Here is a 57,671-nt window from a genome sequence, read left to right as displayed (position 1 = left end):
CTACCATGAACCCTGAATATAGAACCTTAAGATTGGTTCAAATAGATAATGGTAGTGAAGCCGATAGGATTTTCTCTATGCTTATGGGCGACGATGTGCCACCACGTAGGGAATTTATCGAGAAAAATGCCGTGTATGCTAATATTGATGCGTAATGTGTCTTTAACAAACATATCAATATATTGAAAAAGGCTACCGTATTTTGGTAGCCTTTTTTGTGTTATAGCTGTTTTGTTGTAGCTACAACAGCCCTAAACTTACTCGAGGCGTATTTATACGAGCTCCTACAGTAACAGAACGCCTTCTAGGGTATCTTTCGTAATAGTAATCATGGTAACCATAATAATAAAATGAGGCGTGATGGTAATAGTAATAACCATGATGACAATGGTGATCGCAGTGTTCATAGTGTTCAGCATAGGCGTCCCTTTTACCTTTCATATAGGCTCTATAGGCTTTTTTATCTCTTTTTTTCAAGTCTTTTTCGTAGTATTTTTGTTCTTCCCAAAAAGCTTCTTCTTCCGCCTTGCTTTCAGCTTCAAATTGCTGCTCGAATTTGGCGTCTTCGGCGGCTCTGTTTTGATAATATGTTTTCTTATCGACAGGTTTTTTATCAACGGCTTCAGGCTCCTGGGCATAAACTGATAATGATGCTCCTATAATAAGTGACCATACAAGTGCTTTAAATGTTTTCATAACTATAATTTTTAGGTTAATACTTGCTCTATTAAAGCTTTCTAATAATAAGACACCTTTATGTTTTTTTACCCTACGGTTTTTAATACAAAAAGAAAAATTGTGTAGTTTAGAGAATGGAAAAAGACCAACTATCTAGTCTTTAGTTGGTATAGAAATAGAAACCTACAGGAAAGTTTAAATAGATTTATGGAAATAAAGTTATTGGACATGACAAAAATTGATTTTTCTTTGGGCTCTTTGTGTGTTACTTTGTTGCCTTTGTGGTTATATAAACCACAGAGAGGCACTAAGAAGGCACAAAGTACACCGAGTGCCGATTATAATTCATAAACCGCCAAAGCGGATCTCTCATATCATTTCCATTTGTAAATTGGGCGTATAATTGAATTTACATGCCTTTTGTTATTTTTGTCATGTATTCAAGAAATCAAGCTTTAAATTGACCAGGGTTAATGCCTTTATTCTTTGGGCTCTTTGTGTGTTACTTTGTTGCTTTTGTGGTTATATAAACCACAGAAAGGCACTAAGAAGGCACAAAGTACACCGAGTGCCGGTTATAATTCATAAACCGCCAAAGCTGATCTCTCATATCATTTCCATTTGTATATTGGGCGGGTAATTGAATTTACATGCCTTTTGTTATTTTTGTCATGTATTCAAGAAATCAAGCTTTAAATTGACTAGGGTTTATGGCTCTATATTTTTTGAACATACGATTAAAATGACTGGTGTCTACAAAGCCAAGTTTATCGGATATTTCTTTAATGCTTAGGCTGCTTTGTTTTAGTAACTTTTCGGCCATAGCCATTTTGGTTTGCATTAAGTACTGTTGTATGGAAATACCAATGTGTTTTTTTATAAATAAACCTACATAATTAGCAGACATGTTAAACTCTTTAGCTATTGTTTTAAGCTTTACTAGCTCTTTATCCAAAGCATTTTGCCTAATATAGGTTAGAATATTATCTACTTTTTCCCTATCCGAATAATACAGATTTTCCTTTTTTTTCATACTCGATTTTAAGTTTCTAGAAAGAACAATCAATAGAGCGCCAAATAATTCTGTTAAAACATTTCTACTATAGGGCCTTTTATTATTTAACTCATTTTTTATTAATTGATACAGTCCGAATAATTGTGCCTTGTCGTCATCATTACTAATAATGCTTTCGGCTATGACATTAGAATGAAAGATTACGGTTTCTAAATTTTTTCGCCAATACGAACTCGAAGTGAAACTTGACTTTTCAATAAAAAACTGCTCTGTAAACTTTATAATTCCAAATTTAGAAGGTTTGTCAACAATAAATTCATGCTCGTCTTTTGGGGTTAAGAAAAAAAGATCCCCTTCACGGTAATCTATGATGCTATCGTTTAAAATATGCTGGCCACTACCTTCAAGAATATAGGTCAGTTCATAAAAATTGTGTTTATGTTTTGGGTATCCCCATTCGTTTATAGCCTCAAATTCAAGTAGATCAAGCGCTTTGTTTATGAAAAATCTTTGAGTCATTTAGATAATGTATTTATACAAATATAACATGTATTTATACAATATTTTAATGATGGCTCATTTAGATATTTGTAACAGAAATAAACACAATAATTATGATTGATAAAAAGCAAATTATTCAAGCATTTGAGTATAGACATGCGTGCAAGATTTTTGATGTTAACAAAAAAATAAGCGAAGAGGATATAAATTTCATTCTTCAGACGGCAAGGTTATCACCTAGTTCATTTGGATTTGAACCTTGGCATTTTCTTGTTGTTCAAAGTCCGGAACTAAGGAGTAAGCTAAAAGAAAGTGCCTGGGGAGCTACCGCTAAACTAGATACGGCTAGCCATTTTGTAATAGGGCTTACCATGAAAGCGCCCCTTATGAAATACAATAGTAGTTACATCCATGATTTTATGCTGAATAAGCAGCAATTGCCTGAAAATGTGGTTGAGCAAAAAGGGAAAATGTATGAGGCATTTCAAAAAAGTGATTTCGATCTGTTGGATGATAGAAAACTATTCGATTGGGCCGCCAAACAGTGTTACATTGCCTTAGGTAATATGATGACAAGTGCCGCTATGATTGGTATTGATTCCTGCCCGATAGAGGGATTTAATCAGGAAATAAGTAACAAAATACTCAAGGAGGACTTGGGTATTGACACTAGGTTATATGGCATTTCTTATATGGTAGCCTTTGGCTATCGCGTAAACGAACCTAGGCCAAAAACAAGAAGGCCCATTAATGAAATAATCACTTATAAATAATTAATACAATGATGAAGCATAAATTAATAATTGCAGTACTATGTGTTTTGGGCTTATCGGCTTGCCAACAAGCAAAAACACAAAAAAGACCGCCCCAAGAGAAAGTAATGGCAACAAGGATCAAAAAGAAAAGTTATTGGCCCAATGAAGCCCAATTGGTTATTTCTTTCTCCATGCAGTTTGAAACGGGAGGACAGCCTGAAGGTGCCGAAAGCCCATTTTCAGGAAATCCGTTACCTAAAGGAAATCCAGATATGCCCGCGGAAAGTTGGTTTCGTTATGGGGCGAAAGAGGGCGTCTACAGAATGTTGAATCTCTGGAAAAAGCATGACGTTCATGTCACCTCGCATGTGGTGGGAGAAGCAGCCATTAAATATCCTGAAGTAGCGAAATCTATTGCAGATGGCGGACATGAAATTGCAGCGCATGGCATTGCCTGGAGCGACCAATGGAATATGAATTATGAAGATGAGCTACAATTTATAAAAAAAGGAATTGATACGGTCGAGTTCATTACAGGGCAACGTGGTCGAGGGTATAATGCCAATTGGCTTCGAAGGGGCGTTAATACGTTAAAGGTATTGCAAGACCTTGATTTTCTTTACCATATTGATGATTTAAGTCGGGATGAGCCCTTTGTAACAATGGTACGTGGCAAAAAATTTGTGGTAATGCCCTATACCTTAAGAAATAATGATATTGTAAATATAGAAGGAAAACATTGGAGTCCAGATCAGTTTTTGTCTCAACTCAAAGCCGAATTTGACCAATTATATGCCGAAGGTGCCGCACAAAGAAGGATGATGAGTGTAAGCCTTCATGATAGAATAGGAGGGGCACCAAGCGTTGTTAATGTAGTTGACCAATTTATTGCATATGCCAAAAGTCACCAAGGCGTAGTTTTTATGCGCAAAGACGACATTGCAAAAATGGTTAAGGACGACCCCGATACACCAATCGATAATTCAGAAATGAAATATAATCAATAAGAAATGAAGATGAATACTATAAATCCGGTAGGTAAGTGGTCTTCCTTTTGGACAGAAGAATTGAAAAGCGCACTTAAAACCCATCAAAATAATACACAAGTGGGGGAGACATTGGTTTTAGAAACCAGCACGTTTAAGGTTTGGAATATCCATTTGCCAAAGGGGGCATCGTTACCCTTTCACAAACACTCTAAGCCTTATTTTTATACAGCCATAACCGCTGGGAAGTCACGCTCCTTTTATAATGATGGCAGTATAAAAGAAATTGAATATAAAGCTAATGATATTACATATTTTCATGACTTAAGTGATGGGAATTGCTTTATTCATAACTTGGAAAACATTGGAGGGACCACATTAATATTTACAACGGTAGAATTTAAAACACAAACATAAAATGACATACCCAAATCTTTATAAGCCTTACCAAATGAATGGTAAGGCATTGACAAATCGTTTTTTAATGGCCCCAATGACCCGTTCAAGGGCTACACAGCCAGGAGATATCCCCAACAAATTAATGGCAGAGTACTATGGGCAAAGAGCATCGGCAGGGATTATAATTACTGAAGCTACACAAGTTTCCTTGCAGGGAAAGGGCTATGCCAAAACGCCTGGTATTTATACGCAAGAGCAAATTGAGGGCTGGAAATTGGTAACCGATGAAGTACATAAAAAAGGAAGCAAAATCTTTTTGCAACTGTGGCATGTGGGACGCGTGAGTTCGTCAAAAGTAAATGGCTTGCAACCTATTGCGCCTTCTGCAATACCGGCAAAGGAAACCAAGGTCTATATTTTTGATGGTGCACCAAATGGTGATGCCACTTTTGTTCCTGTTGAAGAACCAAAAGAAATGACACAAGAAGATATCCATCAGGTGGTCGCGGAGTTTGCACAAGGCGCAAGAAATGCTATGGAAGCTGGATTTGATGGTGTAGAAATACATGGTGCCAATGGCTATTTAATCGATCAGTTTTTAAGAAGCAATGCCAATAAACGTACCGATGGCTATGGAGGAAGCAAGGCCAATAGGATACAGTTGCTATTAGAGATCACACAAGCGGTTATAGATGCTATAGGAAAGAATAATGTTGGTGTTCGCCTATCGCCATTCATTAGTTTTAAAGATATGGTAGATCCTGAAATATTAGACACCATTATGTTGGCTTCGCAAGCGCTTGAAAAAATGAATATTACCTACATTCATTTGTGTGAAGCCGATTGGGACGATGCCCCTAAAATACCTGATAGCTTTCGGGTTGAATTACGAAAAAGCTTTAGCAATACCATTGTTGCCACCGGAAACAAAACTCCAGAACAGGGCGAGGTTTTATTGGAACAAGGCTTGGTTGATTTAATTGGGTTTGGACGTAAATTTTTAACCAACCCCGATTATCCACAACGCGTAAAAATTAACGCGCCCGTGAATGAAATTAGTGATACACATACCTTGTTTGGTGGTGGTGATACAAGGGGTTATACCGATTACCCTTTTTTAAGTAATATAAGTTAAACCAACATAAAGAATGGTTTCTCTTTAAGGGTTTAGGAAGTAGAGTTTATTTAATTTTGGTAGGGAAAACTATAATTAAGAGAATAAAAAAAAGGCCTTTATAAGGCCTTTTTGTGTATCAAAAATCGAATCCGATTGAAAATTGCCAAACCCTATTTTTAGGGCTGCCATCATCGTAAATGTTACCTAATCCCAAATGGTAACGTACGCCTAGGCTAACACCCGAATCGGTCTTAATACCGCCACCAAAGTTTATTCCCCAATCAAAATTTTGTGGGTCGAATTCTTGGGAGGTATCGAAAACCCCAAAATTATCATCAAAGGTTTCCTTGTGCGATATGGCAAGGCCAACTTGGGGACCAACCTCGAGATATAGATTGTTGCTTAAATAAGGTTTAAGCATTAGCGGTACATTGATATAGTCTATTTTTTGGGTAAAAGCCCCTCCACCATCTTCTATTTTATATCCTTGTTGGGCGTATAAAAGTTCGACTTGCATTGAAAAGTGATTACTTAAAAAAGACTCGCCATAGAAACCAAGATGAAAGCCGTGACGTTGCCCAGTTTCACCATCTCCATTAAAACTAACGGCAGCAAGCGAGTAACCGCCTTTTAGACCAAAATGAGATGTGTTTGTATTTGAATCTTGCGCAGGGATGCTTAGGAAAGCACTTAAAAAAATAAGTGCAGTAATATAAATTGTTTTCATTTTTATGGGTGTTTGATTTGGGTAGTGTTAATTTTTATTTGCCACCATTAGCCCGTAAATCGGCAATGCATTGAGCATCCAATTCGGGTACAGCAGTTGTGTTGCCAATACGAACATAAGATTCTGTTGCCCAATACATAAGGCAGTCTTCTACATTGCAATGGTGTTCATGCTCAGCGTCTTCATGATCGGTCTGCATGGGGGATCCTAAATTTGTAAGCCCTAGAATATGACCAAACTCATGGTTGATAACAGTGGATTCCAAAAGGCTTCTGCTAGGCTCTAATGGACTATTGCTTAAGCCTTGTATGGTTTCCTCATAGATAACAAAGGAGGTGTTCCAATAGGCCGTACCAAGAATAACATTTTCACTGGTATCCTTATCGGATTTGCCATCGGTAAAATAGGCCCAAATGGCAATGGTATTATTGGTATTATAATTTTTTCTCTCCTCACGTTCTATGTCAGCAATCTCTTCAATAGAATAGGTTTCTTGTCCAAGAGAAGCAATGGCACGTTTGTTAACCGTAATTCCTGAAGGTTTATGGGCATATTTGGTTAAAAACGAAACAAAATTATCTACAGTTGTTTGTGTAGGTTCATAGCCTTCAACATAAACCAGCTCTATAGCCATACTCTTGAATGTATTGTCTGATAAAATGGCGTTGGCAGAACTTCCGGTACTTTGCCTGTTATTGAATACATTAACATTAGAACCGTCGGGGTTAACGGAATCGTCTTTTGTACATGCACTTACTATAAATAATAGGAAGGTAACGGCTATTAAAAGTCTGTTGTTCATGGGCTTACTTTTATTTAACAAACAGCTACCTGTTTAGGTAGCTGTTCAATATTAACTAACGCTATAATTACAAATCTAGTTTTAAATTTTGGATAAAACCAATGTTGTAGCTGCATTTGTGGTGCTTTGTAACGATATTGAGGTTTGTGAGTAGCTGGTAACTTCCCAAGTTTTGTTCAACAATTCAAACGTTGCGTTACCGGTAAAGGTTAACTGTAAGAACACTTCCAGTTCAGATGTTACTTTATAAGTCCCTTCAACATCCTGGGCAGTTGCATTTACTGTGTTTTTAGCCAAACAGGTTAGGTCGTTTGCAAAGTCTATGGTGTAATTGGCATAATCGTTAGCCGTATTGACTCCTGCAGTAATAAACGATTCTACTTTATAGGTGCCTTCAACAATTATGGCTTCTAGTTCATCGGCATTGTCTTCTGCTTCTTCCATGGCATCGTCATTAGCTAAACATTCACTAATTTTTGATTGTAAATCCATGTCACTGGTAATTTCGAATGTACTACTGCTGTCTCCACTAAAACTGGCTGTTATAGGATAGTTAACAGCAAATAATTCGTCGTCACCAAAGTTGTTCATATAGGTGTATAATTGCTGTTCAGATTCAATAACAACACTGCCAGTTTGTTCTAGGTTTAGGCTGTAAGTTAAAATCGTAATAGGAAAATCGATATTTAAACAATTAATGGCATCATCAGCTTGTTCTTCTGCTTCAGTACAAGCATCCATAAGAGCATCATATTCAGCTTGATTGGCGACTTGCACTTCAGTATAATTACTAAGTTTTACGCTAAGTGGAAACTGAAACGTAATAACGTCGTCATCATTAATTAGTTCTCCAAGGATATTTAAAACTAAATTGTAATCGGACTCGGTGATTAATGTTATTTGGGTGTCATTTACCGTAGCGGTAACAGGTAAGATGATTGACGAACAGGACATGCCATCCAGAAAATCGTCAAAACTACCATCGTACATCGATGAACGCTCCAGGTTATTAGCGGTTGGCGATGTTGCCGAATTGGTATTTGGGTTTTGTCCGTTTTCACTATCAATTTCATCTTGACATGATGTTAAGCTAAAAATTGATGTTAATAAGATTAAGGTTAATAATTTAAACGTTTTCATGATTTCAATTTTTTTGGGTTATAAATTTTTCTTTTTCATAGCGATTTTTTCGCTTTCTGTATTTAAGACCCCTAGCTTTTAATTTACCCTACGTTTTTTTAATTTTTTTTAGTTGTAATTTATTATGTTGTTGTAAATCAGTGGTTTAAAACTTAAAATTTTATTTCTATTTTTGTCCTTATAAATTGTTATTTTTGAATATATGGGCACTTCCAAATCGAAACTTTGCCAAGAATCTTATTTCAATTCTTTTTATTTAGAACATATTCAATCACTTAGCAATTTTGCGTTTTATAAGTGTGGTGATAAGGCTGCTTCCTTAGATTTAGTTCAAGATGCGTTTTCAAAAGTATGGGAAAATTGTTCTAAAATAGATTTTACAAAGGCAAAAACCTATTTGTTCACAACGGTCAACAATCTTTTTTTAAATAGGGTGAGGCATCAAAAAGTTGTTTTAAGCTATGCAAAAGATTCACCATATATAGATCAAACAAATTTAAGTCCCGAGTATTTATTGCAGGAAGATGAGTTTAAACAAAAATTACAACAGGTAATTTCCGGTTTAAGTGAGGAGCAGCGCGAAGTATTTCTATTGAATAGGATTGAAGACAAGAAATATAGGGAAATTGCAGAACTCCTTAATATATCCCAAAAGACAGTTGAAAAAAGAATGTCTGGAGCCTTGAAAATACTCAGAAAGAAGTTAGAAGGGGTGGATATTTAATAAAAAAAATAAAAAAAGCGTAGGGTAAAAGAATTTATGAGTGTCTAATAGTTGTAAAGCGTCCAAATTACATGAGTAAAGAAAACGACATATTAAAATGGTTTAACGGTGAAATTTCTACTGAAGAGATTAAAACCTTATATCCGGATGAAGATTTTTCCGTTCTGGAAAAAGCTGGGTTTTATGCCAAACAAATAGCCGTGCCAGAAGTGGATGCAGACACAGCCTTAGCTGATTTTAAAACCAGAACCTTTAATAAAAAGGCTCCTAAAGTTATTCCTTTAAACTATAAATCGTTTTTAAGAGTGGCCGCTGTTTTAGTGCTTATGCTAACCTCGGCTTACTTTTTGTTTTTTAATGGCACTACATCCTATAATACGGCCATAGCGCAAACAGAAACGTTTAGCTTGCCGGACAATTCGGAGGTGATATTAAATGCGCAATCCAAACTAACATTCAATAAAAAGGAGTGGAAACACAGCAGAACATTAAGGTTAGATGGGGAAGCTTTCTTTAAGGTAACCAAAGGTAAATCGTTTACGGTCAATACCAAAGTAGGGCAAGTACAGGTATTGGGGACCCAATTTAATGTTAAAGAACGTGATAAATATTTTGAAGTTCAATGTTATGAAGGTTCGGTGCAGGTAACCTATGGCTCTGAAAAAGTGATACTAAAACCAGGAAAAAGTTTTAGGGTGGTTAATGGAACAATAAAAAAACCTAACGATTTTAACGCTCAGGAACCATCGTGGCTATTGCAAGAATCCAGTTTTGATGATGTCCCGCTATGGCAAGTTATCGATGAACTTGAAATACAGTATAACATTACAATTGATGCCTCAAAAGTAGATGCCTCAAAAACATTTTCGGGTAGCTTTACGCATAAGGATAAAAATTTAGCCCTACAGTCTGTCACCATACCACTTAGGTTGAGCTATAAGATAAGTGGGAATCATGTAGCGTTTTATAACTATGGATCTAACTAAGCACTTTTTAATTGTTTACTTATGTTTTAGTGGTATTTCTTTTGGTTTTCAATCTCAAGACAAAATACCACTATTAGACCTTTTTGTGAAATTGGAAACTAAGTTTGATGTGAAGTTCTCCTATGCTACAGAAGATGTAAGGGATGTTATGGTCAACAAACCAAACGATGCGGTGACACTTCAAAGCATTATAGAGGCACTAAATGAGACGACCCATTTAAATTTTAAATTCCTTAGCGAACGTTACATAACGGTTTCCACCATAAACAAAACCATAACCGTTTGTGGTACACTTATATCAAATATAGATAAAACCCCTTTAATGGGGGCATCTGTTTTAGTCGATAAAACGTCAAAAGGAGTGATTACTGATAGTAATGGAGCATTCCAGTTATTAGAAGTTCCAATAAACCAAACCTTAACGATATCCTATCTTGGTTATGATACCTTAACATTTAAGGCATCGGATTTATGGAAGGTAGAAGAAACATGTAAGACCATAATTATTAATGAAAAAAGCGAAGCGCTTAACCAGATTTTAATAGCTAAGTTTTTAACTACCGGTTTACAAAAACGTGTAGATGGAAGTACCATTTTAAATACGGAGAAATTTGGAGCACTACCAGGGCTTACCGAGCCAGATATCTTGCAATCCATACAAGCGCTTCCGGGAGTTGAAAGTATAGATGAAAGTATAACCAATATAAATGTTAGGGGAGGTACCAGTGACGAAAATTTAATTCTTTGGGATGGTATAAAAATGTATCATTCGGGGCATTTCTTCGGACTTATCTCTGCCTATAACCCATACCTAACCAGTAAAGTTGAGGTAATTAAAAATGGAACGTCCAGTGAGTTTAGTGATGGTGTTTCAAGTACCATAAACATGCATACCAAAAATGAGTTAAGCCATAAGTTTATTGGAGGGCTTGGTGCTAATTTAATTCATGCCGATGCTTTTTTCGAAATACCAATCAGTAAAAAACTGGCATTACATATTTCTGGAAGGCGTTCGTTTACAGATATTTTGAGCACACCTACATACGATAATTATTTTGAACGTAGTTTTCAGGATAGTGAGATTACAACAAATAGCGAAAACATTAGTGATGCCGAGCAATCTTCAGACTTTTTCTTTTATGATTATACTGCAAAATTACTTTTTGATTTTAATGAGAACCATAAATTTAGAGCAACTTTTATAGAAATCAATAATAACCTGGATTACGTAGAAAGCTTTCAAAATAGTGAAGGGGGCACAGAATCTAAAACCAGTAATTTAGGACAGGAAAATTTAGGTTTTGGTGCTAATTGGAATGCGACTTGGAACCACAAGTTTACAACACATTTAGAGGCGTTCTATTCAAAATATAATGTAGATGCAACCAACTATAGAATTGAAACAGACCAAAGGCTTACGCAAGCTAATGAAGTACTGGAAACAGCCGTTAAATTTAAAGCCAATTATAGCATAAATAATAACTTGAACCTCTTAAGTGGATATCAGTTTAGTGAAACGGGCATACTGTACCAAACAACGGTTAGTGCACCATCTTACGATAGGACCAAAAAGGATGTTTTATTAAACCATGCGCTTTTTAGTGAAATGGAATACAGAAAGGGTAACACGTATTTACGCTTGGGCTTACGGGGGAATTACTTTCAAAAGTTTAATAAGTTTATTGTAGAACCGCGTCTAAATTTTAGGCAAAAATTATCACAGCAGTTTGCAGTAAAGGTACAAGGTGAATTTAAAAATCAGTCGGTAAACCAAAAAATAGATTTCCAAGATGATTTTTTAGGTGTTGAAAATAGACGATGGATTATTGCAGACGAAAAGCAAATTAAGATATCCAAAAGCAAACAGGCTTCTGCGGGATTTGAGTTTAACCATAAAAATTGGTTGATAGATGTTGAAGGCTTCTATAAAGTGGTTGAAGGGATTACGGCTTCCAATCAAGGGTTTTATAATAACTTCCAATATAATAATGCGCAAGGGAGTTATATGGTTAATGGCATCGAGTTTTTAATGAACAAAACAGCCAATAATTACAGTGCTTGGGTGAGCTATACTTATAGTGTTAATGATTATGAGTTTAAGGCTATTACCCCATCGGTGTTTCCCAATAATGTAGATATTAGACATTCGATTTCCCTGGCGTTCAATTATAATATTTTAAAAGATTTAGAATTGTCTATTGGCGGTATTTGGCGTTCAGGACAACCTTATACCAAACCTGTTGCGGGTAATGAAACGGTGCAGGATGGCAATAACACTAGGGTGAACTATGATACGCCCAATAAGGAAAATGTAGAAGACTTTATGCGAATGGATGCATCGATTAAATATGATTTTAACCTTTCGGAATCTGTTTTAGGAATATTAAGGGTAGGGGTTTTAAACCTTTTGGATAGAAAGAACAGTATTAACAGATACTATGAAGTAAACCCTGAAGATTCCAATTCGGCCGTTCAAATCAATAATGTGTCACTCGGGTTTACTCCAAATGTAAGTTTAAGAGTGAATCTTTAAAAGAATCATAAAAAACAAAATATCGTTGAAACGCAAATTATTTCGATTAAAAGATGATTTGTTCAATTTTTTCCTATATTTGTAAACCCAAATTTATTTTAGATATGAAGAAGATAACCTTACTTATGTTACTAAGTTTAGTAACTACAATGACACAAGCCCAAGATATTGATGGGATGTTTGCTGCTGGTGTTGAAAATGCCGAACGTTTTGCAAATGATTATTTAAGGCCCGGTACCAATGGTTTAATGCACAGTATGAATGCCAACTGGTTTAACACAGCCGATGCCAAACCTTTGGGAGGTTTTGAAATATCAATTGTAGCCAATGCTTCTGTTGCTAAGAATGAACATAAATCGTTTTTAATGGATATATCTCAATACAATAGTCCTGACTATGATTTTACTGTTGCATTTAAAGATGATGAAAGCTTGCAAACTAAAATGGTAGCTACAGCACTTGGAGAGAATGATTCAAGAGTTGAACTTATAGTTAGGTCTAAAGCAGCTCCTGGTATTAATCCTGAAACAATAACATTACCTTCAGGTATTGGAAATGCGACAGCAGATTTATTACCTACTGCTTTTATACAAGGAGCCTTAGGATTAAGTAAGGGTATTGAACTTAAAGCTCGATTTGTACCTAAGATTAAAACTGATGAAGTCGATATTAGCATGTATGGCGCTGGTATGCAAATAGAGTTTACCAAATGGTTGCCTGCTGATAAAATATTGCCAGTAGCTGTTTCTGGTTTAGTCGCTTATACCCATTTAGACGGATCATATGATATGACCGAGTCTTCATGGATAGATGGTGATAACCAACGAATAGAGAATAGTACAAATACGTGGTTGTTGCAATTAATAGCGTCAACTAAATTACCAGTGATTAACTTTTATGGCGGTTTGGGCTATATTAAGGGAAAATCCGAATCGGATGTATTAGGGACTTATATAGTTACAGGGGGGCCTCTTATATCAAAGACATATAAAGATCCATTTTCAGTATCCAGTGAAGTGTCCAGTGTACGAGGGACTTTAGGGGCTAAATTAAAGTTAGGCTTCTTTAGGCTTAATGCCGAATATCACCTATCTGAGTTTAATGCCTTCTCGGTAGGTATTCATTTTGGTTTTAGATAAAAAACAAAACATTGAAATAGAATAAAAAGCGCAAGAATTAATCTTGTGCTTTTTTATTATCAATTTAAAGGTTAAAATCCTGCCTTTGCCGGCAGGCAGGCCTGCAATTTCATTGCAGTTACTTTAGTTTCTATAAACTTTTTGCATGCTGACTGTCATTTCGAATCTTTCGACTGCCGCTCAAGACAGGCTAAAGTGAGAAATCTCATCATACATCAAAATTATGAGATTCCTCTTCGTGCCTCACTTCGACAGCGCTCAGTGTGACACATTCGGAATGACAACACCAACTCCAAAAGAATTTCATTTTTTGTTTAAAACTATGGATTTTTAATCCATAGTGGTTTATTTACGCCTATTTTATTCATACATTTGTTACTCAGTATTTTTTTAATTAAACAAACAAAAATCATGTTTTTAGTTAGTAATAATTAAGAATTTTGACCAAGTATTAAAACAACAAAATATAAATTAAAAATAAAATTATGAAAGTTACCGTAGTTGGAGCAGGAGCTGTAGGAGCTAGTTGTGCAGAGTATATTGCAATTAAGAATTTTGCATCCGAAGTGGTGCTGTTGGATATTAAAGAAGGCTATGCCGAAGGTAAGGCCATGGACCTTATGCAATGTGCTTCATTAAATGGGTTTGATACCAAGATTACAGGGGTTACAAACGATTACAGTAAAACGGCAAACAGTGATATTTGTGTGATTACCTCAGGTATTCCCCGTAAACCTGGAATGACCCGTGAAGAGTTAATTGGTATTAATGCCGGTATTGTTAAAACGGTTGCTTCCAACTTAATTGAACACTCTCCAAATACCATCATGATTGTGGTTAGCAACCCAATGGATACCATGACCTATTTGGTACATAAATCTACCAATTTGCCAAAAAACAGAATTATAGGTATGGGAGGTGCTTTAGATTCGGCACGATTTAAATACAGATTGGCTGAAGCTTTAGAAGCTCCTATTAGTGACATAGATGGTATGGTAATAGGTGGTCATAGCGATGTGGGAATGGTGCCATTAACCAGTCATGCTACCAGAAATAGTGTAAAAGTTTCAGAGTTTTTAAGCGAAGAGCGTTTAAACCAAGTTAAGGAAGATACCAAAGTAGGCGGGGCAACTCTTACCAAATTATTGGGTACTTCGGCATGGTATGCGCCAGGAGCAGCCGTTAGTGGTTTGGTTCAGGCCATTGCTTGCGACCAAAAGAAGATGTTTCCTTGTTCCACATTTTTGGAAGGCGAATACGGTCTAAACGATATTTGTATTGGTGTGCCAGTTATTTTAGGCAAAAATGGAATAGAATCTATTGTAGATGTACCATTAAGTGATGCAGAAAAAGCACATATGCAAACCAGTGCCGAAGGGGTTAGAAAAACCAACGGTTTATTGGAAGTTTAGTAAACCAATAAAGAGTATAAGTAAAAAAGGCAACCAAATTGGTTGCCTTTTTACACACAAGTATAGCGCTTATTCTTGCTCAGGAAAAAAGATTTTTTCCAAGGCTTCTTTTTCCTTTTTTACTTTTTCTTTTTCCTCTTTTATTTTTTCATCAAGTTCGTTAAGTTTTTCATGGGCCTTTTTTATGATTTCCGCTTTTTTTTCTGCTTCTTCGGCATCAATAGTTTTGTTTTTCTTTGCTTCTTCTAGATCTGCTTCCGCTTTTTTTATTTTGTCACGACCTTTTATCACGACCGTTTCGCTAGCTGTAATATTGCTCTCCATTTCCTTTAATTTGTTCTTGGCTTCTTCCGAACGCAATTTACCAAAATCCCTACCACTTAAATCACCTTTGTTCTTGCCATAGGCATTCCCTTTATTGGCTTTGTCTTTATGCTCGTCTTCAAGATGTTTTTTACTGTTTTTTAAGGTGTTCGCTTTTTCGATTTCAATTTCACGAGTATCTTTTTTCTTGATTTGTTCAGTATCTGAATCATTAGTATTAAACTTACTATTTAGCTCTTTGCGTTTTCCTTGGGCTTGGGCATGGTGAAATGCTACAAGCATAAAAACTATTAATACAGAAAAAACTAATCTTAAATATTTCATTTTTATTAGTTTAAATGTTATCCAATTCTTGTAATTGCGCTTCAACATCATTAGTCAAGTTTTCTAAGTTTTCAATGCTACTTTTAATGCTAGCTTCAATAGAGTCTATTTTTAAAATAGCCTGTTCAATGTCTTTATTATCTTCTTTTTTCTTGTCGTTGCAGGCTATTATTACAAAAACGATAGAAAATAGAACAAATAGCTTTTTCATAAGTTTAAAATTTAGAAGTTTATGTTTGGACACGGTTTTATGTTTAAAGTCACAATTATATGATAGCAAAACAGGTTGGAATTAAGTTGGTTTTGGTGAAAATCTCTTGAGTGTGTATAATTGTTTAAAGACTATAGTAATAACCCCTTTATTTTTTTATATTTGGCGGATGAAATCGAGGTGGTACATAGGTGCATTTGTTTTTTTTCTCACCCTAATAGCTGTTGTTAACCAGCAACAATCCATTGTACCCAATCAAGAATTGGTTTTAGAATTTACAAATTCTGAAATCTCACAAGCCGATGCACAAGGTACTGTAGCTGTTGTAACAACCCAATTACAGCGTTTAGGGGCAGAAAATATCCAGGTAAAGGAAGAGGCAGACGGAAGGCTAAGGATCACTTACTATAGTGCTACAGATGTTATCCAGGTAAGGGAAGCTCTTGCTAAAGACAATGCTTTGGTTATCAATAACCCAATTGGAGATCAAGAGCAGTCTGGTTCAGAAATTCCCTTAGACGATAAAACCATTAGCTGTAACCTCGATGTTTATGAGATTCAAAATGATAATGGTGCGCTATCTGGTTTTGGTGGTAAATCTATTCTCCCACTAAACCACAAAAGCGATCGCTCTTATTTTCCAGATGTTCATTTCTACAGCAATTATATCGATAACGATATAACAAATACTATTGAGGTCGCATACAAGGTACATCATACTATGGCCTTGGCGATAGAAGAATCCGTTCATGTTATCCCAGAAGTTAGGGCAGGGCCTATCTGCTAAGAAACCCTAAGGTTGTTTGAAAGTTTAATCAATTTTGTCTCAGTGACGGGGTGTCAGTCTGAGCGCACTTACCGAGGTACTCGAAGTGCAGTCGAAGCCTAGAAGAGAAACTTTAAATGACTTATACCGATTAAATAAGAGAAGCATAGATTTGTGTTTAATCGACTTTCATCAACAAAAAATCAAGAATTTAATTCATAATAAAAACAGTAAACAATTTATTTACCTGTTTTTGAAAATAGTGATCATAAAATAATTAAAACATGCAAAATAAAGGATTAGTAAAACTATTTGCGTTGTTGTTTGGGTTGGTAAGTATATACCAATTATCATTTACCTTCAAGGCAAATCAAATAGAAGGGGAAGCCCAGGAACTGGCTATTAGCAAAGTTGCTGATACCGAAGAGAATTACCGAGCAAAGCGTAGCCAAGAAGAGGCCAGTTATTTAGAGTCGATTGCTACCGATACGGTGTTTGACATCTTTATTGCTAAATTCACTTATAACGAAGTGAAGCAAAAGGCCATGAATCTTGGCTTGGATTTAAAAGGGGGTATTAACGTAATTCTTCAAGTGTCGGTAAAAGATATCTTAAAAGGATTGGCAAACAATACCAAAGATCCTGTATTTAATAAAGCTTTGGAAGATGCTACCGAACTTCAAAAGAATAGCCAGAATACTTATTTAGAGGATTTCTATACCGCTTTCGATGCCATAAAGGGCGATACCAAATTAGCCTCGCCAGATATCTTTTACACCAAAGCTTTAGATGGTGAGATTGAAGGTAATATGAGTGATGATGAAGTTAAAAAGATTATAAGTACCAAAATAGACGAGTCTATTGTTTCTGCTTTTGAAGTATTGCGTAAGCGTATTGATGAATTTGGGGTAACCTCTCCTAATATTCAACGTTTAGGAACATCAGGACGTATTTTAGTAGAACTACCAGGAGTTAAGGATGTAGAGCGTGCGACAAGTTTGTTGCAAAGTACGGCTCAATTGGAATTTTGGGATGCTTATAAAGGTGAGCAATTCTTTGGATTTTTGGCACAAGCCAATGAGACTTTGAAGGATTTGGTAGAGGTAGATACGCCACAAGTGGCAGAAGCAGAGCCTCAAGATGAAGAAGAAGCGCAAGATGCGGCTATCGATGATCTTTTAGGGGAAGCAGAAACCGATTCTACAGCAGTGACTACAGTTAACCCATTATTGGATTTAATTAGAGGGCCTGGGTACCAAGGTGGGCCAGTAATTGCAAGATTTGAACTTAAAGATAAGGAACAGATTTTAGAGTACTTAAATAAGCCACAGGTTAGAGCCTTATTGCCAGTAGAACAACGTTATGCTAAGTTTGTTTTTGGTAAACCAGAAAAAGATAGTGAGTTAGCCGATTTATATGCCCTTGTAGGCAATAGAGATAACATACCTCAATTAAGTGGAGCAGTAGTAACCGATGCCCGCGTAAATTTTGGACCTACAGGAAAGCCAGAGGTTTCCATGCAAATGAACTCTAAAGGAGCTAAAATTTGGGAGCAAATGACAGGCAAGGCCTTTTCACAAGGTAGTCAAATCGCTATTGTTTTAGACGATATTGTATATTCTGCCCCAGGTGTAACTTCAGGGCCAATTGCAGGAGGTAACTCGTCTATTTCTGGTAATTTCACTTTAAATGAAGCAGAAGATTTAGCTAATGTATTACGTGCAGGTAAATTACCAGCATCAGCAGATATTATATCAAGTGAAGTTGTAGGGCCGTCTTTAGGTCAAGAAGCTATCGATAGCGGTACCATGTCGTTCATGATTGCCTTGGTATTGGTATTGGTATGGATGATCCTATACTATGGTAAAGGTGGTGGTTTTGCAGATATCGCCATGCTATTGAATATACTATTGATTTTTGGTATTCTATCGGGCTTAGGAGCAGTATTGACATTACCTGGTATTGCTGGTATTGTATTGACTATTGGTATGTCGGTTGATGCCAACGTACTTATTTTTGAACGTATCCGTGAAGAAATCACCAAAGGAAAAGGACAAAAAGAAGCGGTGCAAGATGGATTTAGCAATGCCTTATCATCTATTTTAGATGCGAATATTACAACAGGTCTAACGGCTTTAATATTATTTATCTTTGGAACAGGGCCTATTAAAGGGTTTGCGACTACCTTATTGATAGGTATTTTTACATCATTGTTTACAGCCATTTTCATTACGAGATTATTGGTAGACTGGTATGTAAACAAAGGAGGTAAACTGGATTTCTCAACCGCCATTACTAAAGGGCTGTTTAGAAATATCAGTATTGAGTTCTTACAAAAGCGTAAAGTGGCTTTTATTATTTCAGGAGTCTTTATCGCGTTAAGTTTAGGGTCCTTGGTTACTGTTGGTTTAAACCAAGGCGTTGATTTTGTTGGTGGTAGAACCTATCAAGTACGTTTCGAGCATGATGTAAACGCGACTGAAATATCTGCAACACTAGCCGATGCTTTTGGTAGTGCCGATGCCAAGACCTTTGGTAGTGCAAACCAGTTAAAAATTACAACTAAGTATAAGATTGATGAAGCGAGCTCTGAAGTTGATGAGGAAATAAGACAAAAATTATACAATACCTTACAGCCTCATTTGTCAGGTCAGACTTATGAAGAGTTCATCGATTTAAACGATGTAAATAAGCAAGTAGGTTTATTAGAGTCCTTTAAAGTAAGTCCAACCATAGCCGACGATATTAAGCAGGCTTCTTTCTGGGCTATTTTAGGATCACTTATAGTGGTATTCCTTTATATTTTAATGCGTTTTAAGCGTTGGCAATACTCATTGGGAGCGGTTGCAGCCGTATTCCACGATGTATTGATTGTATTGGGGATATTCTCGTTAACTTACAAGTTTATGCCGTTTAGTATGGAAATAGACCAAGCTTTTATTGCAGCTATCCTAACGGTAATAGGATACTCACTTAATGATACCGTGGTAGTATTCGATAGAATTAGGGAGTTCTTTAATGAACATACCAGCTGGAATTTTGACCGTGTAGTGAACACCTCATTAAGCAGTACGTTAAGTAGAACCTTAAACACTTCCTTAACAACCTTAGTGGTGTTATTGGCCATCTTCATATTTGGTGGTGATTCCATTAGAGGCTTTATGTTTGCCTTAATCGTTGGTGTTATAGTAGGTACCTACTCATCGCTATTCATTGCAACACCAATTATGTACGATACAGTGCAAAAGCTTGAAGATAAAAAGAAGAAAAAGGACTAACTCAAATTTTTTCTTTGTAATAAGAGGCCTGTCATTTTGATAGGCCTTTTTTTATAAAATTATTTTGGAGTATCTATCCCTAAAAAGGCGTATTATCATTACGGCTTATTGCACATGACAAAAATTGATTCTCTTTGCGGCCTTTGTGCGTTACTTTGTTGACTTTGTGGTTATAAATAACCGAGAGGCACTAAGAAGGCACTAAGTACACTGAGTGCTTGTTAATGGAATACATAAACCGTCAAAGTGGACTTCTTTTATCATTTCCATTTGTATTTTGGCAAGACAATTTAATTTATAAGATCTTTTATTTTTGTCATTTACTAGAAGTATTGGCTTAAAGCTTATGGATACTCAAAGCCCAAATCGTTGGTTCTAACCGCTTTTAGTTTCTTTTGAAGTTCCTTTTTAAAGAAAGCTACCGTTTCAGCATATTTAGGATCATCTGCTAAATTGGTATATTGTTTCGGGTCCTTTTCCATATCAAACAGTTCTATGCCAGCCGAAGCATCTTCATTATACTGGATGTAAGCCCATTTATTATCCCTTAATAAAAACGATTTACCGCCTTGACTTACACTAAAGGCCATATCCCGAACGCTTTGCTTTGCATCGTCTAAGGTTTTTGTTAGGCTTTTACCTTGAATGTGCTTGGAGTATGTTAATCCTGCCAGTTCAGAAATGGTAGGGTATAGGTCCAGCAATTCAACAAAAGAATGGCACACTTGCGGTTTTTTTCCAGGAACTTTAATTATTAATGGTACACGAACCGATTCTTCATGTAAGCTTACTTTCATCCAAAAGTCATGTTCACCTAAATGAAATCCATGATCGGATGTGAACACAACAATGGTATTATCGTCCAGTCCTTCTTCTTTAAGTGTGTTAAGGACTTTGCCAACTTGGGCATCCATATATGATACCGAAGCATAATAAGCGGCTACAGCTTTCTTTTGCTGTTCCAACGACATTTGACCATTAACACTTGTTACATAGTTTATGCCTCTCTTGGGAATATCTTCCCAGTCGTTCTCTACTTTTTTAGGCATGGTTACCGCTTCAAAAGGGTAGGGCTCAAAATAAGGCTTGGGAGCTACAAACGGTACATGTGGGCGTACAAAGCCCACGGCTAAAAAGAAAGGTTCGCTTTTATGGGCTTTAATAAGTTCTATAGCTTTTTTGGCTGTCTTTCCATCCGAATGAACGAGGTCATCACCTTCGGCTTTTACAATGGTCATCACATTTCCGCCTTTGCGTTCTATTGTTCCATCAGGGTTGTTTTGTACCAATTCGGCCTCTCCAATGGCTTTCCATTCTGGACCCTGGCTATTGAAACGTTCGGTCCAAGAGGCTTCATCATCTTGACCGTTAGATCCAGTTTCAATATCTATGGGAACGCCCATATGGAATATTTTGCTCACTCGAGCGGTATAATACCCATTATCCTTAAAGAGCTGAGTCCATGTTTTTCGGTTAGGGCCAATATTTTTTCTTCCGCTAACATAACCATAAGTTTTGGTAGCATTGGGATAGTACCCAGACATGAATGAAGCCCTTGAGGGACCACATACAGGATATTGGGTGTAAGCCTTGGTGTAAAGCGTGCCCTCTGAAGCTAGTTGATCTATGTTGGGCGTGTGGCAAGCTTTATTTTCATAAGCAGAAACTGCTGTTGCGGTTAAATCATCTGAAATGATAAACAATATGTTGGGTCTTTTCTCTTGGGCACAACTTGTTATTATTGAGAAAAATATTGAAATAAAAAATAATCGTTTCATTAGGAGATCTTATTTGGAGTAATTTATAGTATTACCAACTTTCAAGTTCCATCTGTCAACTAAGCCTGCATTAACTTCTAAGACATATTTTGCCGGAACGTTTGATGGAAGTGATCTTTCATCAAATGGTTTAGCATTTTTTTGGAAACTTACTATAGTTTTATTGGCATCGATAAATATAATATCCAAGGGAATGCTCGTGTTTTTCATATAAAAGGAGCGCGGTTGCTCATCTTCAAAAATAAAGAGCATGGCTTGGGTCTCGGCCATACTATTGCGGTACATTAATCCAGTTTGTGTTTCATACTCGGTATCTGCAATCTCAATATTGAGACGCACCGAAGTTGAGTCTGACTTGAAAATGGTTAGCTCCCCTTCTTTTTTAAAAGCTACTTCGGTTTGTTTGATAGCTTTCTTTTCTTTTTTGCAAGCGGTGACAGAAAAACTTGCACATAGCAATAACAAAAGAAATCGTTTTAAAAACATGTTATTTTGTTGCATTCTTGGGTTTGTAAACAAACATAAAATATAGACCTATTAGTATAAATGGAATGCTTAGCCATTGCCCTGTTTGCAATCCAAACCAGTTAATGTACTCCTCGCCTTGTGGTTCTTTAACAAACTCTACAAAAAAGCGTATGGTCCAAAGTAATATTAAAAATAACCCAAAAAGGAATCCGCTTTGGTCTCTTTTCTTGGTTTTAGAATAAAAATACCAAAGTATTATAAATACAAAAATATAGCAAAACGACTCATATAATTGTGCGGGGTGTCTATAGGGAACAGCCTCTAATAAGCTTGAAAACTGTGGATTGTTTGTTACGGCATTATAGGCTTCTTGAACATTTTGAATGCCTGTTTCCCTTATAATATCATATTTGTTATAGTAATCCTGGATAAAGCGAACGCCAAGAGGGAAATCCCCAGACTTTTCACCTATAATTTCAGAATTAATAAAATTACCGATCCTAATGAATACTGCACCCGAAGCTACCGAAATAACTACGCGATCCAAGATCCAAAGTATCGATTTGTACTTGTATTTTTTACGGTATAAGTACATGCCTATAATAATACCAATAGCGGCGCCATGGCTTGCAAGACCCTGAAATCCTGTAAATTCAAAGCCTCCTTTAAATTTAAATGGTAGGAAGATGCTGAAGAAGTCTTCCGAAATCAGTTCCGATTGGTAAAAGAGCACATGCCCCAGTCTTGCTCCAATCATGGTAGCCAAAACAGTATAAATAAACAACGGGTCTAAATATTCTAAAGATACTTTTTCCTTAGTGAAAATGCGTTTCATGATATACCAGCCAATAACAAAGGCTACTACCCACATTAAACTGTAAAAGTGTAGTTTAAAATTGCCTACTATATCTATACCTGTTATGGGGTTCCAATCGAATTTTAATGCGTGCATGGGTTTAATTAACTAGTTTAAAAGTTCAATAATTTCAACTTCAAATATAATATTGGATTTTGGTGGAATACCATTGCCTCCAGCTTCTCCATAGGCTAAATGGTAGGGTATGAACAACGTGGCCTTATCACCAACGCTTAATTGCCTCAAGCCCTCTTTAAACCCTGGAATCATTCTAGCATCTGGACCTATATCACAGGTAATGGGTTCATACTTTCCTGCTGCTTTTTGTTTTTCATCAACAGCATCTAAAGCTTCGGCTGTTTCCAATTTGCTCGTTTGAAGCAGTTTTCCATTTTCAAAATAAACAGCATAATGGGCTAGTACTTTAGACATTTCAGAAAGTTTTTTGCCATTGCCTTTTTCGGTAACCATATATTGTAATCCTGAAGGTAGTGTGGTGGCTTCTGCACGTTGCGTTTCAAATTTTTCCAAGGTAGCTTTAATGATGGCTTCGGCTTTGGCTTCTTTTTCTTCTTTAATGCGTTTGGCTTCAATAAAATGATCTTTAAAAACAGTTGGGGCATCAAAATTTTTGGCAGACTTTCCTTTTCTAATAATGTTTACAGCTTCGATAATATCGTTCTGTTTAATAGAATCAATAACTTCCATCCCCATGATAACTTCACCAAAAACGGTATGGCAACTTATGCGTCGGTTTTCGCAGTTTTTTAAATTGCCGTTGTCATCGTAAGCATCTAACCAAGGTGTTTCTTTATGGGTAATGTAAAATTGACTGCCATTAGTGCCATAGCCAGAATTAGCCATGGCCAATGTGCCTTTTTTGTCATGTTTTAAGGAGATGTCAAACTCATCATCGAACCGGTATCCTGGGTTACCTGAGCCATCACCCTTGGGGTCGCCGCCCTGGATCATAAAATCTGATATGACCCGATGGAATTTTAAACCGTTATAGAATTTTTTATCCTTGTATTGGTCATCGACCATAGTATTGGTTCCCTCTGCTAATGATACAAAGTTAGCCACGGTTGCCGGTGTTTTTTCATGTTCTAGCTTAGCTACCATAATGCCTTTTTTGGTAACAAATTCGGCATAAATACCATCTTCCAAATCGGGGTATTGGGCTTTGCAGGACAATAGGCTAAGCGCTACTATGAGAATAAGTGAAAAAAGCTTAAAATAATTATTCATTTGCGACATGTTCTCTAGATTAATTATTGTTTTCTATGATCGAAAATACGGTTACTTCACACATTAAAGGTGTATTACTGCCTATTTTATTCTGGTCTCCGTAATAACCGTAAGCTTTTTGTGAAGGAAATAAAAACGTTACGGTTTCACCTGTTTTCATAAGTTTCAAACCTTCCCTAAGTCCGGTAAACAGCTCCTGCTGGTCCATCACATAACGTTGTGTTTTTATATCTTCTTTAGAATAAATGGTTTGACCGTTTAGTGTTTTTACATTGTAATTGTAGTCAATTACATCACCAAAATTAGGGGTCTTTAGGGTGTCAATTTCGGTTTTTGTATTGTAGTAGTACCAAAAGCCACTTTCTGAAGCGATATAGTTTTTATCGGTTTGTTGCTCCATTACTTTTTGTATGTGGGACTGTTCCCTAGCATTGAGTTTTTTATTGCGTTCTACCGAATCGTCAATAAAAGAGCCTGTTTTAACCGAAATGGGCTTTCGGGCTTCAGGGGTTTTACAACCCACAATAAAAAGGGTTGCAAAGAATATGGTTATGAGCTTATTCATTGTTTAGGGCTTTTTTATAACTAGGCAATATACTAATAAAATTTTCAATAGTATCTTTTAAGGGTAAATAGCTCCTGCCTCCAGCTGCATTAGTGTGCCCGCCACCATTAAAATGGGCTCTTGACATTTCGTTAACCGAAAAATGGCCTTTTGAGCGTAATGAAATTTTAATAATGCCCTCTTTTTGGTCTTCTATAAATATAGCGGCCAATATAACATTGTCCAGTGATAGGCCGTAGTTTACAACACCTTCGGTGTCGCCCTTCCTATAATTGTACTTGTTCAATTCGTCCTGTGACAAACTAATATATGCAGTACGATATTCGGGTAGGACTTTAAGGTTATTCAATGCACAGCCTAAAAGTTGTAGACGTTCGTAGCTGTTGGTGTCGTATACATTATTGTGTATTTGTGAGTTGTTTGCACCTTTATCAATAAGTTGGGCAACAATTTGATGTGTGGTACTGGTGGTGCAATCGAATTTAAAGGAACCGGTATCGGTCATGATGCCTACATAAATGCAAGTAGCTATAGTTGCGTCAATGCTATTGGTATCCTTTAGCATGTCTATAAAATGATAGATCATTTCGCAGGTGGAACTCATATTGACATCAGAAAACATAAACTTGGCATAGTGGTCTGGTGCTTGGTGATGGTCTATCATTATTTTTAATGCCTCACTTTCAGCTAAAGCCGTTTCCATATTTCCTGTTCTGTGGAAAGCATTAAAATCTAAAGTAAAAACAATTTCCGCGTCTTTTATAAGTCTATTTGAAGTATCGGTTTGGTAGTCGTGAATTAGCATCGTCTCGGCACCAGGAACCCATTTTAAAAAACTAGGGCAATCGTTGGGAAGGATTACCGTAGTTTTATGGTTGTATTTTATAAGGTAATGGTAGAGGGCTAAAGTAGAGCCAATGGCATCGCCATCTGGATTTTTATGTGTTACAATTACAATTTTTTTTGGGGTAGAAAGCAACTGTTTAATCTGTTCTATTTCTTGTTTTTTCATAGGAAACGAAGATACAATTTTTTTAAAATTGCAGAGTCTTGTTTTTTACCCAAAATATGTATTAGAATATCGTGATGAAGCTTAAAAGTACAATAAAACCAATCATTTTTTTAATTTCAGCATAGCATCACTATAGTTATGCTAAAAAAAGCATCGTGTTTGGTTTTGAAGTAATTTTAAGATGTAATAGATTTTTTAATGTATGTTTTGGGTTTAACGTAAATAGATTACTTTTGCACAAATTTAAAAAGAACAAATGGCAACAAACAGAACATTTACCATGCTAAAGCCAGATGCTGTTGAAAAAGGGTATATTGGCGCAATATTAGAAAAAATTACAGCTTCTGGATTTAAAATAGTAGCAATGAAGTTAACCCAAATGTCTAAAGCAGATGCGGAAACTTTTTATGCAATCCATAGCGAGCGTCCGTTTTTTGGGGAATTGGTTGAGTATATGACTCGTGGCCCAATTGTAGCTGCTGTATTGGAAAAAGATAATGCTGTTGAAGATTTTAGAACCCTTATTGGTGCGACTAACCCTGCCGATGCTGCCGAGGGAACCATTCGTAAACTATATGCCGCTTCTATGGGCGAAAATGCAGTTCATGGTAGTGATAGTGATGACAATGCAGCTATAGAAAGTGCATTTCATTTTTCTGGACGCGAAATATTTTAAATATTACATAAATTGGTTAAGTAAAAGGGCTTTCGATGAATTTCGGAAGCTTTTTTTTGTTTTCAATTGAAAAGAGTTGAGCGTATTTACAGAAGAAAACTATAGCATGAGTTCACATTCTTGAAAAGTTAGGTTTGATTTTTGGTGGCTTGGAGAGTATTTCGACTGTGCTCAATGTGACACCTTAGCCACCAAAAGGGTTAACAAAAAAAAGCCTGTCAAAATTTTGACAGGCTTTAATTGTAATGTTAAAGTGTATATAATTTAGATTAGATAACTTTTACGTTTACTGCGTTTAAACCTTTTCTACCTTCCTGTAGATCAAACTCAACCTCATCACCTTCGCGAACTTCATCAATTAATCCAGAAATGTGAACAAAATGTTCTTTGTTGTTTCCTTCTTCAATGATAAATCCAAACCCTTTGGAATCATTAAAGAACTTTACTGTACCTTTACTCATTGTATTTGTATTAAAAAAATTAAGTGTCAAAGGTAATGTAAATTATGATAGCTTGTAAATTTTATTTATATTTTTTCTGTTTTGGGTAAATGTAATTAGCGTAAAATCAATTTTTTAACAATGTCTTTACCCAGTTCCTCATTAAGCATGCTAATTATTTTTTGTTTGCCATAGCTTAATTCTTCACGTAGTACACTGGAGCTTAATTGGATATGAAGGGTGTCACGTTCTAAACGGATGGCAGTGGTATAATTATTTACGCCATTGCCCATAAGTTTTGCCCAAGCATCGGCTACATTAACTTTATCTAAGCCTTTATCCAGTTTGTTGGTTTCAACAAATTCTTTTAGTGCATCTTTTATGCTTATATGTTCGTTATGGCGTTTTGGCATAATATTGTTTTACAATTTAAAAACCTCGTACGATTGATGAGCTTGCTTAACGGTACGTTCGGTACGTTCGGCATGGGTGTCACTTATAAAAATCTGTCCAAAGCTATCTTCACCCACTAATTTAATGATTTGTGACACACGATGTTCATCCAATTTGTCAAAAATATCATCTAACAATAAAATAGGGTTCACGCCGCTTTGTGCTTTTATAAAATCGAATTGAGCTAGCTTTAATGCTATTAAAAATGATTTTTGTTGGCCCTGGCTTCCAAATTTCTTAATGGGATGGGCTTCAATATTAAACAATAAATCGTCTTTATGAATACCAACACTGGTATATTGCAAGGCTTTGTCCTTGTTTATTTGCTGTTCTAATAAGGCTTTAAGGTCGCCTTCAAACAAGGGACTGTTATACATTAGGTCAACCTGTTCATTGCCGTTGCTAATGGCTTGGTAACGCGCTTTAAAAATTGGAATAAAAATATCCAGAAATTGACGCCGCTTTTCAAAAACCGAAGTGCCATATTGGGTTAATTGCTCGTTGTAAACCGCTATGGTATCTGGGTTAAAGGTGTGGTTTAAGGCAAAATATTTTAAAAGTGCATTGCGTTGCGCCAGTACTTTATTGTAGTTAATTAAGTTCTGTAGGTAGGTATTGTCGCTTTGCGAAATGACGCTATCAATAAATTTTCGGCGTATGTCGCTGCCCTCAACAATTAAGTCCCTATCTGCAGGCGATATGATAACCAGAGGCAAGAAACCAATGTGGTCACTAAATTTTTCATAGGGTTTGCCATTGCGCTTAATCACTTTTTTTTGCCCGCGTTTTAAGCTAACTACTACTTTTTCTGGTTTATCGTTTTTTATATAATCACCATTAACAACAAAAAACTCTTCATCGTGTTTTATGTTTTGGGTCGCTACCGGATTAAAATAACTTTTACCAAACGAAAGGTGGTAAATAGCATCCAAAACATTGGTCTTTCCTATACCATTATTACCAACAATGCAATTTATTTTGTCATTGAAGTCAAATGATTTGCTGTCAAAATTTTTGTAATTAATTAAGGATAGTGATTTTAAAATCATAAAAACAATACGTGAAACCAAGTTTATCTTGAGCTAAGCCCAAAATTATAGGGCATGCAAATTATTGAAAATAATCAAATAAATACCCTTTTAGTTATAAAGAAAAATTATATTTTTGCGGCGCATTAATATAGAATATATGGCAACTTATAATAAAAGAGGTTACAAACCAAAAACTAAAGTAGAAAAGGAACACAATATAGAGGATGGTTCAACAACCGCAGAAGTTTTTAATACGCTTGATGAAACAGCGTCTAAAACAGAAGCCTTTGTAGAAAGAAACCAAAAATATATTTTCATCATCATAGGTATTGTTGCTGTTGTTGTTTTAGGTTCTTTGGGGTATAAAGAGTTTATTGCAAAACCGAAACAGGTAAATGCTATGAACGATATGTTCCAGGCCCAAAAATATTTTGAGGATGCTGTAAATGGTGTAGAAAAAGATTCTTTGTTCAATTTGGCTTTAAATGGAGGTGAAGGAAAGTATGGTATGTTGGATATTGTTAAGGAATACAGTGGAACTCCAGCGGCTAATTTAGCTAACTACTATGCTGGTACGGCATATTTAAGGTTGAAAGATTACAAAAATGCAGTTGAGTATTTAAGTAACTTTAAGAGTGATGACGAAATATTAGCACCTTTAGCTAAAGGAAACATAGGAGATGCCTTTGTGCAGCTAAATCAACCAGAAGATGCTTTAGGGTATTATGAGCAAGCTGCCAAAATGCGAGATAATGAATATACAACGCCTATGTATTTATTTAAGGCAGGTACCATTGCGTTAGATTTAGGGCAAGCTAGCAAAGCTTTAGGGTATTTTGAAAGAATTAAGGAAGATTATCCTAATGCTACAGAAGCTGCCAATATAGACGTATTTATAGGCAAGGCTCAAGTATTGGCAAGCAAATAATACCAATTCCATTATAGCATGGCCACGGCAAATAAAAATTTATCAGATTACGATAAAGCAACAATCCCAAGCGCGAATAAATTTCGGTTTGGGATTGTTGTTTCCGAATGGAATGATACCATCACCGATAAGCTGTTTGAAGGAGCCTATAACACACTTATAGAACAAGGTGTATTACCTGCCAACATTATAAAATGGGATGTTCCGGGTAGCTTCGAATTGATTTATGGTTGTAAAAAGATGCAGGAGCAAATGGTCGATGCCGTTATAGCCATTGGCAGTGTGATACAAGGTGAAACCAAGCATTTCGATTTTGTTTGTGAAGCTGTAGCCCAAGGTGTTAAAGACCTTAATGTGAACAATGAAACACCCGTTATTTTTTGTGTTCTTACAGATAATACCTTACAACAGGCCCAAGACCGTTCTGGTGGAAAGCATGGCAACAAAGGTACCGAAGCTGCTATAGCCGCCATAAAAATGGCACAACTAAGAAAGGATAGTTAACAACTGTCATTTCTGGAAGGGGTACTCAATTAATCTCTCTTTTTATAAATGGTATTTGGGCAAATGGCAAGCCACCGTGCTATACGCTATAGTTTTTTAAAATTTTTGGGATTTATCAAACACATTATAATCTACCTTCTTGGGTCTTGATTCTTTAGGTCTTGAATCCTTTGTGGGATATTTTAAAAAAGCTGCCGCTCCTATCACTTTTGCAGGGTTTAGTCTCGATGATAGAAACTAATGGCCAATAATTAAGGGGGCTTTCTTTACAAGTAGTAGTAGATTCTTTTCGAATAAACGAATTAAATAAACGTCAACTCCAATAAGTCTTCCCGCTTCCAGCTTCAGGCTTCGAGCTTCCAACTCCCAAATGTAATTCTTAATAAGTTTCCATTATCTTATAACTTTAAACTTTTAACTTCAAACTTAAGTTTGTATTTTTGAGGGATAAGCATTATTATATACTTTGTTTAAGCAACGCAAGCATAAAACCTTTAGTTACAAGCCTAGATTTGCAAAAAATGATGAGGACGAATCCAATATGGAGTCTTCCAAAAACACCAATTTTAGTTCTAAATGGCGGGAAGCCCAATCTGGTAAACGTAAATTTAAAGGAGGTATGAAGCTTAGTACCTTAATTATTATTTTGGTACTATTATTGCTTTGTATGTATTTGTTAGAGCAAAAATACATGTAACCAAAAACTTAGAGATTATGGGACTTTTAAAATTGCGTAAGAATAAAAAGTATAGTTATACACCTCGCTTTTATGACAATAAGGGAGAGGGAAGTCCTTTTGAGATGAAGCATAAGTTCGATGCATACAGGAAGACCGTAGGCAGTAACTCTGGGTTAAAATCAAAGTTTGTTAATGCTATAGACGATTTAAAAAACAATCCAGATCGAGAGGCTAACAGGCGCATTTTAATTATTATAGGTATATTAATTTTAGTGTTTCTTGTTATTATAGATTTCGATTTATCTATTTTCTTTTCAAAATAATTCATGGCAGATATTATTCAGCTATTGCCCGATCATGTCGCTAACCAAATAGCCGCAGGAGAAGTAGTGCAACGACCAGCTTCAGTAGTTAAGGAGCTTTTAGAGAATGCTATAGATGCTGGAGCATCAACCATAAAACTTATTGTTAAGGATGCCGGTAAAACCCTTATTCAAGTTATAGATAACGGTAAGGGGATGAGTACTACCGATGCACGTTTAAGTTTCGAGCGCCACGCTACATCAAAAATAAAAACAGCCGATGATTTGTTTCATTTGCATACCAAAGGCTTTCGTGGGGAAGCATTGGCCAGTATTGCTGCCATTGCCCATGTAGAGCTAAAAACCAAGCAAGAGCAAGATGAGGTAGGTACCAACCTAACCATAGAAGGCAGCCGTGTGGACTCCCAGGAGGTGGTTGTAACACCTAACGGCACTTCCGTTTCGGTGAAAAATTTATTTTTTAACATTCCGGCGAGGCGTAATTTTTTAAAGTCCAATGCCGTAGAATTGCGTCATATTATCGACGAATTCCACAGGGTAGCCTTAGCCCATCCCACCATTCATTTTTCTTTTTACAATAATGGGAGCGAATCTTTTAACCTTCCCGTTAGTAACTATAGGCAGCGTATTGTAAACATTTTTGGGAGCAAGACTAATGAAAGGTTGGTGCCTGTTGAGGAAGAGACCGAAGTCCTAAAGATATCTGGATTTGTTGGGAAACCGGAGTTTGCTAAAAAAACAAGGGGCGAGCAGTATTTTTTCGTTAATGATCGCTTTATAAAAAGTGCCTATTTAAACCATGCCATATTATCGGCTTTTGAAGGGTTGATAAAAAGCGGTACACACCCCAGTTATTTTTTAAACTTAACTGTAGATCCACAAACCATAGATATTAATATTCATCCAACTAAAACAGAGATTAAGTTTGATGACGAGCATACCCTGTATGCAATTTTACGTTCTGCTGTAAAGCATAGTCTGGGACAGTTCAATATTGCACCCGTTATAGACTTTGAAAGGGATTCTAATTTGGATACGCCTTATAATTATTCTAAAACAACGGTAGAACCTCCTAAGATTGAAGTCGATAGGGACTTTAATCCATTTCAAGAGCAAAAAGTATCCAATAAATCGGCTACAACAACGTTTAAAAAGCAATCTTCAGCCAATTGGGATGGTTTGTATGTAGGGCTGCAATCTGAAGACACATCTACTCCTAGTGATTTTAGTGAGGTAGCGTTTGAAACAGAAGAGTCCGTTAGCTCTTTATTTGAAGTTGAAACACAGCACGAACAGGCAAGTACAACCTATCAGCTTCATAATAAATATATAATTAGTGCAATTAAATCTGGGATGTTGGTTATAGACCAGTACCGTGCACACCAACGTATACTGTACGAAGATTTTCTTCAAAATATAACAGTGAAGGAAGGCGTGAGTCAACAATTGCTGTTTGCTTTGGAGTTGCATTTTTCGGCGCAGGAAATAGAGATTATAAAACAGTTAAAAGACGATTTAGAACATACGGGATTTGTATTTTCTAATATTGAAGAAGAATCTGTAGAAATTACAGGAGTGCCCTTATGTGTGCCAGAAAGTGAGGTCTCCATTATTTTGGAACAGCTTATTAGCGATGTGCAGAACGAAGTGCCAGAGGCTAATTTTAGTGCTACCGATTTGTTGGCCAAGTCCATGGCTAAAAGTTTGGCCATAAAAACGGGACAAGCCTTAAAAAAGGATGAGCAAGAGCATATTGTGAATAAGCTTTTTGCTTGCAAAGAACCCAATGTTTCACCTACCAATAGGTTAACCTTTATAACGGTTGGAGTTGATGAATTGGATAAAAAATTTATATAGTTTATGATGCGGATTTCAGATACGGTAAAACACTTACTCATTATTAATGTCCTAATGTTTATTGGGACATTGACCATTGGAGGTGGAACTCTTTTTTATGATTGGTTTGCCATGCATTTTCCAAAAAATGAGGCTTTTCAACCATGGCAGATATTTACGCACATGTTTATGCATGGGGGGCCATCTCATATTTTGTTTAATATGTTTGCTCTATGGATGTTTGGTACTCCAGTAGAACATTTTTTAGGAGCAAAAAAGTTTTTATTTCTATACTTATCTGCCGGATTGGGAGCAGTGGCATTGCAGGTAGGGTATTATTATGTCGATTTTTACTCCGCATATCAAGGTATTGCAGATTTAGGAATGAGTAATGAGCTATTAAGGAAGATTGTGTCTATCGATGCTTCAGAAGGGCAGTTTATTAAAGGAGAATTGCTAAGTAGGCAAATGTTACCAATTTTAAATGAGTACGGTTTTAATGCAAACGCCATTACCGATGCTAATTTTAAAGCCTTGTTTGATATGAATGTTATCGCTAGAAGTACCATGGTAGGGGCTTCAGGCTGTTTAATGGGGGTTTTGGCTGCTTTTGGGCTTATGAATCCCAATGCAGAATTAATGCTTATATTTTTACCTATACCTATAAAAGCCAAGTATTTTATTCCTGGTATTATTATTTTAGATTTAATTTCGGGACTAACAGGGCAATCCTTTTTTAGTCCAAGTAATACCGCTTATATGGCTCACGTAGGTGGCGCCGTAACAGGTTTTTTAATTATGTGGTATTGGAAAAGGAGTCAATTCAAAAAAAACAGGTGGGATTTATGACGTCACTATCGCAGGATATAAAAGATAAATTAAAACGCCTAAATGTTCTAGAAAAGATAATTGCGATTAACGTTGTGGTTTTTCTTTTAGGCCTTTTGTTTAAATCGCTTTTAAGCTGGTTTGAGATGCCAAGCGATTTTAATGCGTTTATACTACAACCGTGGAGTGTGGTAACCTATGCTTTTGTGCACTACAACTTTTTGCATATCCTGTTCAATATGTTGTGGTTGTACATCATTGCCCAATGGGTTTTGAATTTATTTAGCCCCAAAATGGCCTTAAATATTTATTTCCTTGGTGCTATTTGTGGTGCCTTACTGTATTTATTGCTATATAATCTGTTTCCAGATGTTTTTGTGAACTCACGTTTGGTAGGGGCTTCGGCTTCGGTAAGGGCATTGCTTATCTTCTTATGTGCTTATATGCCCAATAAAGAATTTCGGTTTTTCACGGTTAGTATTAAGCTATGGTATATAGGTCTAGCTATTGTTATATTGGATGTGCTTGGTGTTATTTCTGGAATTAAGGATCCGGTTTATGGTAATTCTGGAGGGAACATTGCCCATCTTGGCGGTGCCTTATTAGGGTATTTTTATGCAAAACAATTAACCAAAGGAACAGATATAGGCAAGGGTTTTGAAAAATTTATGGACCGTATAGCTAACGTGTTTAAGGCTTCTAAGCGAAAACCTCTAAAGACAGTCCATAAGAATAAAAGCAAGGTAGAAGGGTACCCCAAATCAGATTTTAAGGAATTTAATAAACAGAAACAGATAGACCTTATTCTAGATAAAATTAGTAAAAGTGGCTATGATAGCTTAACAGCCGAAGAGAAGGAGTTTTTGTTTAGATCGGGGAAATGATAATAGGCAGTCGCAGTTTCAGTAGGCAAACAGTGGTTAAGATACAGCCATATCATAGCATATTGAAGCCCTAAAAACAATTAGCACAAAAACCAATAACTATTAAAGATTGAAGAAGTTGCGTTTTTTTGATAAGATAATCTATTTAGTTAATGCTATATTGGCAACGCTACTTTTATTGTCCTATCTATTGTCCCTGTTGCCGCCAAAGACATTCTCTATTTTGGCTGTACTTAATTTAGGCGCCCCTTTTTTAATTTTGGCTAATGCCCTGTTTTTTTTGTATTGGCTGGTAAAAGTAAAAAGGCAATTGCTTTTATCGTTAGTCGTTCTGCTTATAGGATATTTGTTTTATGGTTCGTTGTACCGATTTTCGTCTTCTAAATATACTGAGGGCGACAATAATCTAAAGGTAATGAACTATAATGTTAGGCTGTTTAACCTTTACGATTGGATTCCAGAAAAAGGGATCGAAACCAAAATCGTTGATTTTATAAAAGAACAATCTCCAGACATTTTAAGTTTGCAGGAATACCATCCACATAAAAATGTAGACCTTTCTTTTTTTAAATACAAATACGAAAAACTTTCCGGAAAAAAGGTAAAGAACGGACAGGCCATTTATTCCCAGTTTCCAATAATCAATAGCGGGTCTGTTGAGTTTCCAAATACCAGTAACAATGCCATTTATGCCGATATTGTAAAGGGAGCGGATACCCTGCGTGTTTATAACATTCATTTAGAATCATTGCATATCGATACCAATGTTGAAAGCCTTAAAAAGGAAGATTCCGAACGTTTGTTTAAAAGGGTAAGTAAGACGTTTAAAATGCAACAATTTCAAACCGAACTGTTTTTAATGCACAAAAAACAATGCCGTTATAAAATGATTGTTTGTGGCGATTTTAATAACACGGCGTATTCCTATGTGTATCGAAACATTAAAGGCGATTTAAACGATACTTTTAAAGAAGCAGGAAAAGGCTTTGGTAGAACTTACAATTTTAAGTTTTTCCCTGTACGGATTGATTATATTTTCTCTGATGAAGCTTTTACTGTTAATGGGTTTAAGACCTATAACGAACATTATTCTGATCATTATCCTATTATGGCCTCGTTAAGTTTATAAAAACAACGGAGTTTAACGTACTTTTTCAATAACAGATTCCAACTCTATTCTATTAAAAGGCTTTTTAAAGTAATTGACTATTAATCCGGTATTGAGCGCATCTGTAATTTCGTTGGTAATTTCAAAACCTGTTAAAATACAGAAGGGTTTGTCTGGAAACATATCCTTGGCTTTGTTTATAAATTCCAAACCATTCATAATGGGCATTTTCATGTCACTTATCACAATATCAATATCAGTATTGTTTTTAAGCGATTTAATGCCTTCAACACCATTTTCGGCTATTACAACATCAAACTTCTTACTAAAAACAATATCAAAAAGCTTAAGGTTTATATGGTCGTCATCTACATATAATACTTTAATTCTTTTGGTCATAGTTAAGCTTTTTTAAAGGTAATATTACTGAAATTTTAGAGCCCTTGCCTTCTTCTGATTCGATTGTTAATTGCCCTTTGTGTTTTTTTACTATAGTATCAGAAATAGCCATACCTAAACCAGTACCTTCACCAGGAGGTTTTGTTGTAAAGAAAGGATCTTTTATCTGGTGTAAGTGGCTTTTTTTAATACCAATACCGTTGTCACTTATTTCAATACGAATTGATTGTTCGTTGTCTTTTTGCGTTGTTATGGTTATTTGCCCTTTGTCTCCAATAGCGTAAAGGGCATTAGATAAGATATTTAAAAAAACTTGGTGAAGTTTGCCTACATTCCCTTTAACTTTTATGGGTGTTTTATAGTACAACTTATTTATTATAACGGCATCATTCATTTGGTGTTGTAGCATAAGCAGGCAATTGTCTATGGTGTCATGTATGTCACAGTCTTCATCGAAATTGCTGTTGTCTCTACTAAACTGATTGAGTCCGTGTACAATATTAGAAACCTTGTTTATTCCTTCCTTTATGTTAGTTAAAGACATACTCGTCATTTCCTGATCTTTGCTACCATGTTCTTCAAAATAAATATTAAGAACTTCATAGGCTCCCATAATATAGTTAAGTGGGTTATTTATTTCATGACCCATTCCAGCAGTTAACGTACCTAATGCGGCCATTTTTTCTACCTGTATTAATTTAGTTTGTGTGTTTTTTAGATTTTGTAAAGTTTGTTCTGTTTTTATATTTGAAACCCTGAGCTCTACTAATTGATTAATGATTTTTTTTCTCATAACTAAAATAGCATAAAAGGAAAGTACCGAACTGCTAATTATTAGCGCAATGATAGCAAAAACTAAGTGCACATTAATGTCTTTTAGGTCTTCTATTTTTGTAAGAAAGCGATTGTTTATCATGCTACGGAATGATGCAATTGGTCGCATGATGTTTGCTTTATCTTGATGGTATTTTTCGTTATAAAGAATGTTTTTTGCCAATATGGGGTTTGGAGATCCTTTTACGGTAAACTTGCTTAAGGAGTCTAGATAAATACCTTTCATGGCATTGAAAGCTGTTTTCTCTGTCCAAACAAGTGCGTTTGAATTATCTTCGGCTTCAACTAACTTTTGATATTCATTTTTGGTTATTCCCAATTTCGATAAGCTATCCCGTAAAGCAATTAACCTACCATTGCTTCTTGCTTTTTTTCCGTTCCTAACATTTAAAATGTCCCAGTATTTTTGTTCCCAAGACGCATCTCCAGTTATAACATAGTTTCTGCAAAACTTGGTTAGTTCCTCTGAGCTTTCTTTTAATTCCGATCCTAAGACATATAGGGTATGGTGTGTGTTTTCAAGATCTCTAAGAGAGGTTGCATTACGTAGTAAACACAAGGAAAGTATTCCAATGGCAATAAGTATTATAACTATATAGACAAAGAATACATTATGCCTTTTTTTATGTAAAGTAGGTTTCATTGGTTGGGGCTGGGGTTGGTTGTAATTTTTGTTGACTGTTTAACCAATCAACAAAAACTAAAATAAACAAAAAATTCAATTTTCAAGATGTATAAAAGATTTTCTTTGTCTAAACTATTTTTATGAAAGGTTATCTTAATAAACAATCCACTACATCAGAAAAAATATGAATGACCAATCCAAGGGCTACCAGTCGTGATTTCTTTGGGACTAAGAGAAATAGGTAGAACGTTATGGCAAAAGAGGAGTGTAAGGGGTGAAAGCCAATACTACATCTGTTGGGATCGAAAATGGGAGTTGCCAATAAATGGTCCAAATCGATGGCAAAAGCAGCTAGCATTGTTATAAAGGCTATTTTCCAGTTGCGTTTGTAAAATACCAAAGCAATAGCCAAAGGCAACAGGATGTGGCAGCCATAATGTGTAAGGTGTTGTATCATTAGGCTATTTTTAATTTTTGGGACTCTAAATAGTTTATAGCGTTAGGTCCTTCATTAAACAGTAAATCCAAAATGCTTAAGTTCGAAATAAATCCATGTTTATTGCCAAATACTTGTGTGTAGGGGGTAAAATTTTGTGGCGTTTCTTTTTTTACATGAACCAAAGGTCTATAATCCAATATGCCATCAACAGTTTTTTGATAAACTTCAGTTTTGGTGAAGTTGTTTTCCATCTGTAAACACGCACATACAGTTTCCAGACAAGACAAATTAAAATCTAGTATGGAGTCAAACGGTTGCTTAAATAGCGGTGCCAGTTCATCTTCATAATATTCAAAAAAAGGCGAAGTCCTGTAAGCAGATAATAAGGATTTCCAGTGAATACTCTGCCATTGCTCCTTATTGAAAATTTTAACGTCCCTATATTTTTGCCTGTTTTTTTGTGAATGGATCACGGGGATGTTTAGTCCTAATTTGCCATTGGCACTATAAATATAGGTACGGTTCCTATAGGTTTGCTTTACAAAATTATCATCCATTTCCAGAATAACCTCCCGTGCCTTCACTATGGCTACAAAATGAGCTATGGAAGGAAAATATGTAGGGTGGATGATGATGTTCATTGTTTCTGTCATTCCTGCGAAGGCAGGAATCCAAATATTATGTTGTATTAAGAGTCTATTAAAATTCCAGCTTTCACTTCGATAAGCTCAGTGAAACACGCAGGAATGACAAACTAGCTATTTGCTTTCTTACGTTTTCTTAATTTGTTAAAGCCAATTAAGCCAAATAATACCACTAAAAATGGAATAAAATAAGATGTTGCTTCACCTTTACCATGCACTGTAGTAAAGAAGCGTTCCCAGCGCGGGTTTTTAAAGCCATCCCAGCTCATCCATATAAATACGGGTTTGCCAACCACATGGTCAAACGGTACAAAGCCCCAAGATCTGGCATCGATAGAATTATGGCGGTTGTCACCCATCATCCAATAATAATTCTGTTTAAAGGTATAGGTATTGGCCACTTCACCATTAATTAGAATTTGGTTGCCTTTTACTTGCAGTGTGTTGTCTTCATATTCGGTAATAACACGTTTGTATAGCGGTAAAACTTCTAAATTGATGTCTATGGTTTTGCCTTTTTCAGGAATATATAAGGGGCCAAAAAAGTCAATATTCCAATTGTAATCTGGGTGATGTGGAAATATGTTTGAATCCCTAACGCCTTTTTCCGCTTTAATGGGAGTAATGCTTGCCACATTGGGATGGTTTTTAAACTTAGCCAAGGCAGCATCAGAAATGGCAGAAAACCTATAGGTGTTTTGGTTATTGGCAATGTAAAAATAATCGGTAATATCGTAACGCTCCTTTAAGAATTGAGGGTTAAACTGATTAGTCTTTGGTTGTACATAATAGCTAAACTGTAATTGTGCTCTGTCTGGTAATTCATTTTGTTTTCCATTAATAAAAACATAACCATCACGGATTTCTAAAGAATCCCCAGGTAGACCAACACAACGTTTTACCAAATTGGTCTTTTTGTCGATGGGCTTGTAATAATTTCTATCGGGATGGAAGTTGTTCATATCCAATAGCGTATCTGCAGGCTGATTGAACACGACAATTTCATTACGTTTAATGTTTTCAAACCCTGGAAGCCTTAAATAAGGGAGCTGTAGCTTATTTTTCCAGGAATTACTTCCTTTATGATCATCAAACAAATACGATTTTGTTTTTAACTTAGGGATGGTATCATGTACCATAGGAGCAGCCACAGTAGTCATTGGTACTCTGGCGCCGTAGTGAAACTTGCTAACAAATAAAAAGTCGCCTACCAAAAGTGATTTTTCCAACGACGACGAAGGAATGGTAAAGGGCTGCATAAAATAGGTGTGTACAATAGTAGCTGCTACAATGGCAAACAAAATAGAACTTGTCCATTCACCAGAGCCCGATTTAGGTTGTATGCTCCGGTTTTCAACATATTTTACATCGGCAACATAGTTTAGGTAGTAGTTGTAAAACCCTAAGGTAACAACGGCCAAAAACGTATCTTGGTAAGAGTTTTTGCCAAAACTTCTAGCGGTCTCCACCCAAACCACGATAAGCATGATGAGGTTGACAATAGGAAGGAACATTAAAATAACCCACCACCAAGGCCGGTTAATTATTTTCATTAAAACGATGCCGTTATAAACAGGAACGAATGCTTCCCATGCTTTTCTACCTGCTTTTGTATATAATTTCCAAGTGCCTAAACCATGTATAATTTGGATAGCCAATAGGAATATAAACCATTGTGTTAGCGTCATAATTTTATATTATTGTTTATTGTCGTATGACAATGGGTTTAAAATGTTCAAATTTGCAGTATTTCTAGGTGAAATAAAAATCCCTGTTCGTTGATCTGCTTCTTTTTAACAAAGATTTACCATTATTAATTAACAGTGAAAAATTAATAATGAAGAATTTGCGAGGAATTTAAAAAGGACAAATATTCACTTTTAATTATCATTTTTTCACTAAATCCCCAATACATCTTTCATACTAAAAACGCCAGTTTTGTCTGCCAACCATTCTGCAGCGATAACGGCACCTAAGGCAAAGCCTTGACGGTTATGTGCAATATGTTCTATGGTAATGGTGTCTACTTCACTTTCGTATGTTATGCTATGGGTACCAGGAACATCCTCAATGCGTTTAGAGACAATAGGAATGGTATTATCTCCCGATTCATTTAATTTCCAAGCATCAACCTGGTCATGGTTGCTAATAATATCATTGGCAAGGGAGATGGCTGTACCACTGGGCGCATCTAACTTTTGTGTGTGGTGGATTTCTTCCATGCTCACATTGTACTGCTTGAGGGAACTCATCATTTTGGCCAAGTTTTTATTCAGCTCAAAAAAGATATTCACACCCAAACTATAGTTGGAGGCATAGATAAAAGCACCGTTTTTTTCTTTACACAGGGCAACAGCATTATCATAATTTTCTAACCAGCCAGTAGTTCCAGAAACAACAGGTACATTGTTGTTAATGCAATGCGAAATATTGTTAAAGGCTACATTGGGGATACTAAAGTCTATCGCCACATCGGCCTTGGTAATATCGTAGTCTCTATCATCCTTATCAACCGTTAGGACAATGTTATGCCCTCTTTTAATAGCTATTTGCTCTATGGTCTGTCCCATTTTTCCGTATCCTAATAAAGCAATATTCATATCTAAAATTTTAAATTTAAAGTTAAACCAAGATTGCCGGTGGCATCTATTTCATTTATTTTATAATGCGGTGACAAAGATAGGTTTTCATCTACATTGTATTGCAATAAATGTGCATCTACATTGGCATCAATAATATTAAGGGCATATATTCCAATAGTTACTAAAAGGGATAGTTCTTTATTTCTTCGGTAGAACTTTTGGGCACGTCTTAAGCCATCGTCTGTAATTCGAGGTGTAGTTAATTGGGTTCCATCTGGGCCGAAATAAAACTCATCATTTTTAAAACCAGCTAACCTACTTTTGTAAGCATCTCTATACCTGTTGTATTCCTTGTTGTTATTGATATAGAAATAAATACCCGTACCCAGAGCACCATATACGATGGGTATTTTCCAGTATTTTTTGTTGTAGGCTTGTCCAAGACCGGGTAATACCGCCGATAAAAAAGCTGCCTTAGCTGGGGATAACGGATTTATTTCTTCCCTAAATTCAATGGCTTCTTCGTTTATGATTTCTGGAACATCGTCTTGTTTTTGGTTATCGCTATCTTGTGCAGCTATCGAAAAACAAAACAGTAACGCACATGCAAAGGCTGTTATAAGCTTATTTGGCACCTTGAACTAGTTTTTTAATACGGTTAAAATCTTCTTCGGAATGGAACGGAATTGTAATTTTCCCTTTTCCATTTTTAGAAACTTTAACGTCTATTTTGTGTCCAAAGTATTCAGAAAAGGCAGTAATCCCTTTTTTGATGTATTTTGGAACTTCCTCATCTGTAGTTTTTTTGGCGCTTGATTTTGGCTCTTGTGCCGTACCATAGTTACGTACTAATTCTTCGGTTTCCCTTACCGATAATTTATTGGAAAGTATGTTTTCGTAGATATCTAACTGTGCCGTTTGATCCTCAATAGTAATTAATGCCCGACCATGACCCATGCTAATAAATCCATCTCGCATACCAGTTTGGATAATTGGGTCCAATTTCAATAAACGTAAATAGTTGGCAATAGTAGAACGCTTTTTACCAACACGTTCGCTCATTTGCTCTTGGGTTAAATTGATCTCGTCTATTAAACGCTGGTAAGACAACGCAATTTCAATAGGATCTAAATCTTGGCGTTGGATGTTTTCAACCAAGGCCATTTCTAACGACTCTTGATCGTTAGCAATCCTAATGTAGGCAGGAATAGTTTCCAGCCCAATTAATTTAGAGGCTCTAAAGCGGCGTTCACCAGAAACTAACTGGTATTTATTAAAATCCAGCTTTCTAACCGTAATGGGCTGTATAATACCCAATTCCTTTATGGAAGAGGCTAATTCTTTTATGGACTCTTCACTAAAATTGGTTCTAGGCTGAAATGGGTTAACCTCAATAAAATCGATATCCAATTCAACAATATTGCCTATAACCTTATCGGCATTTTTATCTTGAACCGATTGAATGTCGTTTTCCGGATCTTTTAAAAGAGCCGACAACCCTCTACCTAAAGCCTGTTTTTTAGTTGCTTTGGCCATATTAATCGTTTTTATTGATGATTTCCTTTGCCAAACTTAAGTAATTCGTAGCTCCTTTGCTACTGGCGTCATAATTAATTATGCTTTCGCCGTAACTGGGCGCTTCACTCAAACGTACATTACGTTGAATAATGGTTTGAAAAACCATATTATTGAAGTGTTTTTGAACTTCTTCAACCACCTGGTTAGATAATCTTAAACGTGAATCGTACATGGTTAGCAGTAGGCCTTCTATATCCAACTCTGGGTTGTGTATTTTTTGAACACTCTTAATGGTATTCAATAGCTTGCCCAAACCTTCCAAAGCAAAATACTCACATTGGATGGGGATAATTACCGCATCGGCTGCTGTTAGCGCATTTAAAGTTAATAGGCCCAATGATGGCGCACAATCTACAATAATGTAGTCGTATTCGCCTTTGATGCTTTCTAAAGCCGATTTAAGCATATATTCCCTGTTGTCTTTGTCAACAAGTTCAATTTCTATAGCAACTAGGTCTATATGTGCCGGTATGGCATATAGGTTAGGTGTATCGGTTTTTATAATGGCCTCTTTAGCTGAATTGGAATGCTCTAATAATTGGTAGGTGCCAATCTCTACAGACTCTACGTCAATACCAATGCCAGAAGTCGCATTAGCCTGTGGGTCTGCGTCTATAAGAAGGACTTTTTTTTCTAGAACACCAAGTGAAGCTGCTAAATTTATGGACGTTGTGGTTTTACCTACACCTCCTTTTTGATTAGCAATAGCAATGATTTTACCCATTAAATGATTTGGTTTATTAAGCGGTAAAAATACAATTATTTATGAGGAATAAAAACCGAACTTGTTAACAAATCAATAAACAGCCTGTTATGTTATCGATGTGTTGCCTTTCACTAAGGGGATAACTTATACTTATCATAATTTTAACATTTTTATGGAACTTAAATTCATATCTTTAGCTATCAGAAAAAACACTTATTTTATGAAAAACATCAATCAAATTCTTACAATTTTACTGGTTGCAGTAACTTTTTGTTTAACAGGAAGTGCACAAGTAACACAAACGGCCCAAGTAGAGGGCATTACGGAGTACATGTTGGATAATGGTTTAAAAGTACTGTTGTTTCCAGACAATTCATCGCAAACCATTACGGTTAATATTACCTATAAGGTAGGGTCTAGACATGAGGGATATGGAGAAAAAGGGATGGCTCATTTATTAGAGCATATGGTTTTTAAAGGCACACCCAATCACCCAGATATCCCAAAAGAATTAACCGAACACGGCGCAAGACCTAATGGTACCACTTGGTACGATAGAACCAACTACTTTGAAACATTTAATGCAACCGATGAAAATCTGGAATGGGCATTAGACCTTGAAGCCGATAGAATGGTTAATTCCTATATCGCTAAAGAGGATTTAGAATCTGAATTCTCTGTGGTTAGAAATGAGTTTGAAATGGGGGAGAATTCGCCTACCAGAATGTTAATGCAAAAAGTGATAAGTGCCGCTTATTTATGGCATAATTACGGAAAATCTACCATAGGTAACCGTTCAGATATTGAGCGTGTGCCTATTGAAAATCTGCAGGCATTTTATAAAAAATATTACAGGCCAGATAATGCAGTGCTTATGGTTACAGGCAAATTCGAAACAGACAAAATGTTATCCTTAATCGAGAAGAAATTTTCTGGTATTAAAAAGCCTAGTACACCTTTAAGGGACATACCAACTGTAGAGCCCGCCCAAGATGGTGAAAAAAGGGTGACCTTAAGTAGGGTAGGAGATTTGCAGTTAGCCTCGGCTTTATACCACACACCAGCAGGGTCCAACGCAGATTATGCCGCTATTATTGTGGCCGATCAAATTTTAACCGATCAACCTTCAGGTCGATTGTATAAAGCTCTTGTTGATGGTGAAAAAGCTTCTTCGGTTTGGTCTTTTAGTCCATTCACTAAAGAACCTTCATTTATTTATTTTAATGTAAATGTGCCTTCAGACAAATCACTTTCTGAGGCCGAAATGACATTATTGGATGTTTTAGATGGGCTGAAAGATAATCCTGTGACTGAAGAAGAAGTAAATCGCGCCAAGTCAAAGTTGATGAAGCAATACGATCAGGTATTTAGGAATTCAGCTTATTTGGGCACTTTTATGAGTGAATTTATTGGTGCCGGAGATTGGCGGTTGTCTTTCATTACAAGAGACCGCGTGGAACAAATAACTGCAGAAAAAGTTAATGCTGCTATTCAAAGGTACTTTATACATACCAATAGAACCGTAGGGAATTTTATTCCAGCCGAAAAACCCATCCGTGTAGAAATTGAACATACAGAAGGCTTAGAGGAATTAGTGTCTTCCTATAAAGGAAAAGAAGGGTTGAATGTAGGGGAAGCTTTTGATGTGTCCTATGAAAACATTCAAAACAGATTGAATTCTGGCGAATTAAAAAGCACTCCAATAGAATATGGCTTTATTAAAAAGGACAATAGGGGTAAAACGGTGACTCTTAATTTTATATTTAGAAATGGTAATGTTAACGATTTTATGAATAAAGGGCGATTAGCAGGTTATACCGCAAGAATGTTAAATAAAGGTACTAAAAATAACTCCCGTCAGGATATTGAGGATAAGTTAAGTGCCATTAAATCTTCTATAAGTTTTTCGGGATCTAATGGACGGGTGAGTGCGCGAATAAGCACTACAGAAGAGCATCTTATGGAAGCCCTAGCCTTAATGACCGACATGCTTAAAAACCCTGATTTTAGTAAAGAAGAATTGGAAAAATTAAAAACGATTGATTTAGCAAACATTGAACAAAATAAAACAGAGCCCCAATTTTTGGCAAGTAAAAAGCTTAGGCTATTAAATCAGAAATATAAAAAAGGGCACCCATTATATGCCACGACCATAGAAGAAGATATCGAGGAAATCAATGCCGCAACGGTAGAAGGAATTCAAAAGTATTATGATGAATTTTATGGGATATCAGATAATGCCACGCTTATAGCTATTGGTAATATAGATGAACAACAATTGAAGGATTACTTTGAAGCGAATTTTGCCGATTTCAAATCGAATAAACCTTATAAACCAATTGCAGATAAATTTGCGCTTAACCATGCGGCGAACGAAAAAATAAAAACTCCCGATAAGAAAAACGCAATAAGTATTGGAGCGATGTCCTTTGAAGGCAGTGAGGTAGATGAAGATTTTGCGGCACTTGAAATAGCGAGTTCTATTTTTGGAGGCGGATTTTTAAATTCCAGAATAGCCGATAGGTTAAGGCAAAAAGATGGTGTGAGTTATGGCGCTGGTGGATATGTTAGGGTAGATTCTGATCCAAAAGATAAAAACTCGTCCATTTTGGTTTATGCCATTTATGCTCCTGAAAATGCCTCGAAAGTGCAAAAAGGATTTAATGAAGAAATTGAGCGTTTTATAAAAGATGGTATTACTGAAGATGAATTAAAAGTGGCCGTTAACAGTTGGGTACAAAGTAAAAATGTATCTAGGGCTAAAGACAATGAGCTGGTAGGTACTATAAATAATAACTTGTATTACGACAGGGATATGATGTTTTATAAAGCTATTGAAGATAGAGTAAACGGTTTAACGGTTGAAGATGTTAATAAGGTTATAAAGAAGTACTTTAAAACCTTTGATAAATGGACCGTAGTAAATGCTGGTGACTTTGAAGAAACTGAGTTTAAAGCCAAAATTGATGAAAAGGTAGATTAGTGAAAATTATCCGATTTTGTATATAAAAACAAAGACCTCACAGGTTTCTAATACCCGTGAGGTCTTTCATTTTAACTTGCTATTAATAAATACTTTTATCGAAAAAGTAAAGTCAATCAATTAATATCTCAAGAATCTTAATGGCCGTATCGCTTATTTTGGTGCCAGGCCCAAATACTGCAATGGCTCCTGCATCAAATAAATATTGATAGTCCTGCTTGGGTATCACACCACCAACAATAACCATAATATCATCGCGACCATAAGCTTTAAGGGCTTCTATAACTTGAGGCACCAAGGTTTTATGCCCTGCCGCTAACGACGATACGCCCAACACGTGCACATCGTTTTCCACGGCCTGTTTGGCAACTTCTTCAGGGGTTTGGAATAAAGGGCCTATGTCCACATCAAAACCTACGTCGGCATAACCGGTAGCTACAACTTTTGCCCCTCTATCATGACCGTCTTGCCCCATTTTAGCTATCATGATCCGTGGTCGCCGACCATCTTGCTCGGCAAAGACATCAGCTAATTCTTGAGCTTTTTTAAATGATTCGTCGTCTTTTATTGCTTTACTGTACACGCCAGAAAATGATTTTATTTCGGCTTTATAACGTCCAAAAGCGACTTCCAGTGCGTTGCTTATTTCACCAAGTGTAGCACGTTCGCGGGCAGCTTCAACAGCTAAAGCCAGTAAGTTGGTATCTGTATTATTCGAATTTAAGGAATTTTTTGCTGCTTGGGTTAAATTGGAAAGAACGGTTTTAACTTTAGCATTATTTCGCTTATGTTTGATGGTATTTAATCGTTCTATTTGTTGGTTTCTAACAGTTTGGTTATCAACTTCCAATGTAGTAATAGGGTCTTCTTTTTCCAATCGGTATTTATTGACCCCTACAATGATATCCTGTCCAGAATCGATGCGGGCTTGTTTTTTTGCGGCTGCTTCCTCTATACGAATTTTAGGTATGCCAGCTTCAATGGCTTTGGTCATGCCGCCCAAGTCTTCAACCTCTTCAATAAGTTGCCAGGCTCTATGTGCAATATCGTTGGTTAATTTTTCAACATAGTAACTGCCTGCCCAAGGGTCGACCGTTTTGGTGATCTTGGTTTCTTCTTGAAGGAACAATTGCGTGTTTCTGGCTATACGTGCCGAAAAATCGGTTGGAAGTGCGATGGCTTCATCCAAAGCATTGGTGTGCAAACTTTGTGTACCCCCAAAGGCTGCAGCAGCGGCTTCAATAGTGGTGCGCGCCACATTGTTAAACGGGTCTTGCTCCGTTAAACTCCACCCCGATGTTTGGCAATGGGTACGCAATGCCAGGGATTTATCGTTTTTAGGATTGAACTGTTTTACCAGTTTGGCCCAAAGCATGCGCGCTGCCCGCATTTTGGCAATTTCCATAAAATGGTTCATGCCTATAGCCCAGAAAAAGGATAGGCGCGGAGCAAAAGTGTCAATATCCATACCCGCCTTTATGCCAGTTCTCAGGTACTCCAAACCATCGGCGAGGGTATAGGCCAATTCTATATCGCAGGTCGCACCAGCTTCCTGCATGTGGTAACCGGAAATGCTAATGCTATTGAATTTAGGCATGTACTTGCTGGTATATTCAAAAATATCCGAAATAATTTTCATCGAGGGCGTAGGTGGATAAATATAGGTGTTACGCACCATAAACTCTTTTAGGATATCATTTTGAATGGTGCCCGACAATTGTTCCAAGGAAACGCCCTGTTCTTCAGCAGTTACAATATAAAAAGCCATAATGGGCAAAACAGCACCGTTCATGGTCATGGAGACCGACATTTTATCTAGAGGTATTTGGTCGAAAAGCATGTTCATGTCCTCGACCGAATCGATGGCCACGCCTGCTTTACCTACGTCGCCTACCACACGTTCGTGATCACTGTCATAACCGCGATGGGTCGCCAAATCGAAAGCTACAGAAAGCCCTTTTTGCCCCGCTGCTAAATTACGCCTGTAAAAGGCATTGCTTTCTTCGGCGGTAGAAAACCCTGCATATTGCCTAATGGTCCAAGGTCTACGAACATACATAGTGCTATATGGTCCCCGTAAATAGGGAGGAATGCCAGCGGCAAAGTTGAGGTGTTCCAAACCTTCAATATCGCTTTTAGAATACCATGATTTTACGGCAATACCTTCGGCGGTATCAAAAGTTTGTTCTTCTAACTTCGAACTTTCGGTTTCCGACTTTAATACAATATGTTGGAGGCTTTTTCGCATTTAGCAATTATAGTCAGTTTAGGGAATCTTATTGAGCTGTATTTGGCACCTTATTAAAGTCTACAGGGGCTTTGGGTTTTTCCATGTTGACTCTGGAAAGGTCTACATCATATAGTTTGGCATAAAACAAATCGAAAGCCATGTAGGCCGCTAAATATTTGTCTTTAAGCGCTAAACTGTATTGCGATGTTAATGGTGTCCCAAATAGTTTCGGACTCATACTATTGGTAGATACCAAAGCGTTAAGGGTGGTTTTTAGATCGTTATCTTGAATGTTGCTTGCAATGCACTTGAAAAAAGTGCTATTGTAGTTTAAATGACTTTTAGGGTTGTTGGTATCCCATAGATCAGCTTCATTTTTTAGGGCTTGAAAAACCTTTAAGGTATGTGGCGATACCATGTCTGCATATTTAGCTCTATTATTTACAGCATCGCGTACAAATTGAGAAAACGCCCTTACTTGTGTTGGTTTGTCTTTGCTATAATAGTTGACTATGTCATCTTCAAAAGCAAAAAGGGCTTCGTTGTATAGTTTAGTGTCAATAGATTCACAATTTAAGACCATACCTTTATCGGTATATTGATAATCACTAAAGGTTTGTTCTTTTTTGCAGCTCAATAAAGTTAGTACTAATAAAAATGCAATTGAATTAATTTTTGTGTTCATCTTATTCTTCTTTTTTTAAACGTTCTTGTTCTAATGGTTCAGATAAGCGATGTTCTATAATTGGTTCTATTAATGTTTTTCTGGGTTTGGTTTTTACAAAGGGATATAGTTCCAGTTCGCCCTTCATTTTATCATCTGGGTTGGGGTGCTTGTTGGTGCCTAATAATATTAACTCGCCATTATTAAAGTCTTGTTGTTCCTTTAGGGCACTTTCTTTTATTTTTCGTTGGATGGTTCCTGCTTTAAGTTGCTTTAAAAAGCCTCCATTAGCTTCTATATCTTTAAAAAGTTTTAAGGCTTTATCAGCTAATTGTAATGTAAGTGATTCAATATAGTAAGAACCATCACTGGGATTGTTTACGGTATTGAAATAGCTTTCGTGTTTTAAAATTAACAACTGGTTTCTAGCGATACGCTCACCAAATTCATTGTCCTTGTGGTAAAAAGCATCATAAGGCAGATTGCAAATGGTATCGGCACCTCCTAGAATAGCACTCATACATTCGGTTGTGGTTCGCAACATATTGGTGTTGTAATCGTACAGGGTTTTGTTGCGTTTTGAAGGGGTGGCTAATATGTTACAATCTGTATTGAGGTTATATGCTGAAGCGAGCGTTTGCCAAAGTAATCGCAATGCCCTTAATTTGGCTATTTCGAAAAAGTAATTGGAACCGATGGAAAGGTTGAAAGAAACATTAAGGGATTGTTTAATTTCATTCGCAACCACATGGTCTAAATGATTGAGGTACTCATTGGCATGGGCAAGACTATAGGCCAATTGTTGTACTATGGAAGCTCCTGCATTTTGGTATGATGAGGTGTCTACCCTAAACGACTTCGTGTTTTTCACGATACGTTCAAATTTTTGAAAATCGTCTTTTAAGTTGATGAACCAGTTACCTGATCTAACTAAATTTTCAATAATATCGGTATGGACAGTTATCGACTTCGGAGCAAAGTCAAGAAGCTTATTTATAAAGTTTTCTGAAAGAAATTGTAATTCGAAATGAATAGGAATCGTATTCAGGTCGATGTCTTTTAATAAAGCATCAATTGCAATAGTATCAGACGGAACAATAAATTTAATACTTTCGGCACCACGTGTAATGGCATCGATAGCTTTTAAATTTGATAGTTCAGTGTTTGATACAAAAATGGATTGACAAATCTTCCACTGTGTTGCTCTGGTGTTTGTAACTTCTGGAAGTGCTTTAAAATCATCGGCATGATAAAAGGGCTTTACGGCAATAGCTTCTTCGGTATTCCAGATAAGCGTGTCATTATAATCGGCTCCTTTTAGATCGAACTGAATTTTTTGTTTCCACTGTTTGGCCGAAACTTCCTGAAAATCATTAAACAATGGTTTATTCATTTTGTTTGGCTTTTAAGCTGTCTTCGTATTCAATAATATAAATTTCTTCATTGTCCCGCTTCATGTAGTACTCTTCCCTTGCAAATTTTTCAAGGCCTTCTTCGGTCTTTAAAGTTTCAATGGCTTTATTGTCCTCTTCAATTTCTCGCTTGTAATATTCCTTCTCGGCTTCCAAAGCTTCAATATCATTATTAAGTTCGTTATGGATAAACCAGGAATTGGCATCGAAAAAGAGCATCCAAACTGCAAATCCAATTAAAATAATAACAAACCAGTTTTTGAAAGGTTTTAAATATTTCTTTTTTAAAATGCCCATTTATAGTCTGTTGTTTATAATGGTTTTAACGATATTTATAGCTACGGTGTTGTACTTATTATTGGGTATAATGATATCTGCATACTCTTTCATGGGTTCTATAAACTGGTCGTGCATTGGCTTTAAGGTAGTTTGATAGCGTATAAGTACTTCGTTTAAATCCCTTCCACGTTCTGTAATATCACGTTTTAGACGTCTAATTAAGCGTTCATCCGTGTCGGCATGGACAAATATTTTAATATCGAACATGTCTCTTAATTCGGGATTGGTTAAAATTAAAATTCCCTCGACAATCATTACTTTTCTGGGCTGGGTTAAAATGGTGTCTCCTGTTCTATTGTGTTTTACAAAGGAATATACTGGTTGCTGTACAGGAATATTATTTTTTAAATCTTTTAAATGTTCTACCAATAGATTAAAATCGATAGATCTTGGGTGGTCGAAATTAATCTCAACACGCTCATCATAACTAAGATGGGATGTGTCTTTATAATAAGAATCCTGTGAAATGATACCAACTTCGCCCTCGGGGAGTTCATTTAGTATTTGGTTCACAACGGTAGTCTTGCCACATCCAGTACCTCCGGCAATTCCTATTATAAGCATGAAAATTTAATTTGATTTAGTCAAAAACAAATTTACTATTATTTCTTAGGTTTTATAAAATGAAACCAATTTTTTACTTGAACCTAAGCTTTTTAATAGTATTAATGAGAGCGAATAGTTTTCTATTTAAAAATAGAATAAATCTCTTTTGGATTGGAATAAAAGTTCTATATTTGCAGTCTCAATTTTCGGGGTGTAGCCCCTCGACTTCGCTCGGGGTAAACTACACAACGAAGTTACATTTTTCGGGGTGTAGCGTAGCCCGGTCATCGCGCCTGCTTTGGGAGCAGGAGGTCGCAGGTTCGAATCCTGCCACCCCGACTTTTAAGGTATCAAATGATATCAAAATACAGCTAATCTTATGGAGATCAACGAATTTCATATTTTTTGAAACCAAAAGGTTAGCTTTAATATCAATTGGCAGGTTACCTATTCGGTTACCTAAAAAATTACCAAATTTTTCATTACATTGGTAGTCCATTAGCATTTGACTTTCGCAACGATTTGACTTTCGTAAACAAATCGAATATTCACTTAATGCGAGAGTACATGAAAACTTCAAAAACTTTTAGTATCCATTTTTGGTTGAACACAGCTAAAAAAAAGAACGGTATGGCACCCGTTTATGCCCGTATCACGGTCAACGGAAAACGTGCAGAAATCAGCTTAAAACGTTACCAATCGGTTAGCTCTTGGGACTCAAAAACCAAACGCCCCAGACCAAGAACCCCAAACGCCCCAGCCTTGAATGCCTATTTAGACCAGGTATACTCTGAGCTCTTGGCATGTCATAAACAATTACTTTCTGAATTCAAGCTCATAACCTCACAAGCTATAAAGGCTAGGTATTTGGGAGAGGATGAACAAGAAAAAACTTTAATGGAACTCGTGGATTACCATAACACGACCATGAAAACCGTTTTAAAGTCCGGAACCTTAAAGAACTATTATACCACTGAGCGATACTTAAAAAGGTTTTTAAAGGCTAAAATAAAGTCCACCGATAAATATTTAAAACAGCTATCCTATAGCTTTATCATTGATTTTGAACAATACCTGCGAAAAGGTCCTTCAATCAACAAGGGGCAACCACTGAACAACAATGGCGTTATGAAACATTTGGAACGCCTAAAGAAACTGATGAATTTGGCACTTCAATTGGAATGGATAGAAAAAGACCCTTTTGTACGTTTTAAGCTTAAATTCACAAAACACCAACGGGATTATTTGTCAGAATCGGAACTTCAGATATTTGAACAAGGTGAATTAAAAGCTGAGTACCATAAAAATACAAGGGATGTTTTTGTGTTTTCATGTTATACGGGACTTTCGTATACTGATGTTAAATCCCTAACAGATAATAATATCGTTAGAGGCATTGATGGTTATTATTGGATATTCACCCAACGAGAAAAAACGGAACAGCCCATTAAAATACCACTATTGGATAAAGCACTGGATATTATCAAAAAATATGATAATAACGCTCATGGCAACGCGAAATTATTGCCTGTATTTAGCAACCAAAAAACAAATATCTACTTAAAAGAAATAACAGCAATATTTGAAATAAATAAGAATATCACGTTTCACTCTGCAAGGCATACTTTTGCTACCACAGTGACCCTCTCTAATGGTGTCCCCATAGAAACGGTATCAAAACTATTGGGGCATTCCAAATTGTCAACGACACAAGTTTATGCTAGGGTCATCGAAGAGAAAGTGAGTGTTGATATGAAATCATTAAGGAAGATATTAAGCTATAACATAAACAAAAGTGTAGGTAAAACTATAGCTAATGTTAATTTACATTAGGGATTAGTCAAGAAAAAATCTAAAATTTTTTAAATGCTAGCTTAGTTTAATTGGAAGACACGTTAGATTTAGGATCTAATCCAGCAATGTGTGGAAGTTCGAGTCTCCCCACCTCTACAAAAGTCAAAGATGAATCTTCGGCTTTTTTGTTTAAAATCGTTAACAATATTCATACAGGTACAACATAGGTAAAACATTTTGTTATTTTCGCTGACTTAATTTAAAATCATGAGTTTTAAATATATTTAATATCAAAAACTATTACCTTGTTCTGCTATTGATATTTTTTTGTTTATAATTAATTGAATATTTTGAATCTCATAACCCGAAGGTAACTGGTTCGAGTCTAGTTTCCGCTACTGAACGAAACTGGACTACATTATACTTATTTAGGTTCAATGGTGCTTGCTGGTGTCTCATTGTTTTTTGTTCCATTTATTTTCAAAAATTGATTATGATTTTGTGGACTATAATCGGTTCGAGTCCCGTCCAGACCGCGAAATGGGAAATCAAAATCCCTCAAAACCTTGTAAATCCTATGATTTACAAGGTTTTATGTTTTTAGGGTAATCATATAAATTGATATGATTTGCATTTAAAAGGTCACAAATCGTCAACATATCTTCTTTGTTACAAATATGTTGACAGAATAATGTAACTTGCTATAATTATAGTTGATTTGACTTTCGTCTAAATAATGTTTAACCGTTTAAAGACGACAACTATGAGAACTTCAACAACATTTTCAGTACTGTTTTGGGTATACAGTAAACGCGTTATAAAAAATCAAGTAAATATCTATTTGCGTATTACCTTAAATGGTAAACGTGTCAACATAAGCCTTAAAAAGAAAATTAATATTAGTACTTGGGATGAAAAACTCCAGAGAGCAAATGGAACAGATAAGGATTCACGTACTCTAAATATCTATTTGAACGAGGTACAATCAAAAATTTATCGGATTTACGAAGATTTTAGGAAGAAAGAAAAGCCATTTACTTCCCAAATGATAAAAGCTAAATATCTAGGTGAGGACAGAAGGCGCTATTCTTTTCAAAATCTTATTGACTATCATAATGAAAAGATGCAACACAAGCTGCATAAAAATACTATGGGTCAATACAAGACCAGTCAAAGGTATATGGTCGAGTTTATTTTAAAGGAATATAATGTTACTGATATGCTTCTCTGCGAACTTGATTACAGTTTTGTAATAGGTTTTGAAGATTTTCTGCGCTCTTATTATTCCAAAGCGTGGGCAATCCGAAATTGGAAATAATACGGCCATGAAGCATATTAAGCGATTACGTAGAATGGTCACTCTTGCCTATCAGATGGAATGGATTCATAGAGATCCATTTGTTAATTTTAAAATTAAGATTGAAAAGAAAGAACGCGAATTTCTTACTGGCGATGAATTACAAAGTATTGAGAATTTATCTTCTAAGATTGAGCGTCTGATGGTGGTTAAAGATTTATTTGTTTTTAGTTGTTATACGGGTATTTCTTATAGTGATATTGTTAGATTGACAACCGTTAATATAGTAAAGGGAATAGATGGTCATCCTTGGATATCGGGGAAGCGGACCAAGACAGGGACGCCTTTTAAAATACCTTTACTTCCTAAGGCTAGTATCTTAATTGATAAGTATAAAAATGATATTAGAACTTCTATTAGTGACAACCTTCTACCTAAATTGTCCAATCAAAAATTGAATAGTTATTTAAAGGAAATAGCAGACCATTGTGGTATTAAGAAGAACCTTACTTTTCATATGGCGCGTCACACCTTCGCGACCACCGTAACTTTAACTAATGGTGTGCCCATAGAAACCGTTTCAAAACTTTTAGGACACACAAAATTAGCAACTACCCAAATCTACGCTAGAGTAGTGGAAAAAAAAGTGAGTCAGGATATGGAAAAATTGAAATTGATTCTGGAATGAATTTAAAAATCAATAGATTTGGATCTAAAGGAATTGGTAGACACGTTAGACTTAGGATCTAATGCCGCAATGTGTGGGAGTTCGAGTCTCCCTACCTGTACAAAAGCGGAAGTTTTTCTTGGGCTTTTTTTCGTTGACAAAGGCAGTGTTTTTTACTCAGGTACAACTTAGGTACAGTATTTCACCGTTTTTATTGACTTCATTTAGAATAATTAGTTTTAAATATATTTGACATCAAAAACTATTATTTTACTCTACTATCAATAATTTTTAGTTTATTTAAGATACAATCTCATAACCCGAAGGTCACTGGTTCGAGTCCAGTTCCCGCTACTAGGAAAATCAAGCCTTTCAAGAAATTGAAAGGCTTTTTTATTTTGATGGGTACAGAATAGGTACAGAATAATACTGTTTTTATTCCCTTAAATAGTATTTGATATAGTTTGATTTCATTTGATATACAACGCAAAATTTTATTACACTTTTTAAGATTAGAATTAATCCTTTTGATTTTGATGAAATCAAAATTCTTTAAATGAAAAAATCCAAGAAACGCGCTAGACTTAGGATTTAACCTATTTATTAGTGTTAAAGTTTTGAAATGAAGGCGTGGTGGAATTGGTAGACACGTTAGACTTAGGATCTAATGCCGTGAGGTGTGGGAGTTCGAGTCTCCCCGTCTGTACAAAAAGTCGAAGATTTCTCTTCGACTTTTTTTGTTTAAGATTAGCTTGAAGAAATGTTTAGGTACAACATTTTATTGTTTTTGTTGAACTAATTAAAAATACGTTCAATATCAAAAACTATAAGTTTGTTTAACTATTAATGTTTTTTGGTTTATAATTCAAAACCATAAAGTTCAGGAGTAAGAGGGATTATCTAGAGTTTTATTTTTTTAGTATTCATAGGACTTAACTCTAGTGATAATTTTTTAAGCACCACTTTGTGATTATTGGTCTCAAAAATAGTTAAAACTATGTACTTTAGTGCATTTCGATTTAGCTTTTAAAAAGGTTTAGCTTTTTTTTATGGCAGAACAAAGATCAAATGGTCATAATACATTTCGAATGACGGTTCATGTAGTTTAGAACATTAAATTTCGTTATCATGTATTAAAAGGAGACATCCAGATTCTACGTCTCGCACTGTTAACGCAAACATATGATAATGAAGGTGTGCAGGTTATAAAGGGACTAATTCTTAAGGGATCATGTGCACATGAATCTTGAGTTTAGGCCTTTTCAAAGTGTAAATCATTTAGTCAAGAAATAAAAAGGAAGAAGTTCGAGAAAACTCCAACAGGAGTTTCCGAGTTTAAAATAGAAATATTAGGGTAGGTTTTTTTGGAATTGGAAGCGGTTGTTGGATACCGTTAATATGACCGATGAGATTGTCAATGAGTATTTGAAGAGTCATCGAAGACCAAACGATGGGAATAACAGAAATTTCACAATTGAGTAACTATCATTGGGGGTTACTTTGAGTTACCAGCCCAAATCTATGGACTGGAAGTTCATGGTGGTTTGGTTAAGGATAATTACAAGAACCCCTTGTCCTTAATAATTATTTAAGATTATAGAATAGACTCCAGAAACCGAAAAACGATAAACTGTGTCAATTGAAATTTAATAGCGATTGTCATCTTCAGACTTATTGAGATGAAATTTGTGTGTAGATTTAAAAGATAAACCTTAAGAAGGTCTTTAGGATATTCTAACACAGTGAACTCATCTTGACTTTTTCTATTTCCTAAAAAATGACTGAAATTCACCCATATTTCGTTACTTTTTTTGTCCGTAGCGCTGCTATGAGCTTCAAAAACTGCCTCATCTGGTTAAATTCCAACTCATTTTCGGTTAAAAACAAAAAGTCAAGATGAGTTCAGTAAAACAAAACTTGAAAATAGATATTCTAGCCATAAAATTAGAAAAGTGAATGAGTTGGTAGTTTAAGCTTAGGTTACTCTCGAATAATACTGATATTTCACGAACACCTTTTCGGAATTGTTATTGGTCGAACAAATTCTGTTAGGATTAAATTGGTATTTATTTTAATCCAAATTTTTTATTTAGTTTTAAAAATGATTGAAAGTACTAAGAGCACTAATAAGGTTGCTATAGCAATTATAGCAGCCTTGTTTTTTATATTTGGATTTGTTACTTGGATTAATGGAGCATTAATTCCTTTTATGAAAACTATTAATGAGTTAACTGAAGCGCAATCCTACCTAGTAGCATCGGCATCATACATTTCCTTTGTATTTATGGCTTTACCAGCTTCATACATTTTAAATAAAATTGGTTACAAAAAAGGAATGTCTCTTGGTTTAATAGTTATGGGAATTGGGGCATTGGACTTCCTATATTAGACTGGACATAAAGATGAGAGAATATGCTTGCTAGTTATTAACTTAGCAATTATGAGAAGTAAACCCAAACATTACACTTTAGAATTTAAACAAAAGGCAGTGGAGTTGA

At 35.9% G+C, this 57,671-nt stretch carries 55 protein-coding genes, 2 tRNA genes and 1 pseudogene (1 of these 58 running past the window's edge); 28 read left to right on the top strand and 30 right to left on the bottom strand.

Annotated features, from left to right (window positions below):
- On the top strand, nucleotides 1-155 hold the 3' portion of the coding sequence (gyrB, locus tag MR062_RS15600) for a DNA topoisomerase (ATP-hydrolyzing) subunit B (protein WP_242205957.1). Its footprint begins 1,795 nt before the window's first position; the window shows 155 of its 1,950 coding nt (coding positions 1,796-1,950); its start codon lies off the left edge, out of view; it ends in the stop codon at nucleotides 153-155.
- Between the two features lie 85 nt (nucleotides 156-240).
- On the opposite strand, the gene MR062_RS15595 is transcribed toward gyrB, so the two are convergent.
- Together MR062_RS15595 and MR062_RS15590 are read right to left on the bottom strand one after the other, a co-directional pair.
- Complete coding sequence (locus MR062_RS15595) at nucleotides 241-696, bottom strand: hypothetical protein (protein WP_242205955.1); 456 nt, start codon at nucleotides 694-696, stop codon at nucleotides 241-243.
- Between the two features lie 667 nt (nucleotides 697-1,363).
- The gene (locus MR062_RS15590) at nucleotides 1,364-2,212 is read right to left on the bottom strand and encodes an AraC family transcriptional regulator (RefSeq protein ID WP_242205953.1); all 849 of its coding nucleotides are present in this window, start codon (nucleotides 2,210-2,212) and stop codon (nucleotides 1,364-1,366) included.
- A gap of 95 nt (nucleotides 2,213-2,307) precedes the next feature.
- Between MR062_RS15590 and MR062_RS15585 the strand changes: the two genes are divergently transcribed.
- The 4 genes from MR062_RS15585 to MR062_RS15570 are packed head-to-tail and all read left to right on the top strand — an operon-like array spanning nucleotide 2,308 to nucleotide 5,469.
- Nucleotides 2,308-2,967 carry an NAD(P)H-dependent oxidoreductase gene (locus MR062_RS15585; RefSeq protein ID WP_242205951.1) on the top strand — a complete coding sequence of 220 codons (660 nt, stop codon included), beginning with the start codon at nucleotides 2,308-2,310 and terminating at the stop codon, nucleotides 2,965-2,967.
- Between the two features lie 8 nt (nucleotides 2,968-2,975).
- Nucleotides 2,976-3,956, top strand: a complete 981-nt coding sequence (locus MR062_RS15580) for a polysaccharide deacetylase family protein (RefSeq protein WP_242205949.1) — start codon at nucleotides 2,976-2,978, stop codon at nucleotides 3,954-3,956.
- Nucleotides 3,957-3,965: 9 nt separating this feature from the next.
- Nucleotides 3,966-4,352: a cupin domain-containing protein gene (locus tag MR062_RS15575; protein ID WP_242205947.1), complete on the top strand. Its 387-nt coding sequence runs from the start codon at nucleotides 3,966-3,968 to the stop codon at nucleotides 4,350-4,352.
- Nucleotide 4,353: 1 nt separating this feature from the next.
- Entirely contained in the window at nucleotides 4,354-5,469 is a 1,116-nt protein-coding gene (locus MR062_RS15570; protein ID WP_242205945.1) for an alkene reductase, read from the top strand.
- 118 nt (nucleotides 5,470-5,587) lie between these two features.
- Here the strand turns inward: MR062_RS15570 and MR062_RS15565 are convergent, their stop codons facing one another.
- From MR062_RS15565 to MR062_RS15555, 3 genes are all read right to left on the bottom strand, one after another.
- Nucleotides 5,588-6,178, bottom strand: a complete 591-nt coding sequence (locus MR062_RS15565) for a porin family protein (protein WP_242205943.1) — start codon at nucleotides 6,176-6,178, stop codon at nucleotides 5,588-5,590.
- Between the two features lie 34 nt (nucleotides 6,179-6,212).
- A complete protein-coding gene (locus MR062_RS15560) occupies nucleotides 6,213-6,980 on the bottom strand; it encodes a membrane metalloprotease (protein WP_242205940.1) in 768 nt (255 codons plus the stop codon).
- A gap of 81 nt (nucleotides 6,981-7,061) precedes the next feature.
- The gene (locus MR062_RS15555; protein WP_242205938.1) at nucleotides 7,062-8,120 is read right to left on the bottom strand and encodes a hypothetical protein; all 1,059 of its coding nucleotides are present in this window, start codon (nucleotides 8,118-8,120) and stop codon (nucleotides 7,062-7,064) included.
- A 202-nt stretch (nucleotides 8,121-8,322) separates the two neighbouring features.
- On the opposite strand from MR062_RS15555, the gene MR062_RS15550 reads away from it, so the two are divergent.
- The 5 genes from MR062_RS15550 to mdh all read left to right on the top strand — a co-directional run bounded on the left by MR062_RS15550 (nucleotide 8,323) and on the right by mdh (nucleotide 14,914).
- The gene (locus MR062_RS15550) at nucleotides 8,323-8,844 is read left to right on the top strand and encodes an RNA polymerase sigma factor (protein WP_242205937.1); all 522 of its coding nucleotides are present in this window, start codon (nucleotides 8,323-8,325) and stop codon (nucleotides 8,842-8,844) included.
- 71 nt (nucleotides 8,845-8,915) lie between these two features.
- Nucleotides 8,916-9,830: a FecR family protein gene (locus tag MR062_RS15545; RefSeq protein ID WP_242205935.1), complete on the top strand. Its 915-nt coding sequence runs from the start codon at nucleotides 8,916-8,918 to the stop codon at nucleotides 9,828-9,830.
- A complete protein-coding gene (locus MR062_RS15540; protein WP_242205934.1) occupies nucleotides 9,817-12,363 on the top strand; it encodes a TonB-dependent receptor in 2,547 nt (848 codons plus the stop codon). The genes MR062_RS15545 and MR062_RS15540 overlap by 14 nt, the downstream gene beginning before the upstream one ends.
- A gap of 104 nt (nucleotides 12,364-12,467) precedes the next feature.
- The gene (locus MR062_RS15535) at nucleotides 12,468-13,502 is read left to right on the top strand and encodes a DUF6588 family protein (RefSeq protein ID WP_242205932.1); all 1,035 of its coding nucleotides are present in this window, start codon (nucleotides 12,468-12,470) and stop codon (nucleotides 13,500-13,502) included.
- Nucleotides 13,503-13,987: 485 nt separating this feature from the next.
- Nucleotides 13,988-14,914 (top strand): malate dehydrogenase, encoded by a 927-nt coding sequence (gene mdh, locus MR062_RS15530; protein ID WP_242205930.1) that lies wholly within the window; start codon nucleotides 13,988-13,990, stop codon nucleotides 14,912-14,914.
- 69 nt (nucleotides 14,915-14,983) lie between these two features.
- On the opposite strand, the gene MR062_RS15525 is transcribed toward mdh, so the two are convergent.
- Nucleotides 14,984-15,562, bottom strand: a complete 579-nt coding sequence (locus MR062_RS15525; protein WP_242205928.1) for a hypothetical protein — start codon at nucleotides 15,560-15,562, stop codon at nucleotides 14,984-14,986.
- 10 nt (nucleotides 15,563-15,572) lie between these two features.
- Nucleotides 15,573-15,773, bottom strand: coding sequence for a hypothetical protein (locus tag MR062_RS15520; protein ID WP_242205926.1), 201 nt, complete (start codon nucleotides 15,771-15,773; stop codon nucleotides 15,573-15,575).
- Nucleotides 15,774-15,942: 169 nt separating this feature from the next.
- Here MR062_RS15520 and MR062_RS15515 point away from each other — a divergent pair, with 169 nt between their 5' ends.
- Nucleotides 15,943-16,560 (top strand): hypothetical protein, encoded by a 618-nt coding sequence (locus tag MR062_RS15515; protein ID WP_242205924.1) that lies wholly within the window; start codon nucleotides 15,943-15,945, stop codon nucleotides 16,558-16,560.
- Between the two features lie 263 nt (nucleotides 16,561-16,823).
- Nucleotides 16,824-19,817 carry a protein translocase subunit SecDF gene (gene secDF, locus MR062_RS15510; protein ID WP_242205922.1) on the top strand — a complete coding sequence of 998 codons (2,994 nt, stop codon included), beginning with the start codon at nucleotides 16,824-16,826 and terminating at the stop codon, nucleotides 19,815-19,817.
- A gap of 344 nt (nucleotides 19,818-20,161) precedes the next feature.
- Here secDF and MR062_RS15505 read toward each other — a convergent pair whose 3' ends face one another.
- The 6 genes from MR062_RS15505 to MR062_RS15480 are packed head-to-tail and all read right to left on the bottom strand — an operon-like array spanning nucleotide 20,162 to nucleotide 25,744.
- Nucleotides 20,162-21,595 (bottom strand): sulfatase, encoded by a 1,434-nt coding sequence (locus tag MR062_RS15505; RefSeq protein ID WP_242205920.1) that lies wholly within the window; start codon nucleotides 21,593-21,595, stop codon nucleotides 20,162-20,164.
- 9 nt (nucleotides 21,596-21,604) lie between these two features.
- Nucleotides 21,605-22,096 carry a DUF192 domain-containing protein gene (locus MR062_RS15500; RefSeq protein WP_242205919.1) on the bottom strand — a complete coding sequence of 164 codons (492 nt, stop codon included), beginning with the start codon at nucleotides 22,094-22,096 and terminating at the stop codon, nucleotides 21,605-21,607.
- Entirely contained in the window at nucleotides 22,083-23,015 is a 933-nt protein-coding gene (gene lgt, locus MR062_RS15495; RefSeq protein ID WP_242205916.1) for a prolipoprotein diacylglyceryl transferase, read from the bottom strand. The genes MR062_RS15500 and lgt overlap by 14 nt, the downstream gene beginning before the upstream one ends.
- Nucleotides 23,016-23,027: 12 nt before the next feature.
- Nucleotides 23,028-24,167, bottom strand: coding sequence for a peptidylprolyl isomerase (locus tag MR062_RS15490; RefSeq protein ID WP_242205914.1), 1,140 nt, complete (start codon nucleotides 24,165-24,167; stop codon nucleotides 23,028-23,030).
- A gap of 19 nt (nucleotides 24,168-24,186) precedes the next feature.
- Entirely contained in the window at nucleotides 24,187-24,732 is a 546-nt protein-coding gene (gldI, locus tag MR062_RS15485) for a gliding motility-associated peptidyl-prolyl isomerase GldI (protein ID WP_242205912.1), read from the bottom strand.
- On the bottom strand, nucleotides 24,725-25,744 hold the full coding sequence (locus MR062_RS15480; RefSeq protein ID WP_242205911.1) for a DHH family phosphoesterase: 1,020 nt from the start codon (nucleotides 25,742-25,744) through the stop codon (nucleotides 24,725-24,727). The genes gldI and MR062_RS15480 overlap by 8 nt, the downstream gene beginning before the upstream one ends.
- 256 nt (nucleotides 25,745-26,000) lie before the next feature.
- On the opposite strand from MR062_RS15480, the gene MR062_RS15475 reads away from it, so the two are divergent.
- Nucleotides 26,001-26,420 (top strand): nucleoside-diphosphate kinase, encoded by a 420-nt coding sequence (locus tag MR062_RS15475; protein ID WP_242205908.1) that lies wholly within the window; start codon nucleotides 26,001-26,003, stop codon nucleotides 26,418-26,420.
- 269 nt (nucleotides 26,421-26,689) lie between these two features.
- Here the strand turns inward: MR062_RS15475 and MR062_RS15470 are convergent, their stop codons facing one another.
- The 3 genes from MR062_RS15470 to recF form a co-directional block, all read right to left on the bottom strand.
- On the bottom strand, nucleotides 26,690-26,881 hold the full coding sequence (locus tag MR062_RS15470) for a cold-shock protein (protein WP_223551686.1): 192 nt from the start codon (nucleotides 26,879-26,881) through the stop codon (nucleotides 26,690-26,692).
- 95 nt (nucleotides 26,882-26,976) lie between these two features.
- The gene (locus MR062_RS15465; protein WP_242205906.1) at nucleotides 26,977-27,273 is read right to left on the bottom strand and encodes a DUF721 domain-containing protein; all 297 of its coding nucleotides are present in this window, start codon (nucleotides 27,271-27,273) and stop codon (nucleotides 26,977-26,979) included.
- Nucleotides 27,274-27,282: 9 nt separating this feature from the next.
- On the bottom strand, nucleotides 27,283-28,362 hold the full coding sequence (gene recF, locus MR062_RS15460; protein WP_242205904.1) for a DNA replication/repair protein RecF: 1,080 nt from the start codon (nucleotides 28,360-28,362) through the stop codon (nucleotides 27,283-27,285).
- 139 nt (nucleotides 28,363-28,501) lie between these two features.
- Between recF and MR062_RS15455 the strand changes: the two genes are divergently transcribed.
- The 8 genes from MR062_RS15455 (at nucleotide 28,502) to MR062_RS15420 (ending at nucleotide 35,455) form a co-directional block, all read left to right on the top strand.
- A complete protein-coding gene (locus MR062_RS15455) occupies nucleotides 28,502-29,272 on the top strand; it encodes a tetratricopeptide repeat protein (protein WP_242205902.1) in 771 nt (256 codons plus the stop codon).
- An 18-nt stretch (nucleotides 29,273-29,290) separates the two neighbouring features.
- Nucleotides 29,291-29,776: a 6,7-dimethyl-8-ribityllumazine synthase gene (gene ribH / locus MR062_RS15450; RefSeq protein WP_242205901.1), complete on the top strand. Its 486-nt coding sequence runs from the start codon at nucleotides 29,291-29,293 to the stop codon at nucleotides 29,774-29,776.
- Between the two features lie 466 nt (nucleotides 29,777-30,242).
- A complete protein-coding gene (locus MR062_RS15445) occupies nucleotides 30,243-30,473 on the top strand; it encodes a hypothetical protein (RefSeq protein ID WP_242205900.1) in 231 nt (76 codons plus the stop codon).
- Between the two features lie 17 nt (nucleotides 30,474-30,490).
- Entirely contained in the window at nucleotides 30,491-30,778 is a 288-nt protein-coding gene (locus MR062_RS15440) for a riboflavin synthase subunit beta (protein WP_242205898.1), read from the top strand.
- A 3-nt stretch (nucleotides 30,779-30,781) separates the two neighbouring features.
- Entirely contained in the window at nucleotides 30,782-32,635 is a 1,854-nt protein-coding gene (gene mutL / locus MR062_RS15435; protein WP_242205896.1) for a DNA mismatch repair endonuclease MutL, read from the top strand.
- A 3-nt stretch (nucleotides 32,636-32,638) separates the two neighbouring features.
- Nucleotides 32,639-33,463, top strand: a complete 825-nt coding sequence (locus MR062_RS15430) for a rhomboid family intramembrane serine protease (RefSeq protein WP_242205892.1) — start codon at nucleotides 32,639-32,641, stop codon at nucleotides 33,461-33,463.
- Nucleotides 33,460-34,326: a rhomboid family intramembrane serine protease gene (locus MR062_RS15425; protein WP_242205890.1), complete on the top strand. Its 867-nt coding sequence runs from the start codon at nucleotides 33,460-33,462 to the stop codon at nucleotides 34,324-34,326. The genes MR062_RS15430 and MR062_RS15425 overlap by 4 nt, the downstream gene beginning before the upstream one ends.
- A gap of 109 nt (nucleotides 34,327-34,435) precedes the next feature.
- The gene (locus tag MR062_RS15420; protein WP_242205888.1) at nucleotides 34,436-35,455 is read left to right on the top strand and encodes an endonuclease/exonuclease/phosphatase family protein; all 1,020 of its coding nucleotides are present in this window, start codon (nucleotides 34,436-34,438) and stop codon (nucleotides 35,453-35,455) included.
- Between the two features lie 12 nt (nucleotides 35,456-35,467).
- Here the strand turns inward: MR062_RS15420 and MR062_RS15415 are convergent, their stop codons facing one another.
- The 9 genes from MR062_RS15415 to MR062_RS15375 all read right to left on the bottom strand — a co-directional run bounded on the left by MR062_RS15415 (nucleotide 35,468) and on the right by MR062_RS15375 (nucleotide 43,259).
- Entirely contained in the window at nucleotides 35,468-35,833 is a 366-nt protein-coding gene (locus MR062_RS15415) for a response regulator (RefSeq protein ID WP_242205886.1), read from the bottom strand.
- Entirely contained in the window at nucleotides 35,817-37,310 is a 1,494-nt protein-coding gene (locus MR062_RS15410; RefSeq protein WP_242205884.1) for a sensor histidine kinase, read from the bottom strand. The genes MR062_RS15415 and MR062_RS15410 overlap by 17 nt, the downstream gene beginning before the upstream one ends.
- 130 nt (nucleotides 37,311-37,440) lie before the next feature.
- Nucleotides 37,441-37,749, bottom strand: coding sequence for a DUF6122 family protein (locus MR062_RS15405; protein WP_242205882.1), 309 nt, complete (start codon nucleotides 37,747-37,749; stop codon nucleotides 37,441-37,443).
- Nucleotides 37,749-38,372, bottom strand: a complete 624-nt coding sequence (locus MR062_RS15400) for a WbqC family protein (protein WP_242205880.1) — start codon at nucleotides 38,370-38,372, stop codon at nucleotides 37,749-37,751. The genes MR062_RS15405 and MR062_RS15400 overlap by 1 nt, the downstream gene beginning before the upstream one ends.
- Before the next feature lie 113 nt (nucleotides 38,373-38,485).
- On the bottom strand, nucleotides 38,486-40,063 hold the full coding sequence (lepB, locus tag MR062_RS15395; protein ID WP_242205878.1) for a signal peptidase I: 1,578 nt from the start codon (nucleotides 40,061-40,063) through the stop codon (nucleotides 38,486-38,488).
- A 210-nt stretch (nucleotides 40,064-40,273) separates the two neighbouring features.
- The gene (dapB, locus tag MR062_RS15390; RefSeq protein ID WP_242205876.1) at nucleotides 40,274-40,975 is read right to left on the bottom strand and encodes a 4-hydroxy-tetrahydrodipicolinate reductase; all 702 of its coding nucleotides are present in this window, start codon (nucleotides 40,973-40,975) and stop codon (nucleotides 40,274-40,276) included.
- Nucleotides 40,976-40,977: 2 nt separating this feature from the next.
- Complete coding sequence (locus tag MR062_RS15385) at nucleotides 40,978-41,592, bottom strand: DUF5683 domain-containing protein (protein ID WP_242205874.1); 615 nt, start codon at nucleotides 41,590-41,592, stop codon at nucleotides 40,978-40,980.
- Complete coding sequence (locus MR062_RS15380) at nucleotides 41,582-42,493, bottom strand: ParB/RepB/Spo0J family partition protein (RefSeq protein WP_242205872.1); 912 nt, start codon at nucleotides 42,491-42,493, stop codon at nucleotides 41,582-41,584. The genes MR062_RS15385 and MR062_RS15380 overlap by 11 nt, the downstream gene beginning before the upstream one ends.
- A gap of 1 nt (nucleotide 42,494) precedes the next feature.
- On the bottom strand, nucleotides 42,495-43,259 hold the full coding sequence (locus MR062_RS15375; RefSeq protein WP_242205870.1) for a ParA family protein: 765 nt from the start codon (nucleotides 43,257-43,259) through the stop codon (nucleotides 42,495-42,497).
- Between the two features lie 202 nt (nucleotides 43,260-43,461).
- Between MR062_RS15375 and MR062_RS15370 the strand changes: the two genes are divergently transcribed.
- Nucleotides 43,462-46,224: a M16 family metallopeptidase gene (locus MR062_RS15370; protein ID WP_242205868.1), complete on the top strand. Its 2,763-nt coding sequence runs from the start codon at nucleotides 43,462-43,464 to the stop codon at nucleotides 46,222-46,224.
- 112 nt (nucleotides 46,225-46,336) lie between these two features.
- Here the strand turns inward: MR062_RS15370 and scpA are convergent, their stop codons facing one another.
- Genes scpA through udk form a run of 5 tightly spaced genes read right to left on the bottom strand, consistent with a single transcriptional unit; the run spans nucleotide 46,337 to nucleotide 51,433 of the window.
- Nucleotides 46,337-48,472: a methylmalonyl-CoA mutase gene (gene scpA / locus MR062_RS15365; RefSeq protein ID WP_242205866.1), complete on the bottom strand. Its 2,136-nt coding sequence runs from the start codon at nucleotides 48,470-48,472 to the stop codon at nucleotides 46,337-46,339.
- A gap of 28 nt (nucleotides 48,473-48,500) precedes the next feature.
- Nucleotides 48,501-49,139, bottom strand: coding sequence for a hypothetical protein (locus MR062_RS15360; RefSeq protein ID WP_242205864.1), 639 nt, complete (start codon nucleotides 49,137-49,139; stop codon nucleotides 48,501-48,503).
- Nucleotide 49,140: 1 nt separating this feature from the next.
- Nucleotides 49,141-50,511, bottom strand: coding sequence for a methylmalonyl-CoA mutase subunit beta (locus MR062_RS15355; RefSeq protein ID WP_242205862.1), 1,371 nt, complete (start codon nucleotides 50,509-50,511; stop codon nucleotides 49,141-49,143).
- Entirely contained in the window at nucleotides 50,504-50,827 is a 324-nt protein-coding gene (locus MR062_RS15350; protein WP_242205860.1) for an FtsB family cell division protein, read from the bottom strand. Before MR062_RS15350 ends, MR062_RS15355 begins: the two co-directional genes overlap by 8 nt.
- Nucleotides 50,828-51,433 carry a uridine kinase gene (gene udk / locus MR062_RS15345; RefSeq protein WP_242205858.1) on the bottom strand — a complete coding sequence of 202 codons (606 nt, stop codon included), beginning with the start codon at nucleotides 51,431-51,433 and terminating at the stop codon, nucleotides 50,828-50,830.
- 246 nt (nucleotides 51,434-51,679) lie between these two features.
- On the opposite strand from udk, the gene MR062_RS15340 reads away from it, so the two are divergent.
- The 6 genes and pseudogenes from MR062_RS15340 to MR062_RS15315 all read left to right on the top strand — a co-directional run.
- Nucleotides 51,680-51,754, top strand: a tRNA-Pro gene (locus MR062_RS15340).
- A gap of 228 nt (nucleotides 51,755-51,982) precedes the next feature.
- Nucleotides 51,983-53,248: a site-specific integrase gene (locus tag MR062_RS15335; protein WP_242205855.1), complete on the top strand. Its 1,266-nt coding sequence runs from the start codon at nucleotides 51,983-51,985 to the stop codon at nucleotides 53,246-53,248.
- A 724-nt stretch (nucleotides 53,249-53,972) separates the two neighbouring features.
- On the top strand, nucleotides 53,973-54,527 hold the full coding sequence (locus MR062_RS15330) for a phage integrase SAM-like domain-containing protein (RefSeq protein ID WP_242205854.1): 555 nt from the start codon (nucleotides 53,973-53,975) through the stop codon (nucleotides 54,525-54,527).
- A 7-nt stretch (nucleotides 54,528-54,534) separates the two neighbouring features.
- Nucleotides 54,535-55,194 carry a site-specific integrase gene (locus MR062_RS15325; RefSeq protein WP_242205852.1) on the top strand — a complete coding sequence of 220 codons (660 nt, stop codon included), beginning with the start codon at nucleotides 54,535-54,537 and terminating at the stop codon, nucleotides 55,192-55,194.
- Nucleotides 55,195-55,799: 605 nt separating this feature from the next.
- Nucleotides 55,800-55,879: transfer RNA gene (locus tag MR062_RS15320), tRNA-Leu, on the top strand.
- A gap of 1,395 nt (nucleotides 55,880-57,274) precedes the next feature.
- A pseudogene (locus tag MR062_RS15315) lies at nucleotides 57,275-57,556 on the top strand (MFS transporter); the annotation flags it as partial.
- Between the last annotated feature and the right edge of the window lie 115 nt (nucleotides 57,557-57,671).

The organism is Aestuariivivens insulae (assembly GCF_022662195.1).
GTDB lineage: Bacteria > Bacteroidota > Bacteroidia > Flavobacteriales > Flavobacteriaceae > Aestuariivivens > Aestuariivivens insulae.
Note: the sequence above shows the minus strand (reverse complement) of the source record. Positions and strands in the feature narration are given on the sequence as shown.

Bases quoted from the DNA above. Each gene is read 5' to 3' on its own strand.
- MR062_RS15350 (WP_242205860.1), bottom strand. From the start codon at position 50,827: ATGGGCATTTTAAAAAAGAAATATTTAAAACCTTTCAAAAACTGGTTT.
- MR062_RS15325 (WP_242205852.1), top strand. From the start codon at position 54,535: ATGAAGCATATTAAGCGATTACGTAGAATGGTCACTCTTGCCTATCAG.
- MR062_RS15330 (WP_242205854.1), top strand. From the start codon at position 53,973: ATGAGAACTTCAACAACATTTTCAGTACTGTTTTGGGTATACAGTAAA.
- MR062_RS15500 (WP_242205919.1), bottom strand. From the start codon at position 22,096: ATGCAACAAAATAACATGTTTTTAAAACGATTTCTTTTGTTATTGCTA.
- scpA (WP_242205866.1), bottom strand. From the start codon at position 48,472: ATGCGAAAAAGCCTCCAACATATTGTATTAAAGTCGGAAACCGAAAGT.
- MR062_RS15535 (WP_242205932.1), top strand. From the start codon at position 12,468: ATGAAGAAGATAACCTTACTTATGTTACTAAGTTTAGTAACTACAATG.
- MR062_RS15425 (WP_242205890.1), top strand. From the start codon at position 33,460: ATGACGTCACTATCGCAGGATATAAAAGATAAATTAAAACGCCTAAAT.
- MR062_RS15480 (WP_242205911.1), bottom strand. From the start codon at position 25,744: ATGAAAAAACAAGAAATAGAACAGATTAAACAGTTGCTTTCTACCCCA.
- MR062_RS15370 (WP_242205868.1), top strand. From the start codon at position 43,462: ATGAAAAACATCAATCAAATTCTTACAATTTTACTGGTTGCAGTAACT.
- MR062_RS15355 (WP_242205862.1), bottom strand. From the start codon at position 50,511: ATGAATAAACCATTGTTTAATGATTTTCAGGAAGTTTCGGCCAAACAG.
- MR062_RS15440 (WP_242205898.1), top strand. From the start codon at position 30,491: ATGGGACTTTTAAAATTGCGTAAGAATAAAAAGTATAGTTATACACCT.
- lepB (WP_242205878.1), bottom strand. From the start codon at position 40,063: ATGACGCTAACACAATGGTTTATATTCCTATTGGCTATCCAAATTATA.
- ribH (WP_242205901.1), top strand. From the start codon at position 29,291: ATGGCCACGGCAAATAAAAATTTATCAGATTACGATAAAGCAACAATC.
- MR062_RS15470 (WP_223551686.1), bottom strand. From the start codon at position 26,881: ATGAGTAAAGGTACAGTAAAGTTCTTTAATGATTCCAAAGGGTTTGGA.
- MR062_RS15560 (WP_242205940.1), bottom strand. From the start codon at position 6,980: ATGAACAACAGACTTTTAATAGCCGTTACCTTCCTATTATTTATAGTA.
- MR062_RS15525 (WP_242205928.1), bottom strand. From the start codon at position 15,562: ATGAAATATTTAAGATTAGTTTTTTCTGTATTAATAGTTTTTATGCTT.
- lgt (WP_242205916.1), bottom strand. From the start codon at position 23,015: ATGCACGCATTAAAATTCGATTGGAACCCCATAACAGGTATAGATATA.
- MR062_RS15575 (WP_242205947.1), top strand. From the start codon at position 3,966: ATGAATACTATAAATCCGGTAGGTAAGTGGTCTTCCTTTTGGACAGAA.
- MR062_RS15455 (WP_242205902.1), top strand. From the start codon at position 28,502: ATGGCAACTTATAATAAAAGAGGTTACAAACCAAAAACTAAAGTAGAA.
- MR062_RS15360 (WP_242205864.1), bottom strand. From the start codon at position 49,139: ATGAACACAAAAATTAATTCAATTGCATTTTTATTAGTACTAACTTTA.
- MR062_RS15590 (WP_242205953.1), bottom strand. From the start codon at position 2,212: ATGACTCAAAGATTTTTCATAAACAAAGCGCTTGATCTACTTGAATTT.
- MR062_RS15475 (WP_242205908.1), top strand. From the start codon at position 26,001: ATGGCAACAAACAGAACATTTACCATGCTAAAGCCAGATGCTGTTGAA.
- mutL (WP_242205896.1), top strand. From the start codon at position 30,782: ATGGCAGATATTATTCAGCTATTGCCCGATCATGTCGCTAACCAAATA.
- MR062_RS15505 (WP_242205920.1), bottom strand. From the start codon at position 21,595: ATGAAACGATTATTTTTTATTTCAATATTTTTCTCAATAATAACAAGT.
- MR062_RS15490 (WP_242205914.1), bottom strand. From the start codon at position 24,167: ATGAATAATTATTTTAAGCTTTTTTCACTTATTCTCATAGTAGCGCTT.
- MR062_RS15400 (WP_242205880.1), bottom strand. From the start codon at position 38,372: ATGAACATCATCATCCACCCTACATATTTTCCTTCCATAGCTCATTTT.
- MR062_RS15595 (WP_242205955.1), bottom strand. From the start codon at position 696: ATGAAAACATTTAAAGCACTTGTATGGTCACTTATTATAGGAGCATCA.
- mdh (WP_242205930.1), top strand. From the start codon at position 13,988: ATGAAAGTTACCGTAGTTGGAGCAGGAGCTGTAGGAGCTAGTTGTGCA.
- MR062_RS15555 (WP_242205938.1), bottom strand. From the start codon at position 8,120: ATGAAAACGTTTAAATTATTAACCTTAATCTTATTAACATCAATTTTT.
- MR062_RS15415 (WP_242205886.1), bottom strand. From the start codon at position 35,833: ATGACCAAAAGAATTAAAGTATTATATGTAGATGACGACCATATAAAC.
- MR062_RS15335 (WP_242205855.1), top strand. From the start codon at position 51,983: ATGAAAACTTCAAAAACTTTTAGTATCCATTTTTGGTTGAACACAGCT.
- MR062_RS15565 (WP_242205943.1), bottom strand. From the start codon at position 6,178: ATGAAAACAATTTATATTACTGCACTTATTTTTTTAAGTGCTTTCCTA.
- MR062_RS15410 (WP_242205884.1), bottom strand. From the start codon at position 37,310: ATGAAACCTACTTTACATAAAAAAAGGCATAATGTATTCTTTGTCTAT.
- MR062_RS15520 (WP_242205926.1), bottom strand. From the start codon at position 15,773: ATGAAAAAGCTATTTGTTCTATTTTCTATCGTTTTTGTAATAATAGCC.
- secDF (WP_242205922.1), top strand. From the start codon at position 16,824: ATGCAAAATAAAGGATTAGTAAAACTATTTGCGTTGTTGTTTGGGTTG.
- MR062_RS15465 (WP_242205906.1), bottom strand. From the start codon at position 27,273: ATGCCAAAACGCCATAACGAACATATAAGCATAAAAGATGCACTAAAA.
- recF (WP_242205904.1), bottom strand. From the start codon at position 28,362: ATGATTTTAAAATCACTATCCTTAATTAATTACAAAAATTTTGACAGC.
- MR062_RS15430 (WP_242205892.1), top strand. From the start codon at position 32,639: ATGATGCGGATTTCAGATACGGTAAAACACTTACTCATTATTAATGTC.
- MR062_RS15570 (WP_242205945.1), top strand. From the start codon at position 4,354: ATGACATACCCAAATCTTTATAAGCCTTACCAAATGAATGGTAAGGCA.
- MR062_RS15545 (WP_242205935.1), top strand. From the start codon at position 8,916: ATGAGTAAAGAAAACGACATATTAAAATGGTTTAACGGTGAAATTTCT.
- MR062_RS15375 (WP_242205870.1), bottom strand. From the start codon at position 43,259: ATGGGTAAAATCATTGCTATTGCTAATCAAAAAGGAGGTGTAGGTAAA.
- MR062_RS15580 (WP_242205949.1), top strand. From the start codon at position 2,976: ATGATGAAGCATAAATTAATAATTGCAGTACTATGTGTTTTGGGCTTA.
- MR062_RS15380 (WP_242205872.1), bottom strand. From the start codon at position 42,493: ATGGCCAAAGCAACTAAAAAACAGGCTTTAGGTAGAGGGTTGTCGGCT.
- dapB (WP_242205876.1), bottom strand. From the start codon at position 40,975: ATGAATATTGCTTTATTAGGATACGGAAAAATGGGACAGACCATAGAG.
- MR062_RS15585 (WP_242205951.1), top strand. From the start codon at position 2,308: ATGATTGATAAAAAGCAAATTATTCAAGCATTTGAGTATAGACATGCG.
- gldI (WP_242205912.1), bottom strand. From the start codon at position 24,732: ATGAATAAGCTCATAACCATATTCTTTGCAACCCTTTTTATTGTGGGT.
- MR062_RS15540 (WP_242205934.1), top strand. From the start codon at position 9,817: ATGGATCTAACTAAGCACTTTTTAATTGTTTACTTATGTTTTAGTGGT.
- MR062_RS15550 (WP_242205937.1), top strand. From the start codon at position 8,323: ATGGGCACTTCCAAATCGAAACTTTGCCAAGAATCTTATTTCAATTCT.
- MR062_RS15515 (WP_242205924.1), top strand. From the start codon at position 15,943: ATGAAATCGAGGTGGTACATAGGTGCATTTGTTTTTTTTCTCACCCTA.
- udk (WP_242205858.1), bottom strand. From the start codon at position 51,433: ATGCTTATAATAGGAATTGCCGGAGGTACTGGATGTGGCAAGACTACC.
- MR062_RS15405 (WP_242205882.1), bottom strand. From the start codon at position 37,749: ATGATACAACACCTTACACATTATGGCTGCCACATCCTGTTGCCTTTG.